This window comes from Lacibacter sediminis, from assembly GCF_014168535.1.
Lineage (GTDB): Bacteria > Bacteroidota > Bacteroidia > Chitinophagales > Chitinophagaceae > Lacibacter > Lacibacter sediminis.
Map to the genome: position 1 here is coordinate 4,902,081 of NZ_CP060007.1, position 57,671 is coordinate 4,959,751.

Here is a 57,671-nt window from a genome sequence, read left to right on the forward strand (position 1 = left end):
GTCCGGCCAATGAAAGTGACGGCGGTTATGCTGTTTCCAATTTCAGAAAAGTAGATGAGCGCTTTGGTTCACTTGAAGATCTCCTGAACTTACAGGAAGAAATGCGTAAACGCAACATGTACCTGATGATCGATATTGTGCTCAATCATACTTCACATAAACATGAATGGGCATTGAAAGCAAAAGCAGGCGAAAAAAAATACCAGGATTATTTTTATTTCTACCAGGACAGGAGTTTGCCTGATCAATATGATAAAACAATGCCGGAGATCTTTCCTGAAAGTTCACCCGGCAGTTTTACTTACATAGAAGAATGCAATAAATGGGTGATGACAGTGTTTCACAATTACCAATGGGATCTGAATTACACAAATCCTGTTGTGTTTATTGAAATGCTTGATAACATTTTCTTTTATGCAAATCTTGGTGTAGATATTTTGCGAATTGATGCCCCTGCATTTATCTGGAAACAATTGGGCACTACCTGTCAGAATTTACCGCAGGCACATACCTTGTTACGTTTAATTAAACAATGTGTGCAGGTAGCATCGCCGGGTATGGCATTGTTGGGTGAAGCCATCGTTGCACCAAAAGAGATCATGAAATATTTTGGTACTGATAACTATACGGCACGTGAGTGTGATTTTGCCTACAATGCTACGCATATGGCATTGCAGTGGGATATGCTGGCAACAGGTGATACCAAAGTAATGCTGGCTGCACAGCACGAACTTCTGCAAAAACCTTATGGCACATCCTGGATCACTTACACCCGTTGCCATGATGATATTGGTTTGGGTTATGATGATAATATGATCGAGCAGGCAGGCTATAATTCCTATGCACATCGAAAATACCTGAAAGAATATTACTCAGGAGTTCACGAAGGTTCACCTGCAGTTGGTGCTTTGTTTTCGAGTAATCCAAAAACAGGTGATGCACGCATCAGCGGATCATTAGCTTCCTTATGCGGATTAGAGAAAGCGTTGAATGCGAAGGACCAGGCAGCGATCGATCTTTCTATCCAGAAAATAGTGATGATGCAGGCGCACAGTTTCTTTCTTGGTGGTGTGCCGATGTTATTCTATGGCGATGAAGTTGGCTATACAAATGACTATTCTTATTTGCAGGATGAAGGAAAGAGTTATGATAACCGATGGATGCATCGGCCGGTCATTGACTGGACTAAAAATAAAAAAGCTGAACAGAAAGGAACAGTTGAAGAAATTGTTTTCAGCGCAACAAAAAAGTTACTATCAATAAGAGGTCAATTGTCTGTTGTAGCAGACCGCAGTAATCTCATCTGGCTGACGCCACATAATGTTCATGTAGCAGGTTACATCCGGCAAACAGATGAGCAACGCTTGTTCTGTGTATTTAACTTCAGCAATGCAGCAGCCTATTTAACCTGGTATGCATTTAAAGAGAAAGGAAACCCTCCAACATCACTGGTTGATCATTGGAGTGGGAAAATTTATGAAGTGGGGCAGGATCATGAATTTTTGGTGCTGCCGCCTTATGGATTTGCGTTGCTGGAAGGTTGATCATTAAGCTTTCCTGATTAAATAGTGTAGTATGAATGTTTAGAGATCCCTCCTTCGTCGGGATGACGATACGTTGATTGTATAAAGCTGCTTCATTAATTGAATCGTATTACTAACTGTTATCATACTTCTTCATTAAAGCCAACAAAACCCCATTCGTCCAGCCAAAACCATCCTGACCTGCATACTCCCCACCGCCGGCTTCTAAATGCGTATCAACCACATTGTATTTCTCCATCAATTTACCGGTGCGTTGATAGACATCGGTGTTAAGTTGTATCCAGCGTTTGGCAACTGTTGCGGCAAGTTCAGTATGACCATAATTTTCCAATCCAATCACACTCATCCATTGCAAAGGTGCCCAGCCATTCGGTGCATCCCACTGCTGACCGGTTGTTTTCAATGTAGTTGTTAATCCGCCGTCTTTTAAAAATTCTCTTTCAAGTATTGCTGCCACTACATCGGCTTGTTCCTGTGTAGCCATTCTAAAAAACAAGGGAGTAACTCCTGCCAATGTTTTGATCTGCTTCTGCGAATGGCTCACACTGTCATAATCAGTAAAGAACTGTTGCGATTCATTCCAGCAGTAATGATGAATTGCCTGTTTTCTTTGTGCTGCTAAGTCAAGATATTTCTGAGCAGTCTTCTCATCGCCTTTTAACTTGTAAGCTTTGGCAATAGTTTCTTCTAAATGAAACAGTAAACAGTTAAGATCTACAGGTACGATCTCGGTTGTGTGGATTGTCGCAAAATCATTGTCATCTTTAAACCATCTGCAACTGTAATCCCAGCCAGATTCTGCACCGGCACGTAAATGTGCATACAATGCTTCTGTAGGTTGTTTGGCGGCATGCATCAGTTCCACATCTTCACGATACGATTCCGGTCTTGCTGTATGGTATGCATCACAATAACGATTCATCAGTTCGCCTTCTTCCATCAGCACCAGATGTTTTTCAAAACGATGTTCGGCAGCAATATCATCGGCACCCAGCATCCAGAACTGATATTCTTTTTCTAAGGCAGGAAGATAATCAGTAAGAGCAGCTTCGCCTTTAATCTCCATCATTAACTCCACCATCAACGCATAAAAAGGTGGTTGCGAACGACCAAGATAATAAGTGCGGTTACCATTGGGAATAAAACCGATGGTATCAATCAGATGCGTGAAATTGTTCACCATGTTTTCGATCATTTCAACCATACCCGATTCTTTTAAACCAAGCATGGTGAAATAACTGTCCCAGTAATATACTTCGCCAAAACGACCGCCCGGAACAATGTATGGATTTGGTAATGGTATCAATGAACCACGTTTCACAGTATCAGGTTCACGAGTGAGCACCTGCCACAACGCATGAATATGTTCTGCTACACTTTCCTGTGTATCGGTATGGTAATCGGCGGCAAAGACATGCGGCAGTTCAAAATGTTCCAGCACAAATGAACGCAGGTCGAATCCCGGGTTAAGTTTTTCTTCGTTGTATTGCGCAAGAATAAGTTCAGTTGATTGTTTAGCCGTGCAATCGACAAATGTCTTACCATCTTCAAACACCTGTTGCATTTGCACATCTTCAAACAAAGGACTCAATTCAAAAATTTCTTTCTCTTTCACGATCAATGCCCTCCTTTCACTTTAATATCAACTACTGCTGCTGTTTTTGGTTGCAACCGTTTAAACACAATCAGCAGTACGATCAAAATACATATAGGTACCAATGAAAAATAAAAGGCAGTTTGTCCGCCATATGCTTCAAAAATATTTCCTGTAATGATGGACCCTGTGGAACCGCCTAATGCAGAGAACACAACAATTAATCCACTCATTGATCCATGTCGGTGCGCAGGAAGATTACTTAAGATAACAGAGTTGATGGCAGGATAAATTGGCGCAAGGAACAAACCAATCAACGGGAAAATAAATGCTACCAATGGAACATCGGCCAGGCTATTCACCGTTATGCCGGTAATATTTTTTGTTAATGGAACAGCAAGTAAAACCAATGTACCTGCAGCCAGCAAACAAACAACCAATACAATCAGCCAATCTGCTTTTCGTAATATCAATCCTGCAAGAAACCGGCCCAATGCGATGGAGGCCGATAAGATACTTGCCATTTGTATACTCAAGCTTGTGGAAAGTTGTAAAACATCTTTGTTGAATGTAGGCAACCAGCTCATAATACTTTGTTCGATCAACACATAAAAGAATGCACTGAAGATAAACACAAGTACAAGTGGTAAGAAAATAAGCTTCAGCATTTCTACAAAATCATCAGATGCTGACTTTGATTGCTCTGCTTCTTTAATACTCGATTCATCAAGCTTTGTAGTGAATAACAATAAAAATGCAACAACAGCCAGCCCTCCCAGAATATAATACGTATTGAACCAGGTGGTTGATTTGGGATCATTGTTATCAACCATGGATGCAAACAGGAAATAACCTGTTAACACGCCAACCATAAAAAATGATTCGAGAAAATTCATAAAGCTGAGATGCTCATTCTTTGATTTGGTGACCAAGCCAATGGTGGCAAACACACTTACCTTGATCAATGCAAATCCAATACCGGCAGCAGCAAATAACATCTTCGTCATAATAAAACTACTTACTGAAGGAATGATCAAACACATCACGGCAATCAACCCCAATGAAATAAGCATTGTTTTTTTATACCCGATCTTGTTTACATAAGAAGCAATTAAAAAAGAAGTGATGGCAATGCTGAGATCTTTAAATGCTTCAAGCACACTGGCCGAGCCTTTTGAAACATCAAAGTTTGCCTGCACCTGCAATATAACAGTGCCCACACTGTTAAGCAGAATGGCAAAAACAAAATAATTAAGGAACAGCGAGATCTTAATGCGAAGGTTGGTCATGGCAAGTAAATAAAACGTGTATTTAAATATACCCGTTACCGATCACTTACCAAAGCATTTTCATTATAAAGAACCGCCTTTTACAAGTATTGATTCAACGCAAACGTTTTCGGAAACTTCTTCACCTTTTAAACGCCCCAGCATTTGAGAAAAAGAGAGTTTACCGAGCTTGTAACCACTTGTTTCAACATACGTAATTACCGGATTATACATCGTTGGAATAAAGCCATTGCTGATGCTGATAACAGCAACATCTTCCGGCACTTTTAAATTAAGTTGATGGATTGCACGCATCACACCAATTAAAATAAGATCACCCATGCAGAAAATAACATCAGGTGGATTGGTTGATTGTAATGCAGCTTTTGCAAGTTCATACGAAGGTTCGGGCTGTTCAGGAAAATGAAGTGTAATATTTGCAGAAGGAAGTTGTTGTTTGAATGTATCAACAAACGTTTTGCTGCGCACTCTTGAAATACTTAAGTGCGGATGACCAAACAAAGCCAATACATTTTGTTTTTTCTTTTCAATGATCGCTTCAGCAGCAAGCCTGGCTGCATCAGCATCAGATAAACAAACAGTATGAAATCCTTTTTCTTCCGGCACACGATCAAAAAACACAACAGGTATTTTCAAATCTTCGAGTTTATGGAAAGGTGCCATGTCCTCTGTTGCAATCGATACTGTTGCAAATACACCCATCGCCATATTTTTCCGGAAGATGTTGAGATTCGCTGTTTCAATCTCTACATTATCTCTCGATTGCATAATCAATACAGAATAACCAAACTTACGTGCCTCATCTTCAACCGCAGCAATAAATGAATCATAAAAGAAATTATCAATAGAAGGTACAAGCAAACCCAACACATTGCTTTGTCTTGTACGCAATTGCACTGCATAACTGTTTGGCTCGTATTCCATTGCTGCTGCCAGCTCTTTCACTTTCAATTTGGTGGCTGCTGAAATATCCGGATGATCTTTCAACGCACGTGAAACAGTGGAGATGCTGATACCAAGGGCTTCGGACAGCTTCTTAAGTGTACTTTGCTGCATGTACTATTCTTTGAACTGGAAATATAATCGTTAATCAGGCTAAAGATAAATTTTTTCTTCATCCAGCCTGAGAAAAGAAATAACAACAACTAAAAGACAAGAACCTGCTGCAGAACGATGCACAACTGCGAATCCATTAAATAAAATCGCCCCTGTAGAAACAGAGGCGAGACAATTTATACTACTGATAAAAAAATTAATTTGCTCCATCAACATTTGCTCTTGCAATAGCATAGCCGCCAATAGCATTACCACATTTCAATCCTTCTTCACAATCGCTTCTGTAATGAATAGCACCATACAATCTTGAAAGTGACGCTTCTTTTGCCATATTCTCATAAGCTGTTTTACGTGCAGGTATAATGCGCCCAAGAATTGTAGCAGCTGCTCCACTGAATGTAGAGTGGCCGCTTGTATAACTTGGAAAGTTGGGTAGGCCAGTCCATGTTTTAATTTCAGGATTCACCTGCGATGGTCTTGGATTGAAATAAAAAAACTTTGCTTCCCAGCAAGCTATGGCAGCATCCATCATACTCATGTTCAATAAAGCCATGTTACGAGCCCAACGCACTTCACTGAAACGTTGCCCAAGAAAATCATCAGCAGCAATTGCATTCCAGTGACCAGGTGGTGTATGTGTTGCTAAACCATCGGCCCAGTAATGAACAATAGCAAGCTCTTCACGTGTTGCATTTTTACTGTAATGCAATACTTCTGCCACTTCCTGTTTGAATTTTTCTGATTTGGTTGATGGCGGCGGACCGGGACGCACAGCAGTAACCAATGTTGCAGAATCAAATAACCATGTGCGCACACGACCAAACAATGGTAACATCGGCGGTCGCTTCGGCGACTCCATACTGATCCACGGCATTTCACCCGTTGCTGCAGTTTGTGTTTCGAATTGTTGCCAAATCGCTGGCGTGCCAACTGCGGCACCTGCTCTGTCGCCTCGTGCACGTGTAACAAATTTCTGCGCAACTAATCTTCCCAATGCTTCACCCGCTTCAATATCACTCCGCACATTCATGCCTGCCATTATTCTTGCATTCTTATGTTCAGTTGCAAATTGTTGGATAGCAGCCTGCTCACCAGGGAAAAATAATTTCAACATTTCCACCATCACACCAACAACCGCTGCATCTTCACTTGGGTAAGATGGCAGATCAGTTTGCGGGAGCAACGTAGTAATCGTATTATTGATCTTGTAAGGTGCTGAACGATTGTACAATTTTTTATAATGCCATGCTGCTACCAATGCATCATATTGTGCAGCGCTTATATAAGCATATGCACGTGATGCATAAGGCGGGTTGGCAAACGGGAACTGCGGATTATTAAATGGATTGTTTGCATCAGGAACCGGGTATGTGCCATCAGGATTTTGAAACGGAGGCAAGTTATATTTTGCAACCAGTCCACGCATTATTTCATTCCAACGGAAGACCGCACCTGCACTCCAATAATTCATGCGTTCTTTTTGTGCGCCCGTCATCGTTTTTTGATAGCTTTTGATCTCGTTGATCTCGGCGGTGTAACCCGGTCCGCTTGTTGCACCCGGAGTTGCTACAGCAAATTCATCGGGAGTTGTAAGCAATACCGGCTTCCATGTACCTGCATTGAGATCAATATTTGCAGGATTTAATGCAGGCGCATTCTTTGTGCGTTCTGTAATTTCTTTACTGCATGATGCAACAGTAACACACAGCAGTACCACAGCAGTAATTTGTTTTATGTTGATGTACATGATTTCGTTTTTACTTGTGTTAGATCAGTTTGTGTCTTGCTTATTCTTTTTCTCTTTTCTATTGAGATCAAATACATAAAACACAGCTCCGTTTACATTGAAACTTTGCCCCATGTTTCTTCCGGCAATTACCTGGCTTGCTCCTCCGGTTAAAGAAAGCTGCGGCTTGTTACGAAACACATATTTGACGTTTGCACCAAGTGAAGTGGCATTCATGCGATTGCTGATAAAAGGCATATTGTTTTGTGTGATATCAAAGCCACCTCTTGTGGTCCAGTTATTCAATACTGCTTCAGCAATTAACCATTGTGTGCGGTAGCCTGCACGAATGTTATAACTGGTTGCGTTGGGCATATCCACTTCATTCGAAAGAATAAACCGGTCACTATAATACGAATCACGATCAAGTGTAACATTGCTTCTGTACACATAAGTAGCAGATGCAGTTGCAAACCACTTGTTATCGTAATAGTAATCGAGCATCAATCTTGCCATTGCTGTTTTACTTTGCAAACCAATCGACAATGGTAACAGATCGGCTGTATAATTGCTCATTGGCAGCGAACCGCCCAGCAAGCCAATTAATGCCACACGACTGCTATAAATTTTTTTATTGATTGCCCTGTATTTCAACATCAGACTGAGATCCTGCATACCCTGTTGTCCTCTTAATGTTCCTGCACTGGCTTTTGTTACCACATACGGCACATTAAATAATACATTCAGTTTATTGGAAACGCCGTAGTTGCCCATTATAGCAAACATTTGTGTGCTTACTGTTCCAAGATTGAGGTTCTCCCTTTTCTTTGTTCCTTCCCAATATTCTTTCCAACTGCTGTAAGCGTAACCGGGGCCAACACAGAATGCATTCTTCTCCATCATGATGGCATCAATATCTGTTTGGGCAGATGATTGTTTTGCTGCAATAAACAGCAACATAAACAATAAAAGGTTTATCGATAATTTCATTTGATGATTGTTTTGCAACACCTGTTGCTTTGGGTAACTGTTAGAATTTTACTGTGCAACCGATGTTAATTGAGTAATCAGCAAAAGCAGCATCGCCTTGAGCATACACACCTGTTGCTTTTGTTCGTTGTTTATCAGCATAACTCTGTGTGCGGTTTTTGCTGAACCAATAAGGCACAGTTGCAAACAGGCTTGCTTTTTTAAACTGGTAAGCGACACCTGGTTCTACACCAAAAATGCGACCCGGACGACGGAAGCCACTGCTTCCACCAATAATATCTTCTGATGGAACAACTTCCAAACGAACACCTGCTGATGCTGAAAAAGCACCCACCATCAGGTTCAGTCCGCCACGCAACATGTATTGATCGGGCACACTCATTACACTGCTTCCATATAAAATATTTGTAGCAGATGTTGTACCACCTCTAGCAGTTGATACACCATTGTGTTCACGTGGATTGCTGAGATAATAAAAATTACCGTAAGCACTCAATGCTTTTGTGAATACATAATAGCCATTCAATTCAAGTGAAATGCCTGTGCCGCCATCACCTAACTGGATCGATTGATCAACAGGACCTAATACTTTTGTTGAATCGTTTTTCCAGAAGAAATCATTATAGCGGTAATCGCCGGTTGGTAATTTTAATCCAAGACCTACCTGTATATTTCCCTTCTTACTTTTTACGGGATCGAGCATCCAACGATAAGCCGTAATACGGATATCACCCATACCGAACGTTGTTGTTTCTCTTCTTGCATTAGGGTTTGTGCTGCTGTTGCCATAATGCTCATACATCGATGAACGACGATTAGAAATAAGCGGCATATTTACGGCAAGCGACATGCGTTTGTTGAGTTTACGTACTAAGGTGAAATCAAGTGCATGCTGCCAGTTGCGTACATCGGTGCCCTCTTCCACACGATGTTTTTGCTCTTCGGTTCCTACAAAATGACGGAATGAATGAAAATAACGGTAGCCCGTTGTTAATTGCCATTTGTGATTGTCTTCTGCATCAGCATGACTTACTGTGCACATTGCCCCGTTACTTCGGACAGCAACGCAACCTTGCGCAGCAACATCATTCACAATAAAAGAAACTAAAGCGATAAGCATTAATTGTAATACAAATATTTTTTTCATTTCAATAATAGTTTGGTTGTTGATTGTAATCGATCAGGTGTTTATCTGTTAGCTCTAAGTTTGATCCGTTGCACGATCAGTTCACCCAACTGCCGGCCAGCCTTTAATCCTTCCTCATTATCGAAACGATAGTGAATACCACCATACAATCTCGACATGGCAGCTTCAGCAGCTGCCGCACGAAATGATTTGATCTCACGGTTCGCAATTCCAAACTCCAGTAATGAAGTATCAGTAAATGAAAGCTGATCACCAAACCACGACGTCATCGTTTCAGCTGCTGCCGCAGAGTTAGTAGCATGGCCACTCACATACGAAGGGAAAGGAGGTGTTTGAATGTAAGGGCGCCATTCCTGGTCAACATGTTTATTGATCGCTGTTTCAGGGCGAACATAATTGCTTTTGTACTTTTCTTCCCATCCACGAATGAATGCATCAAAAAATGCAATGGAAGTAATGGCATATGCACCAACAGTTGAATTAAAATCGGCCTTTGCTGCTTTCGCTGCAATACCAACAATATTCAACCAATGGCCCGGAGGTGAAAACTTTTTGGTAGCAAACATGACGTGTCCGCTCACATTCATTTTAAACGGATTATCGTCCCAGAAATCTGCAATATGTTTTTGTTCATCCGTTAAACTATCGCCCACATTTTTTACTTCCATCATTGCTTCATAGTAAGTGCTGTTTTTATTTGTAACATCAAATACAGGCGGACGTGGAATTTCAAACTGCGAAGAACTGTCTAACACCATTGGGCGTATTTTACCCCAATGCGGCTCCACTGCAGTTGCATACATAGGTGGTGTAGGTAACCAACGGCCATTTTCTTCACGCACGGTGAATTTTTCTGCGCCACGTGTGGCAGCATAGTTGTCGCCTTTGCTCCATTTCATAATTGTGGCAACAATGGTATCAGAAAAAGCAATTGTATTCTCCAGCATATCTGATGGCATACCTGCTGAATCAGCATTTGATTTCAGTTCATTGTAATACTCCATCATGCTGCCTTCAGGAAAGGTAACAGCATTACCAACTTTTGTAAACGCAAGCAATGCAGCCAACGAAAAATCAATTGGTGCTTTCGTTGTATCAGGTTTTGGCATTGGCGGCATGTGTTTTATTTGTCCGCTCATGCTTCTGTAATTTTTATCGCCAGCCGCTACACATTCGTATGCTGCAATATTTGCATACACATAATTACGTGCAGCGATCATAGGCGGAAAATTATTTTCCAATACAACGTTATTGAGTTTCTTTACTGTTCTGCTGTATAACAAAGGGTCATTGGTATATGCCTTATAATCTCCATTGGGTTTGCATGCAATCATAAATACTGCAACGATTGCTGCGAATACAATTTGTTTCATCTCTGAGTCTTAATTTTTTTGTAGTGGTCTTTTGTGCGCCCTTCAACTGTATAGGCGTCGCACACTTCAACTGCGGATTGTTAGTGAGCTAACCCCACCCCTTTGATCATGTTGTTTGTGCAAACCTCTGCTGCCCTCCGAGCGGAGCAAGATCTCCGAAGAAGGAATCAACAGCTTACACATTCATTAAACGAAAAGAATGAGGAGCAATTATGCTGTTACTTCAGGAGGTTGTTCTGCTTTAAGAATAAACGCAGACAGAGTAGTTGCTGAAAAGGTATGGTTGAATGGTTGATGCAGTTTGTCTAATGCGTCGAGCGACCACTGACTTAACTGCTCACAATAGTCAAATGAAAAAGCTTTGTACGATGTGGCAGGTTGCTTACCTGATTTTTGTTGCTGCTGGTTTTGCAGATCGTTCACCAGTTTAAAGAAATTTTCCCTTGCATTTACTATTCGTGCCTTGCCTTCATCAGGAATGCACTTGTAGATCATTTCACCGCCTTCGAGCTTACGTTCTACATATTTGTAATGCATGCCGTTAATGGTAATATCACCACTTACCCGTTCAAATTCTTTCCAATCGGTTTGATAAGGCAGGCTTACAGGTGCACGCACTTCAATTAATGCAGATGCATCGTACTCTTTGTTATCAAGCTTTTGTTCGAAATGTGTATCGGCTTTTTGCTGTACATAATCCATTACAACCCGGTAACCAAACCAGTTGAACAGAAGTATCGTGAGGAAAAATATGGAAGCAATTATTCGCAACAGCAATTCGTTTTTGGCTTTCTAAAGATAAAGGAAATCCCTTACCTGCAAAGCATTTAACGACGGAACAATTTTTAAAATATTATCATATTCTCCGAAATCGTTTGCAGCATAATGGCCGGTAATGGCCACCGCTTTCATCCCAGCTTTTTGGGCAGCTTCCACTCCTTTTGGGGCATCTTCAAACACAATGCAATGCTCAGGCGGGGTTTGCAAAGCATCTGCCAGTTTCAACCATGTTTCAGGATGTGGTTTGCTGAGTTGCACATCATCGGCTCCCACAATTCCGGTGAAGTAGGAGCGAAGCTGCAGTTGATCTAAGGCAAAATCAATATTGGCCTGATTGCTGGCGGTGCCAATACCCATTGGAATCTTTTGTAAAAGAGCTGCATCTAAAAATTCTCTGGTGCCTTCCAACACCGTTATTTGTTTACCATAAAGTTGACGGTAGCGCTCTTCTTTGGCGTCCACAATTGCTTTGGCTTCCTCTTCAGTAAATATTCGCCCGGGTATCAATCGATTCATGAGTTCTGCGCCATTGCCATACAGTTCATTCATTAATGCATCACCGTGCAGCGGACTGCCCATTTCGGCTACCACCAGTTGCCATGTTTTGAAATGCCATGGCATGGTATCGATGAGTGTACCGTCGAGATCGAAGAGAAAGGCTTTAGTCTTCATGAAGCTGTCCAAGTATTAAACGTCTAATTCCGTTTTTTAATAGTGAAACGTTAAAGTTAATAAGTAACCCTAATTTACAATCAGACAACTTGAGATAAGTTAACACTTGTGCAGTATCATTATCCTGCAATGCTCTTACTGATTTTATCTCTACAATCAGTTTATGTTCTACCAGTAGGTCGGCTCTGTACCCAACTTCCAATTTCACTTCTTCGTACGTTAATGGAAATCCTTTTTGTTGTTCAACATAAAGTGTCCGTTTTCGTAATTCATAAGCGAGACATTCTTCATATGCTTTTTCTAAAAGTCCGGGGCCAAGTGTTTTGTGAATTTTAAGTGCAGCATCAACTACTTGAGTAGCGATTTCATTTTCTGTCATAAGTGTTTTTTTGGTAGCACAAAGTACACAAAGGATTTCATCAAGTCAACATAGGAACCCGGCAAGAAAAGTATCACCAAGAAAATGAAGGATGCCACGAAGAACACAAAGAACCCTCCGAGAACTTGGTGTATTCTTTGTGTTCTCTGTGCTACTGCCTCTTATTCACAAATGTTTTCTTCTGCACACCAACCCCGTAAACTGTTACGCTTTTCCAATTAGCTGGCAACACTGTTTTTAATTGCATAATACCTGTCGGCGTAATTTCTAATCCGCCAAAACCCATCAGCACACTTTGTAAAATCCCACCTGCACCGGTAGCGAAGTATGGATTAGTGCCTCCTTTTGTTTCTGCAATTACACGAAACGGCGGATTGAGATTTGGAATGAACGCATCTTTAAACCAATGATAGGCTTTTGTTGCATCACCTAACCTTGCGTACAATGTTGTAAATACTGCCTGCGTCATAGCTGGTGTTCCTTCGTTGGGAACACGCTGTTCGTAATACTCCAGATCTTTACGGATGGATACGGCATCCTTTATTTCTTTCAACGGATACGCTAATAAATTTACATCCGCCTGTTTAATGCCTTCACCATTATAAGTTGCATGTTCTCTTGTTACACCATCAGGAAATTTCAACACAGGAATGTTATTCGCCACGTTCAGCCAATCTGCATTGGGAAGTATGCCCAACAATTTCGCTGCATCTGTTGCAAATTGTAAGTTGGCTTTTGCGGCAGCATTCGTAAAGGCGTTATTGTCTACATTCTCGGCCCACTCATCTGCAGCCACTACATTTTTAATATCATACTTTCCATTGCCGTTACGCTCCACTCTGCTTGCCCAGAAATCAGCTGTTGCACTAATGATGGGATAACCTTTTTCACGTAACCACACTTTATCCTGTGTTACACAAAAATAATTCCATGCAGCAATGGCAACACATGCAGTGATGTGATGTTCGAACGGACCACTCAATGCCCACACCGGTGTTTCTTCCACACCAGTTTCTGCACTTTCCCAGGGAAACATGGCTCCCTTATATCCTTTGCTGAATGCATTACGCTTTGCTGCTTCTAATCGTTGGTAACGATACTCCACCATACTTTTTGCCAGCTCAGGTTTTAATACAAGCAATGCAGGATACATCCACAACTCTGTATCCCAAAACACATGACCGTTATAACCCAACCCGCTTAAACCCATTGGTGATGGCGACAATGCTGTGCCTTCCCTGGAAAAAGAATACAGATGATAGAGCATACTGTTGATGTCTTGCTGATCCTGCGCTGCTGCAGCATCACCTTCAATTGTAATGCGACTGCTCCATAACTCATCCCATGCTTTGTTATGAAACTGAAGTAAACGTTCACGCCCTTCGAGCTTTGCATAGATGGTTAAACGTTCGGCTTCATTCAACGGATCATCATGATGTGCAGAAGTGATAGATGAACCTGCAATGGAGTAACGATAGGTTTCGCCAGCTTTTAATTGCTTGTTGAATTTTACGAGATGCATATTGTTATCCCACATCTCATGAATGACTCTTGGTTCGCTGCCATGATGTTCAGAAAACAAAAATGTATTGCTTGCACACATCAGCAATTTACCCGTCGGGCTTTTTGCGGATGAGGTGAGTAAGCTCATGGTTACATGCGGACGATCGATTTCATTGTAATAATTCTGTACATCTTTTAATGCATCGGGTGCTTCCATTACGCTGGCTCCGGATATACTGATATTTTTTTTCGGTGTAATAACAATATCCATCAGAACTGTAAATGGCAAATGACGCAAAGAATAATAAGTATAGGTTACAGTTGCTTTGTCTGCATAATCAAATGTTGTGGTGAAACTGGCATGCTGCATGTCCAGCTCCTGTTTCATATTTGAAGCTGATTTTGTATCAATGCGTTTGCCATCAATTTCAAGATAACTGTTGAGCAGATTGAAACTCTTTAAAAAATTACTTACTCTGCCCCGGCCATACAGATCATATGCACCTGCTAACACTACTTCTTTTACTTTAAACGGTTCGGGTGATGACACCACACCGATCATACCGTTGGCAACGGTGATACCGTAGTAGTTTGAAGGATCGAAATTGGTGGCCGTTATTTTCCAGGGATCAATTTTTTGTGCTGTTGCTGAAAATGCTGCAAATAGAAATGTCAGTATCGTTAATCGTTTCATGGCAAAATTCGTTAGTAGGAGAAAGATAACTACTAATAGCGAAAGGATAGAAGCCGTTTTTTCTTAAGAAAATTTGCAAACGATTGCGATGGAAAATTCAATTTTAAAAGATAGGAAAATACAAACGTGTGATCCATTTTGACGTATCCGGTTCCGCTCTTCTGTCGGTGATCATCAATTCAAATGAAATAGCCGGCGAGGTAAATTGATAATCCGATTTGAATTGCTCTAACGCCTTTAACCCGTTATCAATTGTTGACCTTCCGCCACGCACTTCTGCAATTAAGGTATTTCCCTTTACCATTTGTTTAAATGAAAAAATGCCTGAATTCTCAATGGCTTTATCAATTGGCAATGCCACCATCATTTCAAAGTGAGCGCTATCTAAACGTTCTACATGCATCATTGGTGGATTTACCTGTTTGGCATTCTGTGAATTACTGTAAGCTGCCAACTGATCAATAAGTTGGTAAGTTTCTGTTTCTGTCGGGTGATGATCGAATGTTTTTCTTGTTGAAATAAATAATGAATCAGGAATCCGTCCATCTGTTATATCAACACCATAAATATTCTTTTTGTCTTCAGCAAAATTGATGAGCTGCTGAAACAACCCATCTACTACTGATTCATAATTTTTCATCATCTGCCATTTCCTGAAACGGGTAAAGGGGTTCATTCCTGTTGCAATGCTGCTGATAACAGATATTTTTGTTTTAGTGACAGAATCTTTGACAAAGCCAATTTCATTGAAAATTACATCAGCATCACTTAGAGCATCGAATGTTACTGTTGTATAAGTAGCTCCACCTAACTTGAATTGATAATCCTTGTATTGAATAAGATCAGATGCAAACGACTCTTTAGGTAACCATTTACTCCAGCCTTGCTTATTGCCAAGTAACAGCAGTACATTTTTATCGATGCATTTAACAGAGGCTGTTTTACTGATGGTTATTGTTGACGGAATAAATCCATAAACAAACACGAGTAAGCCGATAAAAACAAATAGTACTATCAATGCCAAACGTTTCATGATCCGATCTCGTTTTTTAAATAGTTTATTGTTTGATAAGCATCAGGCTGTCGTTGTTTCTTGCAAGCAAGAATGCCTGTTGCTTATTTACTTTTATTGATCTTATTTTTCGCACTTGTCCTTTTATAACAGGGTTTACAAAAGCAATGTCGAATTCTCCTTTCCCTTTGTTAAGCAGCACGGTACCATAATCAGCATCGTATCTGCCCATTTGAATATTATTTTCTCTGAAGTTTCCTCCCAGCAACAGATCAGGCAGTTTATCTCCATTTGCATCAATCACAACTGCAGTGCGATAAGTTGTTAACTGTGCCTGCCAGGGAAATGGTTTCATTGTATAATTCATTTTTCCATCGTTTATAAACACAGCATTTTCAAAACAATCAGCACTATAGGTAACGGCTTTACTCAGCATTGATTTGCTGAATATGTCGCCGAGTTTTGCTTTTGCCAACTCATCAGCATATAAAAATTTCTTCTTCAGGAATGGCAATTGCTTTTCCAGTTCTGCTTTATTTGCAAAAGGAATCTCTTTGCCATTGAGATAATAAGTAAGTACCTGTTCCTTTTTACCATTCTCATCAAAATCGTTGTAGTACATCGTCACCGGTTCTGTTGTTGAAGCTTTCAACCTGCTGTTCAAACCAAGATTACCAGCCACAATATCAAGATCACCATCATTATCAAGATCCACAGGCAATGCAAAATTCCACCAACCCTTTTTCTCAGTAAGTTTCTTTTTCGTGAAACTGCCTTTGTTATTAATGAAAGTAATAATTCCATCCCATTGCAATGATAACAGCAGGTCAGCGTCTCCATCCTTGTCAAGATCGGTCCACGAAGCACCGGTAACCATGCCGATGGTTTGCAAGTCTTTAGTGTATTGATCTGTTACATCTTTAAACTTTCCTGTTTTATCATTGGCAAGCAAATAAGAGCGGGGTATTTCACCATATGCCCAGGGAACAGTTCGTCCGCCAATGAACAGATCAACAAATCCATCGCCTGTAAAATCGCTTGCTGTTATTGTACCAGCCGTTACAAATACATTACTGATCGCATTATCAACTAATGAAAAATTTGCATTTCCATCATTCAGGAAAACCCTTGTTTGCTCATACTTATTTTTACCATAGTATTCGTTACCTCCGCTTGCCAGTATAAGGTCATTGTTGCCATCGTTGTTTACGTCAACAATTAATGCATCGGTGATCTCATACATACTATCCGCTTCAAGTTGAGGCTGTAGTGTTTTTATAAACCGGCCTTCGGCTGTTTGCAGAAACAATGCAGGTTTGTATGTTTTGCTGCTTCCAATAAATACATCTTCCTGGCCATCTTTATTTACATCACCTGTTGCCAAAGCAGGACCTTCCGTTGTGAGCATACTGGGCAAGAGGTACTCTCTGTTAAATTCGTTAAACTCATTTTCATGATGCAGAAACTGCAAACCCGATGCTTGCGTAATATCAGTAAACTGCAGTTGATTTTTTTGTGCCGAGGTTTTGAATACCGAAAAATCAAACCGTTGTAATCCCTTTTTATATACCGCCTTCAATTTTTTACCTGTAACAGAAAGTTTTTCATACGTTCTATCTGGCCATATCAAAAGAACAGAATCAACTTTGATAGTCTGCAGACCAATGTGCAGCGGTATTTCCATGCTGCTTTGAAAACCACGCACCGGTTGTTTCTCAAATGCATGAATATTTTTTGACCTATCATAAACAAGTATAGTTGCACCAATTGCATGACGGTTCAAGCTGTCGCCTTTTAATTCTACTGAAAGATATTGTTGTTGCTGCGCATCGTTTGATGCATTCTTATACAGCATTACCGCATCATCAATATTGTTGACCACAATATCAAGATCGCCGTCATTATCAAGATCGGCATACACTGCACCGTTGCTGAATGTTGGCTGATCGTTTTTTATTGATGATGCTTCATCGCTAAACTGAACATCTCCTTTGTTACGGTAAAACTTATTAGGCAATTTGATCTGTGGAAACTTATCGATCACAGTCATTTCCTGTTCACCCAATTTCCCTTCCCGTATTTTCTGTTGAATTGAAGCATCGCCTACATAGTTTACATAATCAATATCATTTAAACGTTTGGGGATTCCGTTGCTTACAAATAAATCCTTCAGTCCATCATTGTCAAAATCCAACCAAAGCGGAGCCCAGCTCCAGTCGGTTGCATATACATTTGCGTAAAGCCCAACTTCACTGAACATTCCATTGCCTCTGTTTAACTGCAATGCATTTCTTGCATACTGATAATTGTAACCGTAACGCAGTTTCATGTTAAAGGTTTCATATTCATCTTCACCAAGGCTGCGTTTAAGAATGTAAGGATCCTGCGGTAACATATCCATTGAAATGATCTCAGGTAATGCATCGTTATTGATGTCTGCAATATCCACACCCATACTGAACTGGCTGGTATGCATCATACGTTCATTCAACTCTTCTTTGAATGTTCCGTTTTGCTGGTTGATGTAGAGATAATCGTTTTCATGAAAATCGTTACCAATATAAAGATCTGGCCATCCATCTTTGTTGATATCGCTTACACAAATACCTAAACCATAACCTATGGCTGAACTGTTAATGCCGGTTTCTTTTGTTACATCAATATATTTACCGTTTTCATTTTTGTAAAAACGATCGCCACTTAATGGATGATAAGTATTCAAAAAGTTTGCACGTTCAGCAAATGTTCCGTTGTGATGAACAGAGTGATTCATCAGGTAAATATCAAGGTCACCGTCAAGGTCATAATCAAAAAAAGCAGCCTGAGTGCTGAAACCGGAAAAATCAAGACCATAAGCTGCTGCCCGGTCTTCATAAACAGGAACTCCATTTTTAATTTCTTTACAGATCAACAACTGATTTTTTCCTTTCAATACTTCGTACTGTCCAACACGACAAACATAAATATCGAGCAGCCCATCGTTGTTAATATCCACCACACTTACACCTGTACTCCAACCACCATCGTTTGGAATAGCAGCTTCGCTTGTTACATCAGTAAACTGCAAGCCGCCTTTATTAATGAATAATTTATTCTGTGCCTGGTTGGAAGCAAAGAAGAGATCGATCAACCCATCGTTATTAAAATCGCCTGCACCAACACCTGCTCCGTTGTAGAAATACATGTAATTAAACATGTTAAAGGCGGGTGTAGCTGTAAGTTTATTTGTAAACTGTAACCCTGTTTGTTCGCTCTTCATCAATTCAAACAACGGTTGTTGTTTTGGTGATGAACAGGATACAAGCATCAATGCCAAACTATAAAGAAGAAAATTTCTACTGCTCACGTTTATTGATTTAAACTATACAACACAGGTGCATCATTGTTTTGCAAAAACAGAACTGCTTTGCCATTTCGGGTTGATATCAATTGAATATCCCGAACCATACCACGCACAAAAATGCCTGATTGCTTTTGCATTAGTGTTTGCCACTGCCGGTTTCCTTTGTTTAACAAGACAGTGCCATAGCTTGCATCCAACCTGCCAAACTGTGGAATAAAGTCAAACTCATTACCTGCAAGAATTAAATCTGTTTTTCCATCGTTGTTTATGTCTTTCGCTACAACCGCATTAATGCTGCTCAACTGTGTGAGCAATGGCAGGGGGTGTATTGGAAATTTCGTATTGCCATCATTCCATGCAATACAACTGCTGCTGTAGTTCACTTGTTTGAGCACACACTTCTCTAAAATATCGGCTGCAAAAAGTTCCTGGATAGTTTTCGTTGCAAAATCAGCATGCTTCAGGTTCTGTTTCTTTAAAGAAGGAATCTGTTCCTGCATTTCACGTTTGAGGAAAACAGGTTTGTCTTTTTGCTCAAGTGATTTTGTAATGATCTTTTCAGGTATGCCGTTACCATCAAAATCATTAATGAACATTTTAACCGGGTTGCTGCTATCGGCATGCAGGTAAAAATTATTTCCGTAGTTACTCAGCACAAGGTCTTCATCACCATCGCCATCAAGATCAGCAGCAGTTATTGTTTGCCACCAGCCCGATAACTGATTTAGTGATGATGGTATTTCTTCATACTTTTTATTTCTGTAGGTGAAGATGCGGGGTGTCATCCACTCGCCAACAATGATCAGTTCTTTTTGTTTATCAGCATTGACATCTGCAAACACAGCACCGGTAACCATTCCGATGGCTTTGATCGCTGCATTGAATTGTACTGTTACATCAGAAAATATTCCTTTGCCGTCATTGATCAGGATCATGCTTTGCGGAGTTACACCATAGTTATACGATTTACTTCTTCCTCCAACAAACAAGTCCAAATCACCATCGTTATCAATATCGTTTGCCGTAATTACACCAGTATTATCAGCATTAGAAGGTAATGCATCTTTATCATGAGTAAAATTCCCTTTGCCATCATTCCGATACAAGCGATTCCTGATCTCTGCCTTTTGAGATGGCTGTGTATGTCCACCACTACCAATGATCAAATCAAGATCTTTGTCGCCATCCACATCTATCATTAATGCGGTTACATCTTCATACGATTTCATTTCTTCAAACAATGGTTGTTCTTTCTTTTTGAAACCGACATTTGTTTGCAGATACAATTGACCGGCCTGCCCCATTGCACCGCCAATGTACACATCATCTAAACCGTCATTATTTACATCACCCACCGCAGCACGAGGGCCTTGCGCACTTAACTTAACAGGAATATTCCGTTCGTAATAAAAATCAACAAATTCGTTTTCGTTATGCTTTTCAAATGTGCTGTCACTCTTTACAAAAAGTGGTTGTGCTTCCCGGTAGGGTTCATTCAGCTTTACCTCATTCCCCGTTTGTTGAACGAAATGAAGTTGATTGATGCCCGGTTGTTTGATGACTGTCTGAGTAAGATTTGGCCAAATGATCAACAGGCTGTCAATTTTTTTATTGCCGAAGCCAATGGTCTGCCTGTAATCGCAACTGCTTTGAAAACCGCGGCTTGGAATTACTTCACGGCTGATGATCTCAGCACCTGCATACAGTTTTATTTTACTGCCAATAGCAAATGTGTTTTGATCTTTCCCTTTTAACTGAACAGTGATATAGTTATTCTTTAATTGGTCGTTGTTATGGTTACGGTAAACAAATGCTTTTTCATTTACATTATTCACAACGAGATCGAGATCGCCATCATTATCCAGATCAGCATAAGCAGCACCGTTGCTAAAACTTTTTTGTGTAAAGCCGTTTGCTACACCTGCATCAGCAAACTGAAGATCGCCTTTGTTATGATAAAACTTATTAAGGATTGGTGTTGATGGCATTTTATTGATCACCTCACTTACTTCTTTCTTTTCACCCGTCATTACCATGCGCTGAATAATTTCATCAGCAAAAAAATCAATGAAATCCTGATCTGTTACATCATGGTAAATGCCGTTGCATACATACAGATCACTAAAGCCATCATTGTCCGCATCAAAGATCAATCCTCCCCAACTCCAATCACTACCGGCCACTCCGCTGATATGCGCCGTTTCCATAAATGCGCCACTTTGATTATTTACCTGGAGCGTATTCTGCATGTATTGGTGATAAAATCCTTCCTTCACTTTTCTTGTATGCACCTCTACATTATCATAGCTTGCTGTTGTTTTTAACCGGTAATCATCGGCGGGATACATGTCGGTTACAAAAATATCCTGATGGTCATCGTTGTTAATGTCAGCCATATCAGCACCCATTGATGATAAGCTGATATGCTGCATCCGTTGTTCAAGTTCTTCCCTGAACGTTCCGTCTTTCTGATTGATGTAGAGATAATCACGCTCAAAAAAATCATTAGAAATATAAATATCAGGATAATGATCGCCATTTATATCACCCACTGTTACCCCAAGTCCAAATCCAATTAAGCTTCCGTAAATGCCAGCTGCTTCACTTACGTCGGTAAACTGTCCGTTATCATTCCTTAACAACTTATCGCCACCGCCCTTAATAAATTCTTCAACCGGCCAATCCTTTGCACGCAGGTTACGTTTGTTACTATAGTTAAGTGTATTAACAGGAATAAAACTATTGTTGAGTAAATAACAATCAAGATCGCCATCAAGATCATAATCAAAAAAAGCAGCGTGGGTTGTAAACGAAGCATCATCTAATCCGTAGTCTTTTGCTTTTTCTGTAAATGTTCCATTCTTATTGTTGATGTATAGTTCATTCTCCTGCCCAACTCCTTTCTGGTAGCCTGCATTACATACGTAGATATCCAGCCAACCATCTGCATTTATATCTACCATTACCACACCGGTACTCCATTTTTGCTTTTCACCGAACCCGGCCTTTTCACTGATGTCATCAAATTTAAAATTTCCTTTATTCAGATAAAGCTTATTCGATCCCATGTTCGCTGTAAAAAAAACATCGGGCAAGCTGTCGTTGTTAATATCGCCAATGGCAACACCTCCTCCATTATAAAAATTGCGGTAACTGAAAATATTGAAATCCTTGCTGTCGTCTACCTTGTTGGCAAAATCAATTCCACTGTTTTCAACCAATTCAAAAAGTGTTTCACTTTTTTTATCGCTACAGGAAACAACAGAAAAAAAACAGAGAATGGCAACTACAATTTTTAACCTCAGGTTCATAACTGAATGTAAGAATGAAAGAAATTCAATTTAGTTGAAAATGTTGAGTTCTATTGTCGGTTACTAAATAAATTATGTCAAAAAAAGAGGCCACTTAAACAAGTGACCCCTTTCCCTATTGATTATGATAAAAACTAATAACCGGGATTTTGTGTAAGGTTAGGGTTGGCTGCAATTTGTTGTGCGGGAACCGGGAACAATAACCTTGTTGCAGGTGAAACTGCTGTTCTGATTTGTCCTGGCTGCAGGAATTTTCCAAATCGGATCAAGTCCATTCTTCTCCATCCTTCCCAATACAATTCACGACCACGCTCATCGAGCAATTGATCAAGATTAATTGAAGCAAGTGAGGACGCTCCTCTTGATGAGTGTGTGCGAACATAGTTTACAATACTCAACGCTGTTGCACCGTAAGGGGCAACATTTGTAGCAGTACCGCCACGGAGAATTGCTTCTGCTTTCATCAACAATACATCGGCTAAACGGAAGATCACGAAGTCGTTATTAACGTTATCTCCATTATTGTAATCAGGTGGGTATTTTACAACCCTGATACCTGTTACTTCCAATGTAGCCGGATCTGTTTCTACTGCTTTTACTGCTTTTGTAAATGAAAGGTTACCGCCTTTACGATCTTTCAATGCAACACCATTCTGGTCAAACTGTTGACCAAGCAATAAGCCTACACGCAAACCTGTAACATCTGTTACACCAGTGTAAGCATCGCCTCTTCTTTTATCAGCTGCTTCAAATTTGTCGTAGAAATCACCTAATGTAGTGAAACCATTCCAACCACTTGGAGTTTGGTTGTAGTGCAATGAGCAGAAGTATCTTGAACGAACACCACCACTGCTTGATCCACCATAGTTAATGCCTGTAAAGAGATTTTCAGTTGAAAGGGCATCGTTATTTGGTGCAAAATTGTGATAGAAGTTTGTTGAGAGCGTTTTACCTGAAGCAATTACTTCATCGGCCAACGCAATCACCTTGTTCATGTCTGCAGCCTGGTGTGTTGGCGCTGTTCTGTTGGCAACTACTCCTTTGGTAAGATATGCCTTCATTAATAATGCACGACATGCATTCTTATTTGCAAGATTTACGGGCCCGTCGGGCAATGCTGCTTTTATTGCTTCCAATTCTGTAATAACATAATCAAGAGCAGCAGTTCCTACCCGTACCTGTGGAATTGCTAATGGGTCGCCGCCTGGTTCACGATATGGAGCCTGGTTCCAACCCTCAACCAAATAAAAGTTTGCAAATGCACGAAGGAACCTTGCTTCGGCTGATTGCTGTGCGTTGGGACTTTTACCTAATGCTTCTGTAGCGTTATATACTACACGGCCAAGGTTTTCAAAAGCGCCACGCACATAGTTATGGTTGGCATCCCATGTATGTTGATGCAAAACACGCCAGATACCGTTATCGTCCCAGTCGCCACCTCTTGTTGGTCCAACACATTCGTCAGTTGTATGTTCCTGTATTGCCCAAAGATTATCCTGGTTCATGAAGTTGCGGATATCGCCTTCATATATGTTCTTTAAAATGTCAGCGGCCGTAACGCTTGAGGCGTTGGCTCTTACCAGACTATCACTGAACTTCTCATCAATCTTTGCGCAACCTGCGAAAGCGACAAACAAGAGAAGCACAGACATTTGTTTGATATGTTTCATAATCAAATAGATTTTGTTTTTAGAATGATACGTTAACACCAAATAAGAATGTTCTTGCTGAAGGGTAACCGATATAATCGATACCAACAGAAGGAATACCATTCACTTGTTTATCTGTATTCACCTCAGGATCAAATCCGTTATACTTGGTTAGAAGGAAAAGATTTTGAGCTGTTACATATACTGTAATTCCACTGATCTCTTTTCCGATACTTCCAAACTTATAAGACAACGTAGTATTCGCAGCCTTCAGATAATCTCCTTTTTCTAAATAACGTGAAGAAGACGTAATTGGGTTCGTAATTGACTCCCCGTTTTTGTACAACGCTTTGGCAATATTTCTTGTACCCAGGTTACCAATTGGTAACACAGAATTTGCTGTATTGTTGTAAAGAACATGACCAAAGGCACCATTCAGGTTTGCAGTAAGTGATAATTTTTTATAGCTTACTGTTGTTGAAATACCAAGAACGGTCGTTGGATTAGGATTGCCCATAAAGTAAAAGATATTACCATCATTTACATAAATTGACTGACCAGTGGCCTTATCAATTCCCCTGAAATCTCTTGTGTAAAATGTATTGATGGGCTGGCCATTTGTGATAAGCTGAGATAATGTACCAGACATACCTTGTCCGTTCAACTCACCTGTTTGAATTGGTGCAGGCAAGCCCGATACTTCATTCTTAACAAATGTGGCGTTTACTCCAAAATCCCATGAGAAATCCTGTTTTGAAACAATTGCCGCATTCAAAGTAATCTCAATACCCTTGTTCATTACTTCGCCATCAAGATTTTTCCAGATTGTTGTACCCGGAGATGGTTGAGGTGAAATACTTGGGAAAAGCAATTGCTTTGTATTTCTGCTAAACAGGTCAATAGTACCACTCAATTTTCTGTTGAACATTGAAAAGTCAATACCGATGTTAGCCTGTGCATCCTGTTGCCACTTAAGATCAGCATTAGGTAATTGCACCTGTGAAATACCACCATTGTTTTCATTCAGTACATAACGTGCAAGAGATGCGCCTGCAGGAAACTCCTGGTTACCGGTGATACCCCAGCCGCCACGTAGTTTCAAACTATTGATAAAGCTTACATCAAAGAAATCTTCATCAGACAGATTCCAACCGGCAGAGAAAGACGGGAAGAAACCATAACGATTGTTTGAACCAAACTTACTTGATCCATCAGCTCTGAATGTTGCAGTGAGGTAATACTTACTTTTATAATCAAAATTTAACCTTGTAAAGAATGATCTGATCTCTTCAACAGGATTATTGAAAGAATAAAAACGCTTATTCGAATTTAATCCGGCTTCAATAACATCAGTGTAATCAAGATCTAAATATCCAAACCCACCTCTTGCAAATAAGTTGGAGCCTTTATTTTCTTTTCTGAAATACTCATAACCCAATAAACCTGTAAAGTTTAATTCTTTACCAATTCTCTTATTATAGTTGAGCGTTTGTGTTACGGTTTGGGTAAGTAACTGATTGTTACCAATAGCTGCAGTTCCTCTACCATTAGGGTTAGTACCATTAATTCCATTCTCCTCCAGGTTTACCCAGTTACGAATAGATGTTCTGCGTTCGCCACTTCCGTAGTTAAATCCATAGATCAACTTATACTCAAGGTTGTCTGTAAACTTAAATGATGGTGCAACACTACCTACCACGTTTGTAGATAATATTTTATCGTTGTAGCCCTCAATAAATTCTAACGGGTTAAGCGTAGAACCATCGAAATAGTTATTGATCGATCCATCAGGCTTTCTTAAAGCACGTGTTGGATTCCATTGCAATGCAGTTGATAATACGTTACCGGTAAACCCTGCATTGTTACTGATAGCGCCAAGCGTTTCGTTTTGTTGTGATACTACTAAGTTAAAATCAAGACCGGCACGCTTACTTTTCAGCAGCTTCATGGTTGAGTTGATGCCTGCAGTTAATTTCTTGAAGCCTGTATTTTTAATAATGCCTTCCTGGTCAAGATAACCAACAGATACACGGTAACGGGCACTTTCAGAGCCACCGCTTACAGCTAATGAACCATTAAGTGTATTAGCAGTTGTAAGAATGGCATCATAAGCATCAACATCTGCATTGTAGTTGCCAGCTGTTAAGCTGTAGTCCTGTAAGGATTGACGGTATTCTGTAGCATTCAATACTTCAATCTTCCTGAGAATTGAACTAACACCGTAACTGCCACTTAATTCTACTTTAGGTGTGCCGCTTTGACCTTTCTTGGTGGTAACAATTACTACACCATTTGCACCACGTGAACCGTAAATGGCTGTTGCTGACGCATCTTTTAAAACATCAATCGATGCGATGTCGTTTGGATTAATAAAATTCAAAGGGTTGCCATCGGGAGTTGAACCCAAACCGGTAACGCTTAAGCCCGGTCTTGCACTTGATCCATCCACAATAACACCATCGATAACAAACAAAGGCTGGTTGCCTGTCCTTAATGATGAGTTACCACGAATTTTAAATGTAGTGGCGCCGCCTGGCTGACCACTGTTATTAATTACCTGTACGCCGGCAACTTTACCTTGAATGAGCTGATCGGGTGCAATTTGCACACCCTGGTTAAAGTCCTTTGCTTTAACGGAAGCAACCGCTCCGGTTAAATCACGTTTACGTTGTGTACCATAACCAATAACCACCACTTCGTTCAAAGCTTCATTGGCAACTTCCAATGTAGCATTTACCACATCGCCCGAAATACTTACTTCAGTAGAAGTATAACCAACAGATGAAATAACTAAAGTGGTTGCATTGGATGGAACTGCGAGCCGGAATGTACCATCATTGCCGGTGGAGGTAGAGGTCTTTGTTCCTTTAACTGTTACAGTTGCAGAGGGCACAGCTTCGCCTTTTGGATCTGTTACCTTACCTGTAATAGTTTTGGTTTGTGCTGAGGCGAAAGCCACCAATACAAACACACTGAACATGGTGAGAATGCCTCTTGCAAGTTTCGTCAAGATCATAATCAGTAGTTTTTAAATTGTTGAGGGGTTATAGACCACAGCTGTCTATGCAGGAAATACCTGAAGGGAGGGTTCAGTTTCAAGGGACTGATCTTCCTGAACCATACTTAAATGGCAAACATGCAATCGATGAGCTGTTAATCTTCTGTGAATTTAAACCAAGTTTTCAGCAAATAGTTCCAACAAAACGTGCTAAGTTTATGAAAGAGAACACGCAAACGATTGCGAAAATAATTGCGGTGGAAAAATTATCGACCCTAATCATTCAATATGGCGAACGCAACACTCAAAAAAATAGCCCAGGTACTGGATATCAGTATATCTACTGTATCAAGAGCATTGAAAAATCATCCTGATATATCACAAAGCACCAAGCAGAAAGTGATGGAGCTGGCTGAAACGCTTGAATACGAACCAAATGCTGTTGCCGTTAACCTCCGTAGCAAAAACACAAAAGTTTTTGGTATCCTGATCCCATCTATTACCAATAATTTTTATGACTCATTTATAGCAGCTGTGGAAGAAGAGGTGAAACAATCGGGTTACTCCCTTATGATTTTACAAAGTGCGGACAATCCTGAAACCGAAATTGCAAACCTGAAGATCTACCGGCAAAACAGGGTGAGTGGTGTTTTTGTGTGTTTATCAAAAGAAACAACCAACCTTGATGCTTTTCATAAAATGAAAGACGCAGGCATACCCGTCGTATTTTTTGACAAGGTTCCTGATGATGATTCTTACAACAGGGTTTGTCTTGCTGATAAAGAAGCTGCCGTAATGGCTGCAGAAGCCTTACTGAAGAAAAATAAGAAAAATATTCTTGGCATTTTTGGAGATACGCATATGTCAATCACCAAACGAAGACTGAAAGCATTCCAGGAAGCTTTACCGGCAGATAAGAACATAAAACTTTCACTTGAATATGCTGATACAAGTGAGGAGGCAGAAAATATCAGCAACAGTTACTTTCAATTGAAAAAACAACCTGATGCTGTTTTTTGCATGAGTGATGAAATATTAATGGGCGTAATGAAGAGTGTTCAGAAACTGAAGATCGAAGTGCCGCAACAAACAGGAATTATTACATTGAGTGATGGTTTCTTCCCTAAACTCTATTATCCCGAGATCACGTTTGTTGAAACAAGTGGTTATCGATTAGGCAAGCTTGCCTGTGAGCGTATGATGCAATGTGTGAAAGGAAAAGAAGAAGCGAAGGAAATATTTGTGAGTTCACGTTTTGTGGAGGGTGGTTCTTTATAAGAAGTAACCTTTTTTCGTTTGTTCATTTACTTTCACCTGTAACCGTATCAGCAAGCCAAGGATGATGAAATAAAGACTGCCGATCTTATCTGTTTCAATCAAATCGCTCAACAGGTTCAGTGTTACGATCATACTTAACACAACAGCACAAAGCATGGCAAGTGAACGTTCAAACGGATCATGAAGTGTATGATATGCTTTCACAGCAACTCCAAACATATACATGAGTAATGCCAGTAATATAATTACACCCGGCAGGCCCTGTTCAATAGCGATCAACAGAAAATAATTATGTACCGATGATTTCTCTTCGTTACTGCTTACCCAGGTTTTAAAAGCTGATACGGTATACTCCTTATAATAAATGGTAAAACTGTTTGGGCCAAATCCATGCATTTTTTCTTCGTTCAGCATTTTTATACCGGCGATCCAACGATAGAAACGCTCCATTGTTGACATGTCCTTTAATGTGTACGTCGCCTCAAGATGTTCATTAAAATCGGTATGCTGTGTTGTGGTATTAAAATCAGGTGCAAACTTTAAATAGTTATCATCTTGTATCAGCCAAAACAAAGAAGCTGTTGCTATGATCAATGCAGCAACAATCAGCGATAATAAAAAACGGCGTTTTACTGCAACCCATGTAACAGCACCGGAGATAAGACAAAGCCACGCACCTCTTGAATAAGCAAAGAACAATGCAACAAGAAAAACAACAATGCATGCAATGATCCATTTACGCAATCTTCCTTCAGAAAAACGATACCATACAAGCAGAACAGGAAAGAGGCATACAATTACTGCTGAATAATTTACATGATTCCGGAAAAAGGGATCAAGTGTTGAGTTAATGGATTCAAATGAAAAGCCTTTGCCAGCATGGCGCACTAAACTTATTACAATAGGTATCAGCATGGAGAAAATCAATGCCTTTGATGCAAGTTTCAGATCATCTTTTGTACGTAAGAATAGTAATCCGCCAATAACAAACGCTAACAGGAACCACGATTTTGCCAGGCAATACTTTATACTTAACCACAATTCATGAGAAAAGAGAACAGTTACCAGCATCCACAGCATTTGCAACAGCAGCAGCAGCACTAAACTGCTTTTCATTAATTCGTTTGGCAGTAGCGAAGGTTTAAGAATCAGCAACAGTAGTAATGAACCTGCCAACATCAGCATCATCGGTTCATCGGGCAAGTCGGTTGAGAGAGTAGATGTAACAGAAAATTCGGTTGAAAGAGGAATGGCAAACAGTAAAGCAAAAAATAAATAACGCAGGTTTTTGCTGAAAACAAATATGGCGAGTACTGCAAAAGGCAGCACCAATAAAGTTTTCTCATCTAATACGATGCCCGTAACAAAACAAAGAATAGCGGCAATGGCCGGCAACCACCATCGCATCAACTCCTGTTTTGAAACGGCTTGTTGCATCAGCTTGCTTTATTTCTTGATCTCCACTCAACAAACAATAACAGCAACACAGAAAAGATAAATGATACAATTGCTGCCATGATCATTCCTGCCATTACTTTGGGTTTATCTTTCTTTAAAGCAGGCAGCGCTTCTTCAATTACAAACAAGGCGCTTACTTCATTAACACTGGTGTTAAATTGCTGGATCAGTTTTTCTGTTTCGTTCAATCGACTGATCACATCTGTCTTGCGTGCAGTAAGTAACGCATCAGCTTTTGATTGCAGATGCAGTTCGATCAGCTGAAGGCTATCTTTCTGCACATTAAAATCATGTTGCAGCTTTCGTAATATTTCCAGCTTCATGTTATTCAATGAAGCAATACTCTTTGCATTTGTTCGTGCAACAATGGCATTCGCTATTGCAGCTGCCAGTTTCTTATCGGTATCCCACACATTTATTTTTACATGCCCAAATTCATTTTTATGAATACGGATATTCTCTTTGTATTCATAATCGGCCAGGTAAGTTGCCTTTTCATCGGCTGCATTTATTTTATAGTGTTTGATCAAATCAAAACTATCCACCATAAAACGACACATCTCTTCGGACCGTGCAAGTGCCATCAACCGGTCATTATCAAACTCACCACCATAATAAAAGTATTGTTCCCAAAATTCTGTACGGTAAATATTAGAACGGTCGCCCAGGTTAGGATTCGCTGCAGTAAACACAGCCGTACTTCGGAAATAAGGTTTTTGCAGGTAAAGGATTCCACCTGTAAGAACAGTTGCAAGAAACAACAGCAGTGCAGCCTGCATCCAGCGTTTACGGATCACATCAAAGACAATATCTAAATTCATATGCGTATTATTCAAAAGAAACCAATAGACAATTAGTTGTTACAGCTATCAGATCAGGCAACATCCTGCACCACTTCCACTTTTCGGTTAAAGCTTTCATCAAGCGAAATAAACGTTTCTGTGCGTTCAATACCTTTTATCTTTTGCAATGCATCATGTAACACAAAACGAAGCTGGTTAATATCCTTACACACCACTTCAATAAACATACTGTAATTACCGGTTGTATAATTAAGGCGAACGATCTCCGGTATCTTACGCAGGTCTTTTGCAACAGTATCGTACAACGAACTTTTCTCGAGGAATATGCCCACAAAAGCAGTGATGTCGTAACCCAGTGCTTTCAGATCAACATTCAGTTTTGTTCCTTTTACAATGCCGTGTTCCTGAAGTTTTTTGATGCGAACATGGATGGTACCGCCTGAAACAAAGAGTTTTTTTCCAAGATCGGCATACGAAATCTGTGCATCTTCCATCATTTCAGAAATGATCTGCAGGTCCAGTTTGTCAAGATTCAATTTAGCACCCATATTTCCAGCTTGTTTTAAAATATTTTCAATATTAAGAATTACATTTTGAATATAATCGAAAGTTTTAAAATTTTTGTTGAAAATTGTTCAAAGAATTGCGAATATGCTTTAATATTGCACTGTAATCGTTCTTTGAACAACATACTGTGGAGTGATGAAATTTTCGGCAGACATGCCCTCTCGTCTCGGGGGTGGAGATAACAGGATAAAGTCCGGCAACGGAACTAACTGCTCCGTGGAGGTTCGATCCCTCCCTCTACAGCACAAACAAAAAACCAAATTACAAAAACCAAAATACAACCAGGCATTTGGTTACTGGATTTTGGACATTGGTTTTTTAACTAGTTCTTTTTTACACTGTGGGGTGATGAAATTTTTGGCAGACATGCCCTCTTGTCTCGGGGGTGGAGATAACAGGATAAATATAGCATAGAGCCGTTTGGTTAGCAATAACCACTCGACCAGGGTCGACCACTGAACTTTGTGCTACAACTAACTGCTCCGTGGAGGTTCGATCCCTCCCCCTACAGCTTATTTCGGTTGCTTACCATATACCGATCAACTCTGTTCCGTACAGATTTTTCTCATGCTTTTTTTACGATTGCCTTTTGTTTTTACAAAGGGCTCTTTCGTTTTTAGGCAACAGGCTGCTTTTTGTATAACAAAATGGTTATCTATGGGGATTAGCAACTGATTTTCCATTAACAAAATACATTTCAAGATCACCTACATTTTTAGCCGAAATCTTACCTCTTGGCGTACAAATAAAATCGTTCTGGATGAGATAATAAGTAGCCTGTGAAATATTTACCTCTCCAGCCTCACCTTTTTGTTCCATACGTGCAGCAATGTTTACTGTTTCGCCCCATACATCATACACAAATTTTTTCTTGCCAACCACACCTGCAACAATTGGCCCAGTATGAACACCAACCCGCAATTGAAACGGAAAAGAAATGCTCCCTGTTTGCTTTATTCGCTCCACTTCCTCCTGCATTTCCAATGCGGCCATCACAGCATCATGTGCATGTGTATTTGTTTCGGTTGGAATTCCACCAACAAACATGTAAGCATCCCCAATGGTTTTAATTTTCTCCAACCCGTACTTCTCCATAATATCATCAAACGCACCAAAATACAAACCAAGCTCTTCTACCAATTTACCTGGGGTTAAATAGCGAGCACTTGATGAAAAGCCGATAATATCAGAAAACACAACAGTCACAGAAGCATAGCCTCGTGCCTTGGTCCACCCGGAATTTTTTAATTCAAGCGCTATTTCGCCTGGCAAAATATTTAATAAGAGCGATTCTGTTTTTGCTTTCTCTTTTTCCAATTGCTCCCGAAATGCATTTGATTTAATAAAAGCACTTTCAACAATAAAATAAACAATGGCGCTGATAAATATAAAATTGATAATAAAAAAAGTAAGGCTCAGGTTCCTGGGCATTTGAAAAGGCCGGTTGATAATACTAAACTCCCATGCGCCCACACCAACAATTCCGATAATAAACAGAACGAAGAAAAACCGTGCAGTGCGAACGTCGGTAAAAATCAACGCACCCATTGCAGCCAGTATGGCACATAACCCCACACCGCTGCTGTCAACAAATCCACCCAGTACAACGTGGTTGAGGAAGCCAAAAAAAACAAGAATTATAAGCTGTGATATTTTGAAAAGCTTATACTTTTTTGAAAAATAAAATACGAGAATGTTCAGAATGGTGCTGATGATTGATAAAACAGAAACAGTAATTGCTTCAGTAAACCCAAGGTAAACATAAACAAGGTTGTACATAGTTCCCGCCACCACAATCCACAGGGCCAGTTCAATGGTCATCCGCCGTTTACGGCGTTCCTGTATATCAAGTACATCAAACTCAAATAAGCTTTCAATAAAATTACCCCATGCTGACATTAGCAGTTTGTTTTTTCTTTAACCAATAGAAAATACAGATATAAACAATATCTAAAATTGCTGTGGCAATACCAAGGCTGTATAAAAACCATTCGCCTTTCCACTGCTCGTGGTTAAAACAGAACAATGTAACCAGAAAAGTACCAAGCCATTTTAACCATGCTGCCGGTAGTGAAAAATATTCAAGATTTTTAGTGCGGAGTATAAGTGTAATATAAGCCGATGACATGAGCATGTTGCACCAGTAACCGCCATAGCCACCCATCCCACTTTGAGGGATATCAAATTTGAGGCTGAAAAAGTAAAGGATAACCAGCCAGGCTATCCAATATGCAACAAAGGAATAACGTGTAGCTGCCTGCGATACGGATAATTGTAATTGCTTATAACCATAACGCAGTGTATAAAAAACAATAAAGCAATCAAGAAAAAACCAACTTCTGTAACCCCATACATACAACATACCCATATCCGAAACAAAAAACCAGCTCCACAACGTTTCCCAGGCAAAGTTGATGGAGACTGCGATCATTGGAATCTCCACAAATTTAAATTTGCGGATCTTGATCAAAACCAGGATATAAACAATCACCCAAAAAAAACAGCCAATTCCAAAAAGCAAATGATCGAGAACAGTATAGTCTTGTAAATTAATAAACGGCATAGAAAGAAGTTTTTAAATATGAGTTAACATTGTACATCAGCCTATTTATCTAACAGCCTTTTAAAAAATTTCAAAACAGCTATAATCAGCCTAAGCCACCACGGTTCATACGATTTCCAGGGTAACCCTTTTTCATATCGCTTCTGGTCGTGGTTGCGAAGCGGCGCAAGTATAGCCGGTTCATGCAGGTTCCATATTTCACAAAGTTTGGCTTTGCTGCCCGATACACTGATGATGGAATTCACAGCACGGCGTGCAGCTTCATTCGCACCTTCCATTGTTGCCAGATCGGTATACGTACGTACATAATCCGATGCAAGAAAAAGATTGGGAATAAGCGTATGTGCATCGGGACGAAGACCCCATGAGTTGATCGTATTGACCAATAACGGTTCCTCATTTTTTTCACGAGTGCCGTTGCCGGGAACTAGTTTGATATCCCCATCTATATGCCACAACACAGGTGTTTCTTCCTGCACTACTTTTTGTCCGTTCACATTCAGGCTTGCTTTGATCTGGTGCCATACTTCATCTTTAATTTCTTCATGTGAGCAATCTTTCGCAGGCTTGCCATTGGTACAATCCATGGAGCCTGGTGTATCCCAATCCGACACATCAACCGAAAACACCGTTCTGATTTTACCGTTCCCTTTGGTACGTATATCATAATCTTTCCAAAACTGCAATTGCGAAATAGAAGTAACAGCCCATGCAGAATCGGAGTAAATACAATGCCCATCTACCACATTCACTTCATCCGTTAAAAAATACTGTACGCCATTCATCCAAGCCACACTTGGTGCAAGGTTTACAGCGCCTTGCAACGTTGGATCAATTGCCAGCATTTCCTGAGTAAACAGTGGCGCTGCACGTTCAACAGGTACAGCCAGTAAATAATAATCGCCAGTTACAGTTACCGGTTCATTTGTTGTGCGGTTCAGCAAGGTTGCGCCCGTTATTTTCCCCTTCTCCATTTGCAATGCTGTTACTTCATGATGCTTCACATACTTTACTCCTTTTTCTGTTAAGTAAGTGAACCATGGATGTAACCACACTTCATTTGTGGGACCATTCAATACCCTGTCGGTATGCACACCGGGATTGGTCATATTAAATACGAGTTGCAGAAAAATATCACCTCCTGTTTTCGTACTGGCTTTGCGTGCATTGGCCGCTACCAATGTTCGTGTTAAACCCTGCACCAGCAATGCACGGTAGTCATCACTGAAACGATCAGCTTCTAGATAATCCCACCAACTGATGCGCTCATAATCGTTGGCTCTTCTGTCGTAACAGGAGGTCATCAGTTGCCATACTTTTGTTGCGAAAAATTTCTTTTCCTCTTCTGTTAGTCCGGTGTTGGCGTGCATTGATTCAAGCAGCACATGCAGATCGTTGAACGAATGCGGAAAATTTACCAGCGTGGTAATGGATGCTTTGCCTTCACGTGCCAATCGTACACGTTCAGTTGGCACCAGGTTATCAACCACTGTTTTTGTTTCCCCATCTTTGCTGACAAAGGGAATACGTTCCATTGTGTTGATGATGTGTTTGTAAAACCCGGGAAAGAAACGAAAACCATGCTCGCCCGGTAATGGTTCTTCCGGCCCCGGACCAACAGTTGGAACATTTACACTCCTTGCTTTACCGCCGGGGTATTGTTTATGACGGTCGTATACTTCTACTTCAAATCCACGCTCAATTAATTCGTGTGCTGCACTCATTCCTGCAACACCTCCTCCAAGGATAACAACTTTGGGCATGATCGTTTGGTTTTACTGTTTGTTAAATGGCAACGGTGAATTGGTCAGCAGGAAATCGAAAGGGAAGGATTGAAAAACGTTCTGTTTGATCCTTCATTCATTACAAATCGGTGCAGGAAAAAATCGATCTACAGAAAGCGTTGGGCTGCCAATATAATTCTTTTTACGGCAAAAAGGAATAACCATCCACGCATGCCTGTTGTATATCATATCAATACAAACGCAAGTTGCAACCAAGCAGTTCCGTTTCTGCTTATTACCTTTGCCCGCTATGGGACAAAAAAAGCTCATCCGTTTCGCTGAAATAGAAACCTTCCCCAATGTGTTGCAGTATCCGCAGGATATGAAAGGGAAGTGGAGCGAATTTTTTAAGAATAATCACCCGATCACCTTAGAACTGGCTTGTGGTAAAGGCGAGTATGCTGTTGGCTTAGGTCGTTTATATCCTGAACGGAATTTTATTGGCATTGATCTCAAAGGCAACCGCATTTGGGTAGGAGCTAAAACAGCACTGAAAGAAAACTTAACCAATGTGGCGTTTATACGTTCGCAAATTGACCAGGTCACCAATTATTTTGCTGAAGCTGAAGTGAGTGAGATATGGATCACTTTTCCCGATCCTCAGCTTCGTGCATCGAAACACAAGAAGCGGTTAACACATCCTAAATTTTTACGTGCTTATCAACAACTGCTGAAGCCTGGTGGCCTCATTCATTTAAAAACAGATTCACCTGTGCTCTATCGCTTCACTAAGGAAGTGATCAGTTTGTATGATTTGCCACTACATTATTCAACGGATAATTTGTATCAAGAAGAAACCATCAGCGATGAATTGAAGATCAAAACACATTACGAGGGGTTAGATATTGCACAAAGCAACCGCATCCATTACCTGCAATTCAGTTTACCTGCAACTGCTTTACCGGTTGAACCCGATGCTTTGTTAAAACAATGGGTGTTTGAAACAGAGAAAGACTGAACGAACTGATTTTCTGCAAAAAATTGTTGCAACAAAATGGGTTGTGGATGGTTAACTAGTTTATTACGCCACGGGAAACACATGAACAACTTAAAAGAAGGACTGGATTTTTATTATGACGAGCATGATAATATTGTGCTCACTGCCAAGTACCATCTTGACAAGGGCTATTGCTGCGGTCATGGTTGCAGGCATTGTCCTTACGATTATGAAAGTGTTCCCGAGCCACGTCGTACCTTGGTATTAAAAGAGCGTAAAGATGCCCTCAAAAAAACAACCTCAACTTCCCAAAACGGGTAAAGCAAAAGAGTATTCTTTTTTCCAGGATGTTTATGATGTGGTGCGACAAATTCCCAAAGGTCGTGTAACATCTTACGGTGCTATTGCTGCTTATCTCGGCACTAAACTTTCTGCACGAATGGTAGGCTGGGCGATGAATGGTGCACATAAGGTAAAACCAAAAGTACCTGCACAGCGTGTTGTAAACCGCAATGGTATGCTCAGCGGTAAGGCACATTTTGAAACACCTACACATATGGAAGAATTGCTGAAGAAAGATGGTGTTGCCGTAAAGAATGATACCGTAGTTGATTTTGAAAAACGGTTTTGGGACCCGGCGGTGGAGTTGGGGTGATATTTTTTATATGTAATAACTCGGTTGATGCTTCATCATCCATCCCATCAACCACCAAACAAGAATTCCTTCCAAATTTCATCACCTTATATTATCTTCCAAATCCAAAACCATTTAAAGTATGAGAAAGACTGCATGCCTGATTGCCATCCTCGGCATTTCAGGTTCGCTTGCTGCACAACAGCCTGTTAAGGACACTATAAAAAAAGACACCATGCCGTACACGGCATTTGCAAAACTTCCACTTAAACCTGAGCGTACCATAAAATTCACTGCCAAAGAAGGCACATGGATGAGTGTGGATGTAAGTCCCGATGGACAAACCATTGCCTTCGATCTTATGGGTGACATTTATACCATACCTGCAGCCGGTGGTAAAGCAACTGCTGTTACAAAAGGTATTGCTTATGAAACGCATCCACGTTTCAGTCCTGATGGAAAGAAAATTCTTTTCACCAGCGACAGAAGCGGCAGCGATAATATCTGGTACATTGATATGGAAAAGAAAGATACCGTGCAGTTAACAAAAGATCCTACGGAAGATTTTCCGGCAGCCGTTTGGACTCCTGATGGTAATTATATCATCGCCAGTAAAGGCCGCCGCATTCCAAAACTTTGGATGTATCACAAAGATGGTGGCGGTGGTATTCAGTTAAACGATGGACCTCCTGCATTAAAAACAATTGATCCTTTTGTAAGTGCTGACGGTAAATATGTTTACTACAGTCAGCGTAACGGTTCATGGAATTACAATGCGTTGTTACCGCAATACCAGATTGGCACATACGATCGTGATAAAGGGATTACCAACACAATCACTACTCGTTATGGTTCTGCATTTACACCCACGCTCAGTAAAGATGGGCAATGGATGGTGTATGGCAGCCGTTACCAGGATAAAACCGGTTTGGTGCTACGCAATATGAAGAATGGTGATGAACGTTGGCTGGCATATCCCGTGCAGCGTGATGAACAGGAAAGTATTGCACCACAAGGGGTGTTACCCGGCATGTCGTTTACACCCGACAGTAAGTTTCTTGTTGCCAGTTATGGTGGTAAGATCTGGCGCATACCTGTTGATGGAAGCAAAGCAACAGAAATTGCATTTGAAGCAGACATGAATTTAGAAATGGGACCTCGTTTGTATTTCAACTATGCTATTAAAGATACCAGTGCTGCATTGGCAACACAAATACGTGATGGCGTTCCAAGCCCTGACGGAAAGAAACTTGCATTCACAGTTTTGAACCGTTTGTATGTGATGGATTATCCAAACGGCACACCTAAACGTGTAACCAATAACAACTTTACTGAAGCAATGCCGGCATGGAGTCCTGATGGAACACAACTGGTGTTTGTAACATGGAACGAAACAGAAGGTGGTCATATCTACAAAGCAGGTTTTGGTAATAAGCCAGCAGTAACAAAGCTTACAACAGAGCCGGGTTTTTATATGCAACCTGCCTGGAGTTATAATAACCGCATCGCATTCTTTAAAGCACCCCTTCGCTTATTTAAAGATGCAGAAGATCCGTTCTACAGTGGTGCCGAAGCAGATATTGTATGGATGAATGCAACAGGTGGGCCAATGACAAAAGTTGACTTAACAGTGAATGCAGGTAATATTCATTTCACAAAAAATACAGATCGCATTTATCTGAATGGACAAGGCGGCACACTCATCTCCTGCCGTTGGGATGGTACCGATCTCAAAACACATGTACGTATCACAGGTATTACAACTTATGGTGCAGTTGCAGATGCACATGATGATCATTCCGGTCATGAACATTCAACCGGTACAGCAAATGATGTTACCTATGTAATGGGTAAACCAATCATGAAAACCAGTGCGGTAAATTATTGCATGTTACCTGAAGGAGCAAGTAATCGTGAACCACAAAACATGCCATCATCAGCAGGTATTATTCTGATGGCGCCCGAAGGCAACCAGGCACTGGCACAGGTAAATAACAACGTATATGTGGTGACCATTCCGCAAACCGGCAAAATGCCAACGATCAATGTTGGCGAACCAACTGCCAGCAGTTTTCCGGCAAGACAACTTACAGAAATTGGTGGCGAGTTTCCTGCATGGGAAGCAGATGGAAAGAAAATTCACTGGAGTTTAGGTAATGGTCATTGGGTATATGATACGGAGCGTGCGCAGTTTGTTGAGGATTCTGTGAAAGCTGCAAAGAAGATCGAAACACAAAAAGCTGCTGACAGTGTAAAAGCATTACTTGCTCTCGGACCTGATGCAAAAAAACTCGCCGATTCTTTAGCAAAGAAGAGTGCTGACTCTCTTGCAGCTATTCTAAAAGTTGATACTGCACGTGCAAAGCGTGAAGCATTGGCAAAAGAAGAATTAAAGAAGAAAGAAAAATATACTCCTGCTGAAACACAGGTGAAAGTCTTTTATCAAAAAGATCAGCCAACCGGAACAATGTTGTTGAAAAATGCACGCATTGTTACGATGAAAGGTGAAGAAGTAATTGAGAATGGCGATGTACTCATCGTCAACAACCGCATTAAAGCTGTTGGTAAAACCGGAACGCTCACTGTACCGGCAGGAACAAAAGAAATTGATTGTACCGGCAAAACAATTACCCCGGGTTTTGTAGATACACATTCGCATATGTGGACCTATTGGGGTTTGCATAAAAACACTTCATGGATCTATGCAGCCAATCTTGCTTATGGTGTTACTACCACAAGAGATCCGCAAACAGCAGTCACTGATGTGTTGACATGGAGCGATATGGTTGAAGCAGGACAAATGCCTGGCCCACGTGTTTACAGCACAGGTCCCGGTGTTGGTTTCTGGATGTATAATTTAAAGAGCCTTGAACAAACACGCAATGTGTTGAAGCAATACAGCAAGTATTACAATACACAATACATTAAAATGTACCTGGTTGGTAACAGGCTACATCGTCAATGGGTGATCATGGCGGCAAAAGAACAAAAGCTGATGCCAACTACAGAAGGCGGATTAGATTACAAATTGAACATGACACAATTGTTTGATGGTTATCCGGGTCATGAACATGCGATTCCTGTTTTCCCATTATACAGTGATGTAACAAAAACAATTGCTGAAAGTAAAATGGCGTACACGCCAACATTGCTTGTTGCATATGGTGGACCATGGGCTGAAAACTTTTATTACACAACCGAAAGTCCGGTACACGATAAAAAACTCAACTTCTTTACGCCTTACGAAGAGTTGAGTGCAAAATCCCGTCGTCGTGCAGGTGGTTTGGGTGGATGGTTTACACCGGAAGATCATGTGTTTAAAAAACATGCACAGTCGGTGAACGGTGTTGTACAACAAGGCGGCCTTGCAGGTATTGGCAGCCATGGACAATTGCAAGGCCTCGGTTATCATTGGGAAATGTGGAGTGTTGCCAGCGGTGGTATGAGCAACCTCAATGCGTTACGCACAGCAACTATTCTTGGTGCTACTGCATTAGGATTAGATAAAGAGCTCGGCAGTATTGAAGAAGGCAAGCTTGCTGACATCAATATTATGGATGCAAATCCATTGCAGAACATCCGCAACACCAATACCATTCGTTATGTAGTGAAGAACGGACGATTGTATGATGGTAATACATTGGATGAAATATATCCAACCCCACGTAAAATGGATGCCGGCAGCTGGACGAAGAAAGCACCAACGGTTACAACTGAAGTAAAAGATTAAACATAAATTACTCAACTTTATAAAGCCCCATCAACAGCGATGGGGCTTTTTTATGTCCAATTAATAGGGATAAATTAATTTGTAAGTTGGTTTATCTGCAGTACTTGTCATTTTCAATTTCCTTTCCACCCATCCAATTGTTATTAAAATTTCTCAGTATGTGCTTTTAAAAAGAGTTTTTTCCTTCTATCTTGTTATATCTCTTAATCATCATTTCTCTTAAAACCAAAACTAAGCGCATGAGAAAGTTCAAACTGCTCAAACTACTATTGAGCTTACTGCTCATTCCATTGTGTATGCAGGCACAAACCAGGAAAATAACCGGCAAAATTTCTGATGAAAAAGGCGAGCCTGTTTCATTTGCAACAGTTACCGTTAAGGGAACACAAAAAGCCGTTGTATCAGATGTAAATGGCATCTTTTCAATTGAGCTAACCGGCAATCAAAAAACGCTGATCATCAGTTCAGCCGGTTTTGAAGATGTAACTGTTGATGTATCATCAACAAGCGAAGTAAACGTTACACTAAAAGCAGGCACTGCTTTAGGAGAAGTTGTTGTTACTGCATTTGGTGTTCGTCAACAAAAAAAATCACTGGGCTTTGCTGCAACAGAGATCAACAACAAACAGTTGATGGAAAGCAAACAGCCTAACCTAGTAAACGCTATACAAGGTCGTGTAGCCGGTGTGCAGATCAATTCAACCGGTGGTGGCCCGGGTCAAGGCGCTAACATTGTTATACGTGGACCAAAAAGTGCTTTGGGCAACAATCAACCATTATTTGTAATTGATGGTGTTATCGTTGATAACTCAACTGTAACAGAAGGTGGTAATGCAAGTCTTCGTGGTATGAGTAACCGCATTGCCGATATTAATCCTGATGATATTGAAAGCATGAGTATTCTGCGTGGTGGCGCTGCTACCGCTTTGTATGGTTTCCGTGGAAGTAATGGTGTAATAGTTATTACAACCAAGAGTGCAAAAGCAGGTAAAATGCGTGTAAGCTATAACGCAACCTACGGTGTTGAAGAAGTAAATAAATACCCGGACGTACAGACTACTTATACGCAAGGTTACCGCAGTAATAACCAGATCTATTACAGTTCTACAGATTTCTTTCCAAGTTGGGGGCCAACAGTTACTGCAGCGAAAGCATTAGACCCAACACATCCAGATAAGATCTATCATCACTATGCAAGGGCATACGAACAGGGTAACCAATTCCGCAATACGCTTAATGTAAGTGGCGGTAATGAAAAAGCATTGGTAAACACATCGTTCAGTTATTTTACACATAATGGTGTTTTACCAAACACAAATTACAGTAACTGGAATGCACGTGTAAATGCTGTTCTGAAATTGAGTGATAAACTGCAGTTCAACCCATCATTCAACTATATCAACAGTGGTGGTCTTCGTTATAATGCAGATCGTTTTAATGAAAGTCTCAGTTACTGGAGTCCACGTTGGGATGTGAAAGATTACAAAACAGCAGATGGTGCACATAAAACTTATGGCAACAACAATCCCATTTTTGGTGCGTATTATAATACGTTCAAAGATAATGTTGATCGTATGCTTTCTAATCTTGCGCTTACATACTCACCTGTAAACTGGTTAGATATTTCTTACCGTCTTGGTTTGGATTTCACTTCCGATAATCGTCGTGCAACTGCACCCGGGCAAATAGCAAGACCGGGCATTGTCAACTTCGGCGATAATCCTTTAGGGTTTGTTGGTGAGTACAGGATCTTGAACAAAGTGCTTAACAGCAATTTACTTATTACAGGTAAGTTTAATTTCGGCGAAAAACTTACTCTCAATGCCAGAGCAGGCCATGATGTTGTTGACATCAATTATAACTTTCAGCAAACACAGGGATCTGAGCTAGACATTATCGGGCTTACTACATTGAATAATGCAAGAGTAATTACGCAAAACAGCAGGCGCACACAATTACGTACCATGGGCATTTTTGCCGATGCAACACTTGGTTATGATAACTTCCTGTACTTAACATTGACAGGACGTAACGATTATGCAAGTTCGGTAGCCAGTGGTAACAGTAGTTTCTTTTATCCAAGTGTAAGTCTTGCTTATGTATTCAGTCAACATTTTAGAATGCCTGACTGGATCTCCTATGGTAAGTTGAGAGGTTCGTTTGCCCGCATTGGTATTGCACCTGTTGAACCATATTTAACCAACACCTATTATAACAGCGCATTTGGTCAGCCTGTTAATGGTGTTAATGGCTGGACAAGAGATGATGTGAAAGGATCTGAAAACCTGAAACCCGAGTTTACCGATAACCGTGAAGTAGGTTTGGAAATGCAGTTCCTTAATAACAGAGTTGGTTTTGATGCAAGCTTTTACCAGATCAACAGTAAAGATGTGATCAACCGTGTACTTGTTCCAACTTCAACCGGTTTTACATCTTATGTACTTAACTCCGGTGAAATTGAAAACAAGGGTATTGAACTGGCTGTAAATGGAACACCCATTCGCAACAACAATTTTACATGGGAAGTAAACGCCAACTTCACATCAAACCGTAATAAGGTTGTTCGACTTGCTGAAGGCTTAAATGAAATTGTGATCGCATCTCAGTTTGGTTATTTGTCAAGTGGTGCTACACAAAAATGGGTGGTGGGTCAACCTGCTGGTGGATTATATGGTGTTGCCTACACTCGTTACTACGGTTCGCAAACCGATGATCGGGTAACATTGCGTCGTGATCTTCCATTATTGATAGCCAGCACCGGCAACCTTGCAGGATTCCCCATACGAGATGCTACCAATCAACGTTTACTTGGTAATTCACTGCCAAGGTTTATGTATGGAGTAAGTAATTCACTTACATATAAACAATTCAATTTGTCATTTTTGTTTGATATGCGTGCAGGTGTACAGCGCTTTAACCAGTTAGGCAACTTTATGAGTGCATTTGGTATTGCCAAGTATACTGAAGACCGTAATGATTTCAGAGTGTTCAACGGAGTAATAGCAGGCGGTGCTGCTAATACGCAACGTGTATGGCTTGGTATGGAAGTTGGACCTGATGGCCGTGATTATGATGATGGTTTTTACCGTAACATTCATCGTGGCGTTACAGAAAATTTTGTGGAGGATGCAGGCTGGGTGCGTTTACGCAACCTCAGTTTATCTTATACACTTCCCGCAAAAGTATTGGCTAAAACAAAGTATATCAAAGGTGCATCTTTCACAGTCACTGGTAACAACCTTTGGCTCAGCACACCATTTACCGGCTTTGATCCTGAAAACAGTTCAAATCCTTCCGGCAGCAATGCAGATGGTTTTGCCGGCTTCAGCTATCCGGGTGTACGCAGCTATTTTGTAGGCATTAACGTAAACTTTTAATGCAGTACAATTTTATCATGCTTAAATCACAGATTATGAAAAAGAATTTCAAACTACATAAAAGCATCGCAGCGGTCTTACTGATGCTCATTGGTTTTACGGGATGTAAAAAATATCTCGATATCAACAACGATCCAAACAGGCCAACAGAGCCAACCATCAATGGTATTCTTGCAGCAACTACACAAAATACCGGGTTGAATGTTTTTCGTGCAGCCAATGTGAGCAACTATTATGTACAATATTTTGCATCGCCTAATGCCAACTCGCCAACAGACATATATGACCGTGTTGACTTCAGCACTACCTGGCGTTTGCTTTACGATAATATGGCCGACATTTATGATCTTGAGCAACTGGCAATTAAAACAGGAAGTACTGCACATCTTGGCATGGCAAAAGTAATGATGGCCATCAACCTCAGTCTTACAACCAACATGTGGGGCAATGTTCCTTTTAGCGAAGCATTGTCAGGAAAAAACCTTAGCCCCAAATATGATAATGCACAGGAACTGCACACACGTTGTTTAACATTGCTTGATGAAGGCATTGTTGAGTTACGTAAGAACCCAACCATAACAGTTACTGCGAATGCTGATTTTCTTCATGCCGGTAACCGCACTTACTGGATACGCACTGCCTTTAGTATGAAAGCAAGATTGTTGAATCAATTGAGTAAAACACCTGGTTACAGCGCTACTAATGTTTTAGCTGCTGTTGACAGTGCTTATACAGCTGCTGCACAGGAAGCGAAAGTATCTGTGTTTACATTACGTAACCCGTGGGCAACTCTTGCACGCAACAATGCTGCACTTGTGCTGGATGCGTGGCTCAGTACAAATATTATTCAATCAATGAACGGCGTACGTTATGGTTATGTTGATCCACGCATCAGCCGGTTTACCGACACAACAAGGTATGGCGATTACCGTGGTACACGTAATGGCGCAGGTCGTGTGGGAACAGGTACCAGTCGTGACGAATGTTATCTCACAACAAATGGTTATTACAGTGCCGATGCAGCTCCATTGTTTGTCATTACACTGGAAGAAGTTAAGTTCATTGAAGCTGAGGCTGCATTACGTGCAAACAATGCATCAAGAGCATACACTGCATATATCGCCGGCATTACTGCACACATGAACAAACTCGGTATCTCGTCAGGAAACAGAGACACTTATTTAGCACGCCCGGAAATAGGAGTTGGCCAAGGCAATCTTACACTACCCATCCTCTTCCGTGAAAAATATATCGTGATGTTCCTGAGTCCTGAGGCATGGGTAGATGCACGACGTTTCAATTATGCCTACACAGGTTTTCAATTACCGCTGAGTTCATTGCTGAGTGAGCCGATCCGACGTCTCGATTATCCATCAACTGAACAATCGTTGAATTCAACCAATGTACCACAGGTACCAGCGTTAACGCAGCGTTTGTGGTGGGATTTGTAATCTCCGGGAAATAAACGAAAAAGCCGCATCATTTGATGTGGCTTTTTCGTTGTGAAAACGTTTGTCTTCTGCTTTCAGCATTGATTAACATATTTTCAAGGTCTCAAACTAAAAGATGCACTACCGGTTCTCCTTGCACCTCTTCTACATGAAATGAGCATCTGATCAATGACGATGTAACGGAAGTTGGAACATTCTACTTTGTTACGAAGAAATTACAATTTCAGACTCGCATAAGAAACAGGCATTTCTCGTCCACAATGCATCTTTTCAATTATGCAGCAACACAAACGATTGTCAAGACTTGCATACCTAAACTACTCAGCTTTTCGTATTTCCTTTCTTCCCGATTAATAATAATTTTGCTTTGCTTCTATGCTTTCCAAAACATTTAACTCATATAAGCAAGCCTATACAGGTTTATCAAAAGAAACCTGGTTATTATCGTGGATCATGCTGGTTAACAGAAGCGGAACCATGGTGGTTCCTTTTCTGAGTTTGTATCTCACCAGTCCTGCAATGGGTTACTCACTCAGCCAGGCAGGTTTTGTATTTGGTTTGTTTGGAGCAGGAGCATTTACAGGAGCCTATATTGGTGGAAGACTTACTGATAAAATTGGCTTTTATAAAATTCAGTTGATCACATTACTTGGTGGCGGATTGTTATTTATGGTATTGGGGCAAATGAAAAGTTATCCGCTCATTTGCATATTTACATTTGTATTGAGCTTTGTGAACGAAGCGTTCCGTCCTGCCAACTCAACCGCCATTGCTTTTTACAGTAACGAAGAAAACAGAACAAGATCGTATTCACTTAACAGACTAGCCATTAATTTAGGTTGGGCTATTGGCAGCGGATTGGGGGGATTAATTGCACATGTGAATTATGAACTGTTGTTCTGGATCGATGGCATCACAAATATCTCAGCAGCATTGCTGTTGTATCAGTTGCTGAAGCCACCGTTACAGGAAAGAAAAAAAGAAACCGTTGCAGCAGCAACAGTAAAAATTCTTTCTGCTTACAAAGACAAAGTTTATCTATGGTTTATTTTCTGCTCATTTTTATTTGCAGCAAGTTTCTTTCAGCTATTTACCAACCTTTCCGTTTACTTTAAAAAGGAGCGTGGTTTTTCTGAACCCTTTATCGGCTTTCTTATGGCTGCAAACGGGATCTTTATTGTATTAACGGAGATGGCATTGATCTATCGATTGGAAAAACGAAAAACTCCTTTACTGTTTGTTGTATTGGGTGTGTTGCTTACAGCCATCGCCTTCCTGCTGCTGAACTTTCTCAACATTACTCATCTCATGGCAATGGTTATTATACTTTTCATTACCGTTGGCGAAATGTTGTCGATGCCGTTTATGAACAGTTTCTGGATCAGCCGCAGCAATCACAGTAACCGTGGACAATATGCGGCTTTGTATACAATGGCATGGTCGGCTGCACAAACTTTTGGGCCGATGTTCGGAGCAAGAATTGCTGATCATTCGGGATTCAATGTTTTATGGTGGATAGTTGGCACTGTATGTATGCTTTCTGTAATTGGTTTCAACCTGTTACGCAAACAACAAACAGTAGTTGAATCAGAAGCATTAAATCAGCAGGAAAAAATTATGGAAGATGAAGTTGCAGCAGCACAGGATATTGCCGGTTAAGTTTCATACAACCACATAAACCAAGAGCCCGCATTAAATAATGATGCGGCTTTTTCTTTGTGCAAACGGTTGTCTTGTGCATTCAGCAGTGATTAACATATTTTCAAGGTTAAAATAATTGCATGCGGCAGCAAACAATACAGATGGTTGTACCAAAAAAGCAAACAACCCTCATCCCGATGATTATGATCTGTGCCCTGTTTTTCATCTTTGGATTTGTAACATGGGCCAACGGAACATTAATTCCTTTTTTCAAACTATCATTTGGGTTAACAGATTTTCAGGCCTTCTTTGTTACCTTCTCATCCTACATGGCTTATTTCTTTTTGGCCTTGCCGTCGTCCTGGATATTAAAGAAAACAGGATTTAAGAACGGGCTTGTACTTGGTATGCTCATTTTGGGTGTTGGTTCATTATTATTTATACCTGCTGCAAAGTCCAATTCATTTCCCTTGTTTCTAACAGGAATATTTATACAAGGTTCAGCGCTTGCATTATTACAAACTGCAGCAAATCCTTATTTAACAATTATTGGTCCTATTGAAAGTGCTGCGAAACGTATCAGCTTTGCAGGTATTTGTAATAAAACAGCAGGTATACTTGTGCCTATTATTATGGGCACTTTGTTTCTTAAAAATGCAGCAGCGATTGAAAAACAAATTGAAGCAGCAACAGGAATTGAAAAAGAACAACTGTTGCAGGAAGTTTTGGGCCGTGTGAATATGCCTTACATTGTTTTGGCTGTTATTTTTTGTTTATTCGCCTTGCTGATAAAATTTACACATCTTCCCGAAGTACAGGTTGAAGAAGATGTAGTGGATGAAGCAAGCGGTGAAGTTGTACATCATAAAAGTATTTTCCAGTTTCCACACTTGTTTCTTGGTGCATTTTGCATCTTCGTATATGTAGCTGCCGAAGTGATGGCAGGAGATATTATTGGCGTTTATGGAAAAGAGCTTGGTATAAGTGCTGATATTTCTAAATTCTTCACTGCATTAACGTTAAGCGGAATGCTTCTTGGTTATATCGCAGGCATCATTGCTATCCCCAAATATATTTCGCAACAAAAGGCGTTGCGCATCTGTGCAGTGCTGGGTATTATTTTCAGTATTGCCGCTTATGCTACGGGCGGTTATACATCCGTAACTTTTATTGCTTTGTTAGGATTAGCCAACTCATTAATGTGGCCTGCTATTTTTCCTTTAGGTATCAGTCATCTTGGTAAGTTTACGAAAACAGGTTCGGCCATTATGATCATGGGTATTGCAGGTGGTGCTATCTGGCCAATGATCTATGCCTGGTTAAAAGACAACCTGCAACTTGATTTTCAACTTGCTTATTGCATTGCAGTATTACCCTGTTATTTATACATCCTCTACTTTGCTGTAAGCGGACATAAAGCAGGTTTGAAAAAAAGATACAGTGCATAATCTCACAATTTTTTCTATTGAATTAAAAACAGTTTCATTATGAACGATGAATCAACAGGAGTAAGCCGCAGAAAATTCATTGATTCACTAACGAAAGCTGCTGCGCTCAGTACAGTAAGCCTTACCGGTTTGCCTTCTGCTGCATTTGCTGCAGATTCAAAAAAAGATATTGAAGCTGATGATCACCGCTTTCTCTGCAAACCATACCTGCATAGTATTGAACATGCCATCATGTATATTCGGTGTATCACAAATAAGAATTCGTATTGCTGGGTTGAATATAATGAACCGGGAAAGCCTGCACAAAAAGCACATACATTATCAGATGGTTTGGTAGATGCCAATAACCGTGTACATGAAATTAAACTTACCGGCTTAAAGCCCGGCACCACCTATGAATATAAAGTGATTGCAAAAGAGATCAAAGACTTTCAACCTTACAAACTTACATACGGCGAAACGATCAGCAGCGATGTCCATTCATTTACAACCTTCAACCCGGCAGCAAAAGAAACACAATGGCTGGTGTTAAATGATATTCACGATCGGCCCGCATCGTTTCAACAACTGCTGCAATTAAATGATAACGACCCTTATCAATATGTTTTCCTGAATGGTGATATGTTCGATTATCAAACGGATGAAAAACAGATCATCGATCATTTGCTCACTCCATGTACTGAATCATTCGCTGCACAAAAATCAATGCTGTTTGTAAGAGGTAATCATGAAACAAGAGGAAAATATGCACGCCAACTGAAAGATTATTTCTCTGCACCAAATGGCGCTTATTTCTCCTTTCAATCTGGACCTGTGTTCACCATTGCACTTGATACAGGAGAAGATAAAGAAGATACTCATCCTGTTTATGCCGGCATTGTTGATTTTGATCAGTTCCGTATTCAACAAGCAGCATGGCTTGAACAACAATTAAAATCAAAAGCCTGTAAGAAAGCGAAGTATAAAGTGGTGATGATGCATATCCCCACATTCTATTCGGGTGATGCGCATGGTACGTTGCACTGCAGGGAATTGTTTTCTTCTTTGTTTGATAAATATAAGATCGATCTCCTCATCTGTGGACATACACATACTTATGGCGTGCATCCGCCGGTTGCAGGAAAACATAATTATCCCATTATTATTGGTGGAGGACCAACCAATGGCAAACGCACACTCATTAAAGTACATGCTGATCAACAATCTTTGAATGTGCTAATGTTAAAAGATGATGGAACGGAAGTGGGGAAGTATACGGTTAATCCAAATCGATAAAATATATAAAGACACCGTTTCAATATTCGCTTCAGCCGATTAGATTAACTTTTTTCAAGTAAATTTTATCCCGGTAATCAGAATTACCTAATCTTAGCTACATGAATACATATTTAAAATACTTGTAATTCTTACACATGTTTCATAATTTTAAGAGAGCATACTTAACGATCGAACAAAACCAAATCCACAGTTTATTCATCAGTTTTGTCGCATTAAGTAATGAAATCTATGAAACTATCGATCAGAAGTTCAATACTAGTCACCTTATTACTCTTTACAATTCTTATTGTATCGATCGTTTATATTACTATACGTCGAACGGCAACGCTGAAAGATACCAATCAGGAAGTAATGTACTCCGAAGATATCCGTTATCAATTACAACAACTTCTACTTGCCGTACTCGATAATGAAACGGGCGCACGTGGCTATGTTATCACCAGCAATGAAAGTTTTCTTGAACCACTTTACGCTTCTGAACGCACATTAAAATCATACAGCAGTCAGCTTGAGCATCGCATTCAGAATCCTGCTATCAAGTCAATATTTATTGATTCATTAAAACCTCTCCTCAGTAAGCGGATCGTGTTCTCCCGGTTAATGATCAAAACAACAATGCTGCATAATTCCGATGCGGCCAGGGATCTCGTAGCAAGTGGTGTTGGCAAAAGATATACTGATAGCATCAGGCTGCTAGGTATTAAAATAAATGCCCTTCAAAATACATTCCTGCAGCAAAAACGCAGTAACAATGAACAGGCGCTCCGGCAAATGAATGTCTTCCTGTTCTCCATGTTGTTTATCATCTTCTGTTTATTTGCAGTTATTTTCAGATGGATCGTTCTGTATTTCAAAAAACAAAAGCAAACAGAAGAAGAACTTGAAGAAAAAGTACAGAAAAAAACAAAAGAAGTGCTCGAAGGTGAAGTACGATTCAGGAAGATGATCGAACAGATCTCTGATGGATTTTTCACATTGGATATTAACTGGCGTTTTACTTACATCAATGCAAATGCTGCGCAACTATTTGATCAATCGGTTATCGGTAAAAATATTTGGGAGTGTTTTCCTGAAACTTCAGGGGGCGAAATTCACACCGCCTTTCAACAAGCCATGAACACTCAAAAAGAAGTGTTCTATGAAGGTTACTCTTCTTATTTTAAACGCTGGATCGAGATCAGTATTTATCCTGCTTCTGACGGTTTAGTCATCTATTTCAGAGATATAACTGAAAAACGTTTAGCTGAAATAGAAGCACAACGCAGCCGGGAACAATACAAAACATTAATTGAACGCATCAGCGATGCATTCATAGCTGTTGATCATGAATTCCGTTATACATTTCTAAACAAACAAGCAGAAGAGTTGATCCACAAACCTGCTGATGAACTGATTGGGAAGACGGTTTGGGAAATTTTTCCTGATGCAGTTGGTTCAGATACTTTCCGTGCATTTGAAAAAGCGATGAAAGAACAGGTTTATGTAACTAATACCGATCATTATCCCGCACTTGATCTTTGGCAGGAGAACCATATTTATCCATCCAGTGATGGTCTGTCTGTTTTCATACGCAACATTACAAAGCTGAAGAAAAACGAAATAGCAGCAAGAAACAGTGAAGAGATCAGGCGGATCATTATGAACTCTTCGCTTGATGCCATTATCTGTGTTGATAACAGTAACAATATTATTTTCTGGAACAACCAGGCTGAAAGTCTTTTTGGTTGGTCTTTTGATGAAATAAAAGCAAAACCATTTCATGAAACAATTATTCCGACAGGCTATCGCAAGTTTGCAGAAAAAGGTATCCTGCATTTCCTGCATTCGAGAAATGCTGAAAGTTTAGATCGTATCATCGAAACAACAGTTGTTAATCGTGATGGCAAAGAATTTCCTGTTGAGTTCTTCGCTTTAAAAGTGCTTACCGATAACAACAGTTTTACCTGCGCCTATATTCGTGATATCAGTAAGCGAAAAGAACTGCAACAACAATTGATCAGGCAACAGAAAAAAACTGCCAGCGAAATTACTGCCACAGCTATTGATGCACAGGAAAAAGAGCGTAATGCAATCGGGCAGGAGTTGCACGACAACATCAATCAACTGCTTGCCGGCACAAAGCTGTTATTACAGATGATTCAGAAAAATCCTGAAAAACACACACAGTATCTTACAATGTGTGTTGATGCCATTAACCAGGTAATGAATGAAAACAGGCGTATTGCGCATGAAATGGTAACGCCTTTTTTAAGCCAGGAAACACTGGTTGACCTGATCTACAAAATTGCAAACAGTATGCTTGCCTTTGTAGGTATTGATGTGGAAGTTGAATTGAACAACTTTAACGAAGACGGCCTGAATGAAAAACAAAAGCTCACTCTTTACCGGATTGCTCAGGAACAGTGTACGAATATTATCAAATATGCCAATGCTTCAAAAGTGATCTTTTCGCTTGCATCAAACGAAGAATCTATTCGCTTAACTATTCGTGATGATGGCGATGGTATGACAACAAAAGCTGCAAAAGAGGGTATTGGTTTAAAAAATATTGCAAGCCGGCTAAGTGTGTACAATGGCACAATGGATATTATAACAAGTCCGGGTAATGGGTTTATGCTTTCGGTTGAATTGCAGACGGAAGATATGTACCAGGGTGTTTGATTAGAAATAAAAAGCCGCATCAAATGATGCGGCTTTTTATTATTCATTCAATCTTATTCCTCTTCTTTCGGCGGGTAAGAAATATTGATCAATCCTCTTCTGTTCTTCGCACGGCCATCTGCATTATCACGACCATTGATCACTTCCATTTCCAACGGACAACATTCACCAAATGATTCAAAGTTGATGCGGGCTGTATCCAGGCCTTTTGCAATCAGGTAATCGGCACAGGCCTTTGCACGTTTATCAGAAAGTACCTTGTTGTATTCAACTGTGCCCAAACCGTCGGTGTAACCACTGATCTGTACTATTGCTCCCGGATTCTTTACCAGGATATCATATAATGAATCAAGTTTGAATGCTGCATCATCTTTAATGTTATGCTTATCAAAATCAAAGTAAACTGTTACAACCGTTTCAGGTGTAAGAATGATTTTGCGTTCAAGCACAATATCTTTATTGGTAAACTTATCAGTGCTCCAGTCTTTTTCGTCAGTATTTACAATAGTAAGATCAGTTTGTTTTTCGCTGTAGCGATGTTTGCTCACCGTTACATTACCTGTAACATCTGTATCTACTTCAACCGTATAACGGCCGGAAGCATCAGTGGTTGCTTTTAATTGCTTGCCACCAGCATTCACTAATACAGTAACACCACTCACAGGTTGATTATCTTTTTTATCGATCACCAATCCGGTAATGATCTTTTTCTTCGGCGCTTTACTTACTGTATATGTTTCTAAACAACATTCTGAACCACGATCAGAACTGAACACTGCATTTTTTAATACAGAGGTTTTATCGTTTGTATGATAATACACATCATCTCTTATTGAGTTAACAGGGTGTCCCATGTTTTCAGCCGGCTTCCATGCAGTTTCCCAGCCTTTTGAAGTATAGAGATCAAATCCACCCATTCCCTGCTTTCCGTTTGAGGAAAAAACAAGTATGCTACTGTAACTGTGATAAAATGGTGCCTGTTCATCAGCTGCTGTATTAATAACAGCACCGGTGTTTACAGCTTCCCCTGTTGTACCATCGGCTTGTAAAGGAGCATACCAGATATCAAAACCTCCTGCACCACCGGGACGATCAGATGAAAAGAATAAATATTTCCCATCTGTAGAAACATAAGGTTGTTTGCTGCTGTAGCCATCTGCATTCACTGAAGTAAGTGCAACAGGTGCACTCCATCCTTCAGCTTGTTTTGTTACAAGATAAATGGCAGAACTCTTACGGCTATTACTGTTTTTCCATTGTGTGAAGTAAATACGATTGCCATCGGCACTTACACTCGCAGCTCCCTGGTTAATGGCTACTTCACTTGTTGGAAGAGAAACACTCTCGCCAACTTTAAATTCGTTGTTCTCTAATGTTGCAGCAAACACACGACTGTGATATGGATTTACACCTGCAGTTGCAGCAGTATCAGTTTCAGTACTTGTAATCAGAAATTGATTACCGCCTAAATGCACAGCTGCAAATACACCTTTTCCTGTTTCGTTTGCAAGAGTTGTTTTATTAAGTGTGTACATCACAGTATCAGGACGTACCAGTTGCGCTTTTATATATTTCAATGTTTGCAATTCATTTTCTGCAGCTGCTTTCAAAGGATCGTTGGCAGTTACGTTGCTGAGAAAGCGGTTAACACTTTCTTCTGCATCATCATATTTACCAAGGCTGCGTTGACATACAGCATACCAGTACCATGCATCGTTATACTTAGATGGCTCCTGTTCTGCAACAGTTTTGTAGCGTTCTGCCGCCTGCGGAAAATAATTTGCCAGGCGAAAACTTTCTGCCTGTTTATAAATGATATCATTTTTTGTAACGCCTTTGCCCATCCCACTTCCCTGGCTGTTGCGTTTTGCATTCAGCGGAAAATCAGCTTTTGATTTTTCTTTGGGGCCGGGTTTCAGAAATTGCTCATACAACTGTGCAGCTGTATAATAATCACCGGATGCGTAGTAGGCATTGGCCTGCACAATACGTTTGTCCTGTGCCTGTGTTTGCAGAAAGAGTGTGCAGGCTATTGCCGAAAGGGCAATTTTTCCTGCTGTTTTATATACAATGTTCATTGTAGAAGCTTTTTGTTGAAGAGAGATATTGGGTTTCATTTTTTTCTTTAGGTTGATCATTCACTTCAAAAAATTATAAGCGTGGGCAACGGATCCAGTCGAAAATGCTTCTGGTGCCGCTACGTTTGATATAAGAAAGACTTAATTCAAAACTGTTTACGTTTCTTGTCATTGATCCTAGCTTTGAAGCGTTCACATCATAACTCAATCCCACAATAAAGTTTCTCCAGTCAACACCCACAAAAGGAGCAATGGCATCTTTCAAACGATAATATCCACCAAACATAAAATCAGTTTCTTCATTTACATTCAGCTGTACGTATGTACCAATCATTGCTTCCATTGCTGTACCCTGCTGCATGTATAAAACATGTGGTACAATACTGGTACGTTCAGATAAATTGAAACTTAAACCACCATGCAACACATAACGGAGCGGAATGGTATTGAGTGCTACACTGCCCGAAGAAATAATGGGATCTTTCGGACGATTGATATGAAACACTGAAAGACCTGCAAATGCATTTGTTTTTTTATCGGGTGTTGCATCGTAATACAACGCACCTGCGCCTGCGTCGAATGTAGTAGAGTTGGTATTTGCAAAAGATTCATTTGTAGAGTTTCCTGCATTATAACCAGTAATGGGATTCCATTGATCGCCCCATTTGAATTTTGATTGATCTACTTTACGGTTTATTAAACCCGCCTGTATTGCCAGCACCAGGCGGTGATTATTATCAGCACCAAACTTTACGCCGGTGTAAGCAACAGAACCGTATGCATTGAAGTAGTTGAAGCCACCGTCGCCTGCTTTTTGATTCATCAGGTTAACGCCTACTGCAATGTTTTTGCTGGTACGTGTGTCGAACGATAAACCTGCAGTGCTGTAAGGATTGGTTACACTTCCCCACTGGTTACGGTAGATAGCAGATACACGATAATCACCATCGCTGCCACCCGTCATTGCCGGGTTAGTGTACATAGGATAGGTGTAGTTCTGCGTAAAATGTGGATCTGTCTGGGCAACCGATTGAAGCATGCCGAGCATTAACAGACATGCTGTAAGCAAACCGTGTTGTGTGATGAATTTATTTTTCATTGTATTGAACAGATATAAGATTTTAAATATGGTTATCAGGTTAATAGTATTTTATCGAACAAGTGTAATTGAGCCTTTGAGATCAACAGTGCGTCCGTCGGTCATGGTTGCACGCAATGCATACACATACACACCCACCGGTTGCGGTTTGCCTTTATGTGTTCCATCCCAACCTTGTGTCTGGCTGTTAAGGAAAGCAACCTGTTGTCCCCACTGGTTAAAGATGCGCATCTCCACTTTGTTGATATAATTACCATAGATCATCAGTCTGTCGTTCTTACCATCATTGTTTGGTGAGAACACATTCGGCACAAACACTCCTTTATCCAAAGCCTTTACGGTAATGGTATAAGTTCTTGGCGTACCGATACAACCATTGTTACGTGGTGTAACAGTTATTGTTGCCGTGATATCTGTATTACCAGGATTGGTTGCAGTAAACTGTGGCACATTACCATTGCCTGATGCAGCCAAACCAATTGCTGTGTTTGAGTTCGTCCAGCTTACAGTTGCACCTGCAGGTGTAATCGTGAAATTAGTAGCTGGTATAATGGTTCCATCGTTCACTGTAATATTTGCAGGCACAGTTACAGTTGGCACTGTACTTACTTCAACAGTATAGGTTTGTGTTACTGCACATTGTCCTGCTGTTGGTGTAAAGGTATAAATAGTCGTTCCTGCTGTTGCGCTGCTTACTGTTGCAGGAGTCCATGTACCTGTTATATTATTTACAGATGTTGTTGGCAGCGCCTGAACAGCTGCACCCACACAAATAGAAGCAGTTGTCCCAAAACTGAATGTTGGTGTAACAATCGGGTTCACTGTTACGGTGAATGTTTGAGTTGTTGCACAAACACCAGCAGTTGGTGTGAAGGTATAGGTGCCGCTTGCAGTATTGCTTACTGTTGCAGGCAGCCATGTTCCGTTCACGCCATTATCAGATGTGTTTGGTAAAAGAGGCACTGTTCCGCCTGAACAGATAGTAAGTGTAGTTCCAAAGCTGAATGTTGGAACTGTGTTCGCAACCACCGTAACATTCAATGTTGTGGTTGTTCCGCACTGACCTGCATTTGGTGTAAACGTATAGGTGCCGCTGGTTGTATTACTGATTGTTGCAGGACTCCACGTGCCAACGATACCATTTGTTGATGTGTTGGGTAATGCAGGAGCAGTTGCACCGTTACAAATACTTAATGCAGCGCCAAAGCTGAATGTTGGAGTAAGTATAGGATTTATAGTAACATTGATTGTAACAGGCAGTGCACAAAGACCTGCTGTTGGCGTAAAGGTGTAAGAACCACTTGCGGTATTGCTTACCGTTGAAGGATTCCATGTACCTGTAATGTTATTGTTTGATGTTGTTGGTAATGTTGGTGGGGTTGCGCCTTCGCAAATGCTTGTTGCAAAACTAAACGTTGGTGTAACATTTGGCGTAACCGTTACATTAATTGTAACAGGAAGCGCACACAGCCCGGCTGTTGGTGTAAATGTATAAGAACCACTGGCGGTGTTGCTTACTGTTGATGGACTCCATGTACCGGTAACGCCATTATCTGATGTTGTTGGTAACAAAGGAGCTGTTGCGCCACTACATATTGTAGTAGCAAAACTAAATGTTGGTGTAACGTTCGGTGTAACTGTTACATTAACTGTAACAGGTAACGCACACAGCCCTGCTGTTGGTGTAAATGTATACGAACCGCTGGCGGTATTACTTACTGTTGAAGGGCTCCATGTACCGGTAACGCCATTATCTGATGTTGTTGGTAACAAAGGAGCTGTTGCGCCACTACATATTGTTGTAGCAAAACTGAATGTTGGTGT

At 40.5% G+C, this 57,671-nt stretch carries 37 protein-coding genes (2 of these 37 cut by a window edge); 12 read left to right on the forward strand and 25 right to left on the reverse strand.

Annotated elements, in window-relative coordinates; genetic code table 11:
- Positions 1-1,544: the 3' portion of an alpha-amylase family glycosyl hydrolase gene (locus tag H4075_RS20775; RefSeq protein ID WP_182802728.1), read on the forward strand. Its footprint begins 400 nt before the window's first position; only the last 1,544 of its 1,944 coding nucleotides appear in the window; its start codon lies beyond the left edge, outside the window; it ends in the stop codon at positions 1,542-1,544.
- A gap of 112 nt (positions 1,545-1,656) precedes the next feature.
- On the opposite strand, the gene treF is transcribed toward H4075_RS20775, so the two are convergent.
- From treF to H4075_RS20855, 16 genes are all read right to left on the reverse strand, one after another.
- Complete coding sequence (gene treF / locus H4075_RS20780) at positions 1,657-3,159, reverse strand: alpha,alpha-trehalase TreF (protein WP_220494815.1); 1,503 nt, start codon at positions 3,157-3,159, stop codon at positions 1,657-1,659.
- A 2-nt stretch (positions 3,160-3,161) separates the two neighbouring features.
- Positions 3,162-4,427, reverse strand: a complete 1,266-nt coding sequence (locus H4075_RS20785) for an MFS transporter (protein WP_182802729.1) — start codon at positions 4,425-4,427, stop codon at positions 3,162-3,164.
- A 63-nt stretch (positions 4,428-4,490) separates the two neighbouring features.
- Positions 4,491-5,483, reverse strand: a complete 993-nt coding sequence (locus H4075_RS20790; RefSeq protein WP_182802730.1) for a LacI family DNA-binding transcriptional regulator — start codon at positions 5,481-5,483, stop codon at positions 4,491-4,493.
- Positions 5,484-5,679: 196 nt separating this feature from the next.
- A complete protein-coding gene (locus tag H4075_RS20795) occupies positions 5,680-7,230 on the reverse strand; it encodes a phosphatase PAP2 family protein (RefSeq protein ID WP_182802731.1) in 1,551 nt (516 codons plus the stop codon).
- Positions 7,231-7,254: 24 nt separating this feature from the next.
- Positions 7,255-8,199 carry a transporter gene (locus H4075_RS20800; RefSeq protein ID WP_182802732.1) on the reverse strand — a complete coding sequence of 315 codons (945 nt, stop codon included), beginning with the start codon at positions 8,197-8,199 and terminating at the stop codon, positions 7,255-7,257.
- Positions 8,200-8,239: 40 nt separating this feature from the next.
- Positions 8,240-9,346 (reverse strand): transporter family protein, encoded by a 1,107-nt coding sequence (locus tag H4075_RS20805; protein ID WP_182802733.1) that lies wholly within the window; start codon positions 9,344-9,346, stop codon positions 8,240-8,242.
- Positions 9,347-9,387: 41 nt separating this feature from the next.
- Positions 9,388-10,719, reverse strand: a complete 1,332-nt coding sequence (locus H4075_RS20810; protein ID WP_182802734.1) for a vanadium-dependent haloperoxidase — start codon at positions 10,717-10,719, stop codon at positions 9,388-9,390.
- Between the two features lie 210 nt (positions 10,720-10,929).
- On the reverse strand, positions 10,930-11,490 hold the full coding sequence (locus H4075_RS20815) for a hypothetical protein (protein ID WP_182802735.1): 561 nt from the start codon (positions 11,488-11,490) through the stop codon (positions 10,930-10,932).
- Between the two features lie 21 nt (positions 11,491-11,511).
- Entirely contained in the window at positions 11,512-12,171 is a 660-nt protein-coding gene (locus H4075_RS20820; protein WP_182802736.1) for an HAD family hydrolase, read from the reverse strand.
- Positions 12,161-12,550, reverse strand: a complete 390-nt coding sequence (locus tag H4075_RS20825) for a GxxExxY protein (RefSeq protein WP_182802737.1) — start codon at positions 12,548-12,550, stop codon at positions 12,161-12,163. The genes H4075_RS20820 and H4075_RS20825 overlap by 11 nt, the downstream gene beginning before the upstream one ends.
- 151 nt (positions 12,551-12,701) lie before the next feature.
- Positions 12,702-14,747 (reverse strand): glycoside hydrolase family 65 protein, encoded by a 2,046-nt coding sequence (locus H4075_RS20830; protein WP_182802738.1) that lies wholly within the window; start codon positions 14,745-14,747, stop codon positions 12,702-12,704.
- A gap of 103 nt (positions 14,748-14,850) precedes the next feature.
- Complete coding sequence (locus H4075_RS20835) at positions 14,851-15,780, reverse strand: hypothetical protein (RefSeq protein ID WP_182802739.1); 930 nt, start codon at positions 15,778-15,780, stop codon at positions 14,851-14,853.
- A gap of 25 nt (positions 15,781-15,805) precedes the next feature.
- A complete protein-coding gene (locus tag H4075_RS20840) occupies positions 15,806-19,105 on the reverse strand; it encodes a VCBS repeat-containing protein (protein WP_255460252.1) in 3,300 nt (1,099 codons plus the stop codon).
- Between the two features lie 2 nt (positions 19,106-19,107).
- Complete coding sequence (locus tag H4075_RS20845) at positions 19,108-22,413, reverse strand: VCBS repeat-containing protein (protein WP_182802740.1); 3,306 nt, start codon at positions 22,411-22,413, stop codon at positions 19,108-19,110.
- Positions 22,414-22,547: 134 nt separating this feature from the next.
- Positions 22,548-24,083, reverse strand: a complete 1,536-nt coding sequence (locus H4075_RS20850; RefSeq protein ID WP_182802741.1) for a RagB/SusD family nutrient uptake outer membrane protein — start codon at positions 24,081-24,083, stop codon at positions 22,548-22,550.
- Positions 24,084-24,102: 19 nt separating this feature from the next.
- Positions 24,103-27,078: a SusC/RagA family TonB-linked outer membrane protein gene (locus H4075_RS20855; protein WP_255460253.1), complete on the reverse strand. Its 2,976-nt coding sequence runs from the start codon at positions 27,076-27,078 to the stop codon at positions 24,103-24,105.
- Between the two features lie 270 nt (positions 27,079-27,348).
- Here H4075_RS20855 and H4075_RS20860 point away from each other — a divergent pair, with 270 nt between their 5' ends.
- Complete coding sequence (locus tag H4075_RS20860) at positions 27,349-28,338, forward strand: LacI family DNA-binding transcriptional regulator (RefSeq protein WP_182802742.1); 990 nt, start codon at positions 27,349-27,351, stop codon at positions 28,336-28,338.
- Here H4075_RS20860 and H4075_RS20865 read toward each other — a convergent pair.
- The 6 genes from H4075_RS20865 to H4075_RS20890 form a co-directional block, all read right to left on the reverse strand.
- A complete protein-coding gene (locus tag H4075_RS20865; protein WP_182802743.1) occupies positions 28,333-29,775 on the reverse strand; it encodes an O-antigen ligase family protein in 1,443 nt (480 codons plus the stop codon). The genes H4075_RS20860 and H4075_RS20865 overlap by 6 nt on opposite strands.
- Positions 29,775-30,617, reverse strand: a complete 843-nt coding sequence (locus H4075_RS20870) for a hypothetical protein (RefSeq protein WP_182802744.1) — start codon at positions 30,615-30,617, stop codon at positions 29,775-29,777. The genes H4075_RS20865 and H4075_RS20870 overlap by 1 nt, the downstream gene beginning before the upstream one ends.
- Positions 30,618-30,670: 53 nt before the next feature.
- The gene (locus H4075_RS20875) at positions 30,671-31,147 is read right to left on the reverse strand and encodes an Lrp/AsnC ligand binding domain-containing protein (RefSeq protein WP_182802745.1); all 477 of its coding nucleotides are present in this window, start codon (positions 31,145-31,147) and stop codon (positions 30,671-30,673) included.
- 670 nt (positions 31,148-31,817) lie between these two features.
- The gene (locus H4075_RS20880) at positions 31,818-33,065 is read right to left on the reverse strand and encodes an adenylate/guanylate cyclase domain-containing protein (protein ID WP_182802746.1); all 1,248 of its coding nucleotides are present in this window, start codon (positions 33,063-33,065) and stop codon (positions 31,818-31,820) included.
- Positions 33,049-33,729 carry a transmembrane-type terpene cyclase gene (locus H4075_RS20885; protein ID WP_182802747.1) on the reverse strand — a complete coding sequence of 227 codons (681 nt, stop codon included), beginning with the start codon at positions 33,727-33,729 and terminating at the stop codon, positions 33,049-33,051. Before H4075_RS20885 ends, H4075_RS20880 begins: the two co-directional genes overlap by 17 nt.
- A 41-nt stretch (positions 33,730-33,770) precedes the next feature.
- Complete coding sequence (locus H4075_RS20890; RefSeq protein WP_220494816.1) at positions 33,771-35,492, reverse strand: hydroxysqualene dehydroxylase; 1,722 nt, start codon at positions 35,490-35,492, stop codon at positions 33,771-33,773.
- 271 nt (positions 35,493-35,763) lie between these two features.
- Between H4075_RS20890 and trmB the strand changes: the two genes are divergently transcribed.
- The 10 genes from trmB to H4075_RS20940 all read left to right on the forward strand — a co-directional run bounded on the left by trmB (position 35,764) and on the right by H4075_RS20940 (position 52,670).
- Entirely contained in the window at positions 35,764-36,471 is a 708-nt protein-coding gene (gene trmB / locus H4075_RS20895) for a tRNA (guanosine(46)-N7)-methyltransferase TrmB (protein WP_182802748.1), read from the forward strand.
- A gap of 81 nt (positions 36,472-36,552) precedes the next feature.
- A complete protein-coding gene (locus H4075_RS20900) occupies positions 36,553-36,771 on the forward strand; it encodes a DUF5522 domain-containing protein (RefSeq protein ID WP_182802749.1) in 219 nt (72 codons plus the stop codon).
- Positions 36,731-37,105, forward strand: coding sequence for an MGMT family protein (locus tag H4075_RS20905; protein WP_182802750.1), 375 nt, complete (start codon positions 36,731-36,733; stop codon positions 37,103-37,105). The genes H4075_RS20900 and H4075_RS20905 overlap by 41 nt, the downstream gene beginning before the upstream one ends.
- Positions 37,106-37,226: 121 nt before the next feature.
- Positions 37,227-40,814 (forward strand): amidohydrolase family protein, encoded by a 3,588-nt coding sequence (locus H4075_RS20910; protein ID WP_182802751.1) that lies wholly within the window; start codon positions 37,227-37,229, stop codon positions 40,812-40,814.
- Positions 40,815-41,053: 239 nt separating this feature from the next.
- Positions 41,054-44,191 carry a SusC/RagA family TonB-linked outer membrane protein gene (locus H4075_RS20915; RefSeq protein ID WP_182802752.1) on the forward strand — a complete coding sequence of 1,046 codons (3,138 nt, stop codon included), beginning with the start codon at positions 41,054-41,056 and terminating at the stop codon, positions 44,189-44,191.
- Positions 44,192-44,226: 35 nt separating this feature from the next.
- Positions 44,227-45,642, forward strand: a complete 1,416-nt coding sequence (locus H4075_RS20920) for a SusD/RagB family nutrient-binding outer membrane lipoprotein (protein WP_182802753.1) — start codon at positions 44,227-44,229, stop codon at positions 45,640-45,642.
- 375 nt (positions 45,643-46,017) lie between these two features.
- Positions 46,018-47,301 (forward strand): MFS transporter, encoded by a 1,284-nt coding sequence (locus H4075_RS20925; protein WP_182802754.1) that lies wholly within the window; start codon positions 46,018-46,020, stop codon positions 47,299-47,301.
- 122 nt (positions 47,302-47,423) lie between these two features.
- A complete protein-coding gene (locus H4075_RS20930; RefSeq protein WP_255460254.1) occupies positions 47,424-48,731 on the forward strand; it encodes a sugar MFS transporter in 1,308 nt (435 codons plus the stop codon).
- A 39-nt stretch (positions 48,732-48,770) separates the two neighbouring features.
- Complete coding sequence (locus H4075_RS20935) at positions 48,771-50,006, forward strand: FN3 domain-containing metallophosphoesterase family protein (RefSeq protein WP_182802755.1); 1,236 nt, start codon at positions 48,771-48,773, stop codon at positions 50,004-50,006.
- Positions 50,007-50,237: 231 nt separating this feature from the next.
- The gene (locus H4075_RS20940; protein WP_182802756.1) at positions 50,238-52,670 is read left to right on the forward strand and encodes a PAS domain S-box protein; all 2,433 of its coding nucleotides are present in this window, start codon (positions 50,238-50,240) and stop codon (positions 52,668-52,670) included.
- A 53-nt stretch (positions 52,671-52,723) separates the two neighbouring features.
- On the opposite strand, the gene H4075_RS20945 is transcribed toward H4075_RS20940, so the two are convergent.
- The 3 genes from H4075_RS20945 to H4075_RS20955 all read right to left on the reverse strand — a co-directional run.
- Complete coding sequence (locus H4075_RS20945; RefSeq protein ID WP_182802757.1) at positions 52,724-54,748, reverse strand: OmpA family protein; 2,025 nt, start codon at positions 54,746-54,748, stop codon at positions 52,724-52,726.
- A 73-nt stretch (positions 54,749-54,821) separates the two neighbouring features.
- On the reverse strand, positions 54,822-55,847 hold the full coding sequence (locus H4075_RS20950) for a PorP/SprF family type IX secretion system membrane protein (RefSeq protein ID WP_182802758.1): 1,026 nt from the start codon (positions 55,845-55,847) through the stop codon (positions 54,822-54,824).
- Positions 55,848-55,898: 51 nt separating this feature from the next.
- Positions 55,899-57,671, reverse strand: the 3' portion of a protein-coding gene (locus H4075_RS20955; protein WP_182802759.1) for a T9SS type B sorting domain-containing protein. 1,737 nt of this gene lie beyond the right edge of the window; only the last 1,773 of its 3,510 coding nucleotides appear in the window; its start codon lies off the right edge, out of view — the gene reads right to left on this strand; it ends in the stop codon at positions 55,899-55,901.

What these genes read in the sequence shown, in the direction of transcription:
- H4075_RS20785 (WP_182802729.1), bottom strand. Translation starts at nt 4,427, where the DNA reads ATGACCAACCTTCGCATTAAGATCTCGCTGTTCCTTAATTATTTTGTT.
- H4075_RS20790 (WP_182802730.1), bottom strand. Translation starts at nt 5,483, where the DNA reads ATGCAGCAAAGTACACTTAAGAAGCTGTCCGAAGCCCTTGGTATCAGC.
- H4075_RS20795 (WP_182802731.1), bottom strand. Translation starts at nt 7,230, where the DNA reads ATGTACATCAACATAAAACAAATTACTGCTGTGGTACTGCTGTGTGTT.
- H4075_RS20800 (WP_182802732.1), bottom strand. Translation starts at nt 8,199, where the DNA reads ATGAAATTATCGATAAACCTTTTATTGTTTATGTTGCTGTTTATTGCA.
- H4075_RS20805 (WP_182802733.1), bottom strand. Translation starts at nt 9,346, where the DNA reads ATGAAAAAAATATTTGTATTACAATTAATGCTTATCGCTTTAGTTTCT.
- H4075_RS20810 (WP_182802734.1), bottom strand. Translation starts at nt 10,719, where the DNA reads ATGAAACAAATTGTATTCGCAGCAATCGTTGCAGTATTTATGATTGCA.
- H4075_RS20820 (WP_182802736.1), bottom strand. Translation starts at nt 12,171, where the DNA reads ATGAAGACTAAAGCCTTTCTCTTCGATCTCGACGGTACACTCATCGAT.
- H4075_RS20825 (WP_182802737.1), bottom strand. Translation starts at nt 12,550, where the DNA reads ATGACAGAAAATGAAATCGCTACTCAAGTAGTTGATGCTGCACTTAAA.
- H4075_RS20830 (WP_182802738.1), bottom strand. Translation starts at nt 14,747, where the DNA reads ATGAAACGATTAACGATACTGACATTTCTATTTGCAGCATTTTCAGCA.
- H4075_RS20835 (WP_182802739.1), bottom strand. Translation starts at nt 15,780, where the DNA reads ATGAAACGTTTGGCATTGATAGTACTATTTGTTTTTATCGGCTTACTC.
- H4075_RS20845 (WP_182802740.1), bottom strand. Translation starts at nt 22,413, where the DNA reads ATGAACCTGAGGTTAAAAATTGTAGTTGCCATTCTCTGTTTTTTTTCT.
- H4075_RS20850 (WP_182802741.1), bottom strand. Translation starts at nt 24,083, where the DNA reads ATGAAACATATCAAACAAATGTCTGTGCTTCTCTTGTTTGTCGCTTTC.
- H4075_RS20855 (WP_255460253.1), bottom strand. Translation starts at nt 27,078, where the DNA reads ATGATCTTGACGAAACTTGCAAGAGGCATTCTCACCATGTTCAGTGTG.
- H4075_RS20860 (WP_182802742.1), top strand. Translation starts at nt 27,349, where the DNA reads ATGGCGAACGCAACACTCAAAAAAATAGCCCAGGTACTGGATATCAGT.
- H4075_RS20865 (WP_182802743.1), bottom strand. Translation starts at nt 29,775, where the DNA reads ATGCAACAAGCCGTTTCAAAACAGGAGTTGATGCGATGGTGGTTGCCG.
- H4075_RS20870 (WP_182802744.1), bottom strand. Translation starts at nt 30,617, where the DNA reads ATGAATTTAGATATTGTCTTTGATGTGATCCGTAAACGCTGGATGCAG.
- H4075_RS20875 (WP_182802745.1), bottom strand. Translation starts at nt 31,147, where the DNA reads ATGGGTGCTAAATTGAATCTTGACAAACTGGACCTGCAGATCATTTCT.
- H4075_RS20880 (WP_182802746.1), bottom strand. Translation starts at nt 33,065, where the DNA reads ATGTCAGCATGGGGTAATTTTATTGAAAGCTTATTTGAGTTTGATGTA.
- H4075_RS20885 (WP_182802747.1), bottom strand. Translation starts at nt 33,729, where the DNA reads ATGCCGTTTATTAATTTACAAGACTATACTGTTCTCGATCATTTGCTT.
- H4075_RS20890 (WP_220494816.1), bottom strand. Translation starts at nt 35,492, where the DNA reads ATGCCCAAAGTTGTTATCCTTGGAGGAGGTGTTGCAGGAATGAGTGCA.
- trmB (WP_182802748.1), top strand. Translation starts at nt 35,764, where the DNA reads ATGGGACAAAAAAAGCTCATCCGTTTCGCTGAAATAGAAACCTTCCCC.
- H4075_RS20900 (WP_182802749.1), top strand. Translation starts at nt 36,553, where the DNA reads ATGAACAACTTAAAAGAAGGACTGGATTTTTATTATGACGAGCATGAT.
- H4075_RS20905 (WP_182802750.1), top strand. Translation starts at nt 36,731, where the DNA reads ATGCCCTCAAAAAAACAACCTCAACTTCCCAAAACGGGTAAAGCAAAA.
- H4075_RS20910 (WP_182802751.1), top strand. Translation starts at nt 37,227, where the DNA reads ATGAGAAAGACTGCATGCCTGATTGCCATCCTCGGCATTTCAGGTTCG.
- H4075_RS20915 (WP_182802752.1), top strand. Translation starts at nt 41,054, where the DNA reads ATGAGAAAGTTCAAACTGCTCAAACTACTATTGAGCTTACTGCTCATT.
- H4075_RS20920 (WP_182802753.1), top strand. Translation starts at nt 44,227, where the DNA reads ATGAAAAAGAATTTCAAACTACATAAAAGCATCGCAGCGGTCTTACTG.
- H4075_RS20925 (WP_182802754.1), top strand. Translation starts at nt 46,018, where the DNA reads ATGCTTTCCAAAACATTTAACTCATATAAGCAAGCCTATACAGGTTTA.
- H4075_RS20930 (WP_255460254.1), top strand. Translation starts at nt 47,424, where the DNA reads ATGCGGCAGCAAACAATACAGATGGTTGTACCAAAAAAGCAAACAACC.
- H4075_RS20935 (WP_182802755.1), top strand. Translation starts at nt 48,771, where the DNA reads ATGAACGATGAATCAACAGGAGTAAGCCGCAGAAAATTCATTGATTCA.
- H4075_RS20940 (WP_182802756.1), top strand. Translation starts at nt 50,238, where the DNA reads ATGAAACTATCGATCAGAAGTTCAATACTAGTCACCTTATTACTCTTT.
- H4075_RS20945 (WP_182802757.1), bottom strand. Translation starts at nt 54,748, where the DNA reads ATGAACATTGTATATAAAACAGCAGGAAAAATTGCCCTTTCGGCAATA.
- H4075_RS20950 (WP_182802758.1), bottom strand. Translation starts at nt 55,847, where the DNA reads ATGAAAAATAAATTCATCACACAACACGGTTTGCTTACAGCATGTCTG.